This window comes from Pseudoalteromonas thalassia, assembly GCF_049257215.1.
Classification (GTDB): domain Bacteria; phylum Pseudomonadota; class Gammaproteobacteria; order Enterobacterales; family Alteromonadaceae; genus Pseudoalteromonas; species Pseudoalteromonas lipolytica_C.
The window spans coordinates 1-57,671 of sequence record NZ_JBMMUE010000019.1 but is presented as its reverse complement, the minus strand read 5'-3'; the positions used below and the strand labels follow the sequence as shown (position 1 = coordinate 57,671).

The 57,671-nt window shown below is 39.5% G+C and carries 50 protein-coding genes and 2 riboswitches (1 of these 52 running past the window's edge); of the genes, 31 read left to right on the top strand and 19 right to left on the bottom strand.

Annotation, left to right across the window (positions count from 1 at the left end; genetic code table 11):
* The 10 genes from ccoN to uspE all read left to right on the top strand — a co-directional run.
* Positions 1-1,278, top strand: the 3' portion of a protein-coding gene (gene ccoN / locus AAEU31_RS18165; RefSeq protein WP_421967953.1) for a cytochrome-c oxidase, cbb3-type subunit I. 156 nt of this gene lie to the left of the window's left edge; the window shows 1,278 of its 1,434 coding nt (coding positions 157-1,434); its start codon lies off the left edge, out of view; the stop codon is at positions 1,276-1,278.
* Between the two features lie 12 nt (positions 1,279-1,290).
* Positions 1,291-1,965 (top strand): cytochrome-c oxidase, cbb3-type subunit II, encoded by a 675-nt coding sequence (gene ccoO / locus AAEU31_RS18160; protein ID WP_135924295.1) that lies wholly within the window; start codon positions 1,291-1,293, stop codon positions 1,963-1,965.
* 5 nt (positions 1,966-1,970) lie between these two features.
* Complete coding sequence (locus tag AAEU31_RS18155) at positions 1,971-2,156, top strand: cbb3-type cytochrome oxidase subunit 3 (RefSeq protein ID WP_054561331.1); 186 nt, start codon at positions 1,971-1,973, stop codon at positions 2,154-2,156.
* Positions 2,153-3,118, top strand: a complete 966-nt coding sequence (gene ccoP, locus AAEU31_RS18150; RefSeq protein ID WP_135924294.1) for a cytochrome-c oxidase, cbb3-type subunit III — start codon at positions 2,153-2,155, stop codon at positions 3,116-3,118. Before AAEU31_RS18155 ends, ccoP begins: the two co-directional genes overlap by 4 nt.
* A gap of 149 nt (positions 3,119-3,267) precedes the next feature.
* Positions 3,268-3,759, top strand: coding sequence for a FixH family protein (locus AAEU31_RS18145; RefSeq protein ID WP_138558550.1), 492 nt, complete (start codon positions 3,268-3,270; stop codon positions 3,757-3,759).
* A 9-nt stretch (positions 3,760-3,768) separates the two neighbouring features.
* The gene (locus AAEU31_RS18140; RefSeq protein WP_421967952.1) at positions 3,769-6,144 is read left to right on the top strand and encodes a heavy metal translocating P-type ATPase; all 2,376 of its coding nucleotides are present in this window, start codon (positions 3,769-3,771) and stop codon (positions 6,142-6,144) included.
* Positions 6,141-6,308: a cbb3-type cytochrome oxidase assembly protein CcoS gene (ccoS, locus tag AAEU31_RS18135; RefSeq protein WP_054553052.1), complete on the top strand. Its 168-nt coding sequence runs from the start codon at positions 6,141-6,143 to the stop codon at positions 6,306-6,308. Before AAEU31_RS18140 ends, ccoS begins: the two co-directional genes overlap by 4 nt.
* Positions 6,301-6,972, top strand: a complete 672-nt coding sequence (locus tag AAEU31_RS18130) for a sulfite exporter TauE/SafE family protein (RefSeq protein ID WP_421967951.1) — start codon at positions 6,301-6,303, stop codon at positions 6,970-6,972. The genes ccoS and AAEU31_RS18130 overlap by 8 nt, the downstream gene beginning before the upstream one ends.
* A 38-nt stretch (positions 6,973-7,010) precedes the next feature.
* On the top strand, positions 7,011-7,745 hold the full coding sequence (locus tag AAEU31_RS18125; RefSeq protein ID WP_135924290.1) for an FNR family transcription factor: 735 nt from the start codon (positions 7,011-7,013) through the stop codon (positions 7,743-7,745).
* A 102-nt stretch (positions 7,746-7,847) separates the two neighbouring features.
* Positions 7,848-8,771 (top strand): universal stress protein UspE, encoded by a 924-nt coding sequence (gene uspE / locus AAEU31_RS18120; RefSeq protein WP_135924289.1) that lies wholly within the window; start codon positions 7,848-7,850, stop codon positions 8,769-8,771.
* Between the two features lie 80 nt (positions 8,772-8,851).
* On the opposite strand, the gene ttcA is transcribed toward uspE, so the two are convergent.
* The 4 genes from ttcA to AAEU31_RS18100 form a co-directional block, all read right to left on the bottom strand.
* On the bottom strand, positions 8,852-9,745 hold the full coding sequence (ttcA, locus tag AAEU31_RS18115; protein ID WP_054561325.1) for a tRNA 2-thiocytidine(32) synthetase TtcA: 894 nt from the start codon (positions 9,743-9,745) through the stop codon (positions 8,852-8,854).
* Between the two features lie 191 nt (positions 9,746-9,936).
* Positions 9,937-12,240: a hybrid sensor histidine kinase/response regulator gene (locus AAEU31_RS18110; RefSeq protein ID WP_421967950.1), complete on the bottom strand. Its 2,304-nt coding sequence runs from the start codon at positions 12,238-12,240 to the stop codon at positions 9,937-9,939.
* A 9-nt stretch (positions 12,241-12,249) separates the two neighbouring features.
* Positions 12,250-13,518, bottom strand: coding sequence for an ABC transporter substrate-binding protein (locus AAEU31_RS18105; protein ID WP_421967949.1), 1,269 nt, complete (start codon positions 13,516-13,518; stop codon positions 12,250-12,252).
* A 125-nt stretch (positions 13,519-13,643) separates the two neighbouring features.
* Positions 13,644-15,662, bottom strand: coding sequence for a GAF domain-containing hybrid sensor histidine kinase/response regulator (locus tag AAEU31_RS18100; protein WP_421967948.1), 2,019 nt, complete (start codon positions 15,660-15,662; stop codon positions 13,644-13,646).
* 225 nt (positions 15,663-15,887) lie between these two features.
* Here AAEU31_RS18100 and AAEU31_RS18095 point away from each other — a divergent pair, with 225 nt between their 5' ends.
* The 3 genes from AAEU31_RS18095 (at position 15,888) to AAEU31_RS18085 (ending at position 19,386) form a co-directional block, all read left to right on the top strand.
* Positions 15,888-17,174 carry a diguanylate cyclase domain-containing protein gene (locus AAEU31_RS18095; RefSeq protein ID WP_421967947.1) on the top strand — a complete coding sequence of 429 codons (1,287 nt, stop codon included), beginning with the start codon at positions 15,888-15,890 and terminating at the stop codon, positions 17,172-17,174.
* Between the two features lie 99 nt (positions 17,175-17,273).
* Positions 17,274-18,167, top strand: a complete 894-nt coding sequence (locus tag AAEU31_RS18090) for a TIGR01777 family oxidoreductase (protein WP_135924284.1) — start codon at positions 17,274-17,276, stop codon at positions 18,165-18,167.
* 76 nt (positions 18,168-18,243) lie between these two features.
* Positions 18,244-19,386, top strand: coding sequence for a GGDEF domain-containing protein (locus tag AAEU31_RS18085; protein ID WP_421967946.1), 1,143 nt, complete (start codon positions 18,244-18,246; stop codon positions 19,384-19,386).
* A gap of 7 nt (positions 19,387-19,393) precedes the next feature.
* On the opposite strand, the gene AAEU31_RS18080 is transcribed toward AAEU31_RS18085, so the two are convergent.
* The gene (locus AAEU31_RS18080; protein ID WP_135924282.1) at positions 19,394-20,344 is read right to left on the bottom strand and encodes a LysR family transcriptional regulator; all 951 of its coding nucleotides are present in this window, start codon (positions 20,342-20,344) and stop codon (positions 19,394-19,396) included.
* A gap of 108 nt (positions 20,345-20,452) precedes the next feature.
* Between AAEU31_RS18080 and AAEU31_RS18075 the strand changes: the two genes are divergently transcribed.
* Together AAEU31_RS18075 and AAEU31_RS18070 are read left to right on the top strand one after the other, a co-directional pair.
* A complete protein-coding gene (locus tag AAEU31_RS18075; protein ID WP_135924281.1) occupies positions 20,453-21,391 on the top strand; it encodes a sodium-dependent bicarbonate transport family permease in 939 nt (312 codons plus the stop codon).
* A 76-nt stretch (positions 21,392-21,467) separates the two neighbouring features.
* Entirely contained in the window at positions 21,468-21,887 is a 420-nt protein-coding gene (locus tag AAEU31_RS18070) for a hypothetical protein (RefSeq protein WP_421967945.1), read from the top strand.
* A gap of 8 nt (positions 21,888-21,895) precedes the next feature.
* On the opposite strand, the gene AAEU31_RS18065 is transcribed toward AAEU31_RS18070, so the two are convergent.
* From AAEU31_RS18065 to AAEU31_RS18055, 3 genes are all read right to left on the bottom strand, one after another.
* Positions 21,896-22,276, bottom strand: coding sequence for a hypothetical protein (locus AAEU31_RS18065; RefSeq protein ID WP_135924279.1), 381 nt, complete (start codon positions 22,274-22,276; stop codon positions 21,896-21,898).
* A 113-nt stretch (positions 22,277-22,389) separates the two neighbouring features.
* Entirely contained in the window at positions 22,390-22,977 is a 588-nt protein-coding gene (locus AAEU31_RS18060) for a hypothetical protein (protein ID WP_421967944.1), read from the bottom strand.
* A gap of 88 nt (positions 22,978-23,065) precedes the next feature.
* On the bottom strand, positions 23,066-23,242 hold the full coding sequence (locus AAEU31_RS18055) for a hypothetical protein (RefSeq protein WP_295510473.1): 177 nt from the start codon (positions 23,240-23,242) through the stop codon (positions 23,066-23,068).
* Between the two features lie 264 nt (positions 23,243-23,506).
* Here AAEU31_RS18055 and sbcB point away from each other — a divergent pair, with 264 nt between their 5' ends.
* Complete coding sequence (gene sbcB / locus AAEU31_RS18050; RefSeq protein WP_421967943.1) at positions 23,507-24,952, top strand: exodeoxyribonuclease I; 1,446 nt, start codon at positions 23,507-23,509, stop codon at positions 24,950-24,952.
* Between the two features lie 39 nt (positions 24,953-24,991).
* On the opposite strand, the gene AAEU31_RS18045 is transcribed toward sbcB, so the two are convergent.
* A complete protein-coding gene (locus AAEU31_RS18045; RefSeq protein ID WP_421967942.1) occupies positions 24,992-25,873 on the bottom strand; it encodes an NAD(P)-dependent oxidoreductase in 882 nt (293 codons plus the stop codon).
* Between the two features lie 114 nt (positions 25,874-25,987).
* Between AAEU31_RS18045 and AAEU31_RS18040 the strand changes: the two genes are divergently transcribed.
* Together AAEU31_RS18040 and AAEU31_RS18035 are read left to right on the top strand one after the other, a co-directional pair.
* The gene (locus AAEU31_RS18040) at positions 25,988-26,503 is read left to right on the top strand and encodes a glutathione peroxidase (protein ID WP_421967941.1); all 516 of its coding nucleotides are present in this window, start codon (positions 25,988-25,990) and stop codon (positions 26,501-26,503) included.
* Entirely contained in the window at positions 26,469-27,452 is a 984-nt protein-coding gene (locus AAEU31_RS18035; protein WP_421967964.1) for a 2-hydroxyacid dehydrogenase, read from the top strand. Before AAEU31_RS18040 ends, AAEU31_RS18035 begins: the two co-directional genes overlap by 35 nt.
* A gap of 870 nt (positions 27,453-28,322) precedes the next feature.
* Here AAEU31_RS18035 and AAEU31_RS18030 read toward each other — a convergent pair.
* Both AAEU31_RS18030 and AAEU31_RS18025 read right to left on the bottom strand, forming a co-directional pair.
* A complete protein-coding gene (locus AAEU31_RS18030) occupies positions 28,323-28,796 on the bottom strand; it encodes a hypothetical protein (RefSeq protein WP_421967940.1) in 474 nt (157 codons plus the stop codon).
* Between the two features lie 282 nt (positions 28,797-29,078).
* The gene (locus tag AAEU31_RS18025) at positions 29,079-30,404 is read right to left on the bottom strand and encodes a sodium-dependent transporter (RefSeq protein WP_421967939.1); all 1,326 of its coding nucleotides are present in this window, start codon (positions 30,402-30,404) and stop codon (positions 29,079-29,081) included.
* Positions 30,405-30,552: 148 nt separating this feature from the next.
* Between AAEU31_RS18025 and AAEU31_RS18020 the strand changes: the two genes are divergently transcribed.
* Positions 30,553-31,290 carry a 4'-phosphopantetheinyl transferase family protein gene (locus AAEU31_RS18020; protein WP_421967938.1) on the top strand — a complete coding sequence of 246 codons (738 nt, stop codon included), beginning with the start codon at positions 30,553-30,555 and terminating at the stop codon, positions 31,288-31,290.
* Here AAEU31_RS18020 and lysC read toward each other — a convergent pair.
* Both lysC and nhaD read right to left on the bottom strand, forming a co-directional pair.
* Positions 31,267-32,646 (bottom strand): lysine-sensitive aspartokinase 3, encoded by a 1,380-nt coding sequence (gene lysC / locus AAEU31_RS18015; RefSeq protein WP_421967937.1) that lies wholly within the window; start codon positions 32,644-32,646, stop codon positions 31,267-31,269. The two genes, AAEU31_RS18020 and lysC, sit on opposite strands and share 24 nt — an antisense overlap.
* A gap of 81 nt (positions 32,647-32,727) precedes the next feature.
* Positions 32,728-32,900, bottom strand: a riboswitch (Lysine riboswitch).
* Positions 32,901-32,988: 88 nt separating this feature from the next.
* On the bottom strand, positions 32,989-34,239 hold the full coding sequence (gene nhaD / locus AAEU31_RS18010; protein ID WP_421967936.1) for a sodium:proton antiporter NhaD: 1,251 nt from the start codon (positions 34,237-34,239) through the stop codon (positions 32,989-32,991).
* A 148-nt stretch (positions 34,240-34,387) separates the two neighbouring features.
* Here nhaD and AAEU31_RS18005 point away from each other — a divergent pair, with 148 nt between their 5' ends.
* From AAEU31_RS18005 to AAEU31_RS17980, 6 genes are all read left to right on the top strand, one after another.
* On the top strand, positions 34,388-35,662 hold the full coding sequence (locus tag AAEU31_RS18005) for an MksB family condensin complex protein (protein ID WP_421967935.1): 1,275 nt from the start codon (positions 34,388-34,390) through the stop codon (positions 35,660-35,662).
* A 2-nt stretch (positions 35,663-35,664) separates the two neighbouring features.
* Complete coding sequence (locus AAEU31_RS18000) at positions 35,665-36,210, top strand: condensin complex protein MksE (protein WP_063705788.1); 546 nt, start codon at positions 35,665-35,667, stop codon at positions 36,208-36,210.
* Positions 36,210-38,996 carry an Mks condensin complex protein MksF gene (locus AAEU31_RS17995; RefSeq protein ID WP_421967934.1) on the top strand — a complete coding sequence of 929 codons (2,787 nt, stop codon included), beginning with the start codon at positions 36,210-36,212 and terminating at the stop codon, positions 38,994-38,996. Before AAEU31_RS18000 ends, AAEU31_RS17995 begins: the two co-directional genes overlap by 1 nt.
* 414 nt (positions 38,997-39,410) lie before the next feature.
* Positions 39,411-39,953 (top strand): DUF4136 domain-containing protein, encoded by a 543-nt coding sequence (locus tag AAEU31_RS17990; protein WP_421967933.1) that lies wholly within the window; start codon positions 39,411-39,413, stop codon positions 39,951-39,953.
* 326 nt (positions 39,954-40,279) lie between these two features.
* Positions 40,280-40,834, top strand: coding sequence for a DUF4136 domain-containing protein (locus tag AAEU31_RS17985; RefSeq protein WP_135924267.1), 555 nt, complete (start codon positions 40,280-40,282; stop codon positions 40,832-40,834).
* Between the two features lie 166 nt (positions 40,835-41,000).
* Positions 41,001-42,839, top strand: a complete 1,839-nt coding sequence (locus AAEU31_RS17980) for a TonB-dependent receptor plug domain-containing protein (RefSeq protein WP_421967932.1) — start codon at positions 41,001-41,003, stop codon at positions 42,837-42,839.
* A 168-nt stretch (positions 42,840-43,007) separates the two neighbouring features.
* On the opposite strand, the gene AAEU31_RS17975 is transcribed toward AAEU31_RS17980, so the two are convergent.
* The gene (locus tag AAEU31_RS17975) at positions 43,008-43,256 is read right to left on the bottom strand and encodes a YkgJ family cysteine cluster protein (RefSeq protein ID WP_135926270.1); all 249 of its coding nucleotides are present in this window, start codon (positions 43,254-43,256) and stop codon (positions 43,008-43,010) included.
* A gap of 158 nt (positions 43,257-43,414) precedes the next feature.
* Here AAEU31_RS17975 and AAEU31_RS17970 point away from each other — a divergent pair, with 158 nt between their 5' ends.
* From AAEU31_RS17970 to AAEU31_RS17950, 5 genes are all read left to right on the top strand, one after another.
* Positions 43,415-44,587, top strand: coding sequence for an efflux RND transporter periplasmic adaptor subunit (locus AAEU31_RS17970; RefSeq protein WP_135924265.1), 1,173 nt, complete (start codon positions 43,415-43,417; stop codon positions 44,585-44,587).
* A 3-nt stretch (positions 44,588-44,590) separates the two neighbouring features.
* Entirely contained in the window at positions 44,591-47,743 is a 3,153-nt protein-coding gene (locus tag AAEU31_RS17965) for an efflux RND transporter permease subunit (RefSeq protein ID WP_421967931.1), read from the top strand.
* Positions 47,744-48,151: 408 nt separating this feature from the next.
* On the top strand, positions 48,152-49,771 hold the full coding sequence (locus AAEU31_RS17960; protein WP_421967930.1) for a L,D-transpeptidase family protein: 1,620 nt from the start codon (positions 48,152-48,154) through the stop codon (positions 49,769-49,771).
* 8 nt (positions 49,772-49,779) lie between these two features.
* On the top strand, positions 49,780-50,643 hold the full coding sequence (locus AAEU31_RS17955; RefSeq protein WP_421967929.1) for a D-Ala-D-Ala carboxypeptidase family metallohydrolase: 864 nt from the start codon (positions 49,780-49,782) through the stop codon (positions 50,641-50,643).
* Between the two features lie 448 nt (positions 50,644-51,091).
* Positions 51,092-52,441, top strand: a complete 1,350-nt coding sequence (locus AAEU31_RS17950) for a serine hydrolase (RefSeq protein ID WP_421967928.1) — start codon at positions 51,092-51,094, stop codon at positions 52,439-52,441.
* 49 nt (positions 52,442-52,490) lie between these two features.
* Here AAEU31_RS17950 and ribB read toward each other — a convergent pair whose 3' ends face one another.
* Together ribB and AAEU31_RS17940 are read right to left on the bottom strand one after the other, a co-directional pair.
* On the bottom strand, positions 52,491-53,144 hold the full coding sequence (ribB, locus tag AAEU31_RS17945) for a 3,4-dihydroxy-2-butanone-4-phosphate synthase (protein ID WP_421967963.1): 654 nt from the start codon (positions 53,142-53,144) through the stop codon (positions 52,491-52,493).
* A 353-nt stretch (positions 53,145-53,497) separates the two neighbouring features.
* A riboswitch (FMN riboswitch) is annotated at positions 53,498-53,654 on the bottom strand.
* A 47-nt stretch (positions 53,655-53,701) separates the two neighbouring features.
* The gene (locus tag AAEU31_RS17940; protein ID WP_421967927.1) at positions 53,702-54,640 is read right to left on the bottom strand and encodes a LysR family transcriptional regulator; all 939 of its coding nucleotides are present in this window, start codon (positions 54,638-54,640) and stop codon (positions 53,702-53,704) included.
* Positions 54,641-54,742: 102 nt separating this feature from the next.
* Between AAEU31_RS17940 and AAEU31_RS17935 the strand changes: the two genes are divergently transcribed.
* Complete coding sequence (locus tag AAEU31_RS17935; protein ID WP_421967926.1) at positions 54,743-55,399, top strand: nitroreductase family protein; 657 nt, start codon at positions 54,743-54,745, stop codon at positions 55,397-55,399.
* 72 nt (positions 55,400-55,471) lie between these two features.
* On the opposite strand, the gene AAEU31_RS17930 is transcribed toward AAEU31_RS17935, so the two are convergent.
* The 3 genes from AAEU31_RS17930 to AAEU31_RS17920 all read right to left on the bottom strand — a co-directional run bounded on the left by AAEU31_RS17930 (position 55,472) and on the right by AAEU31_RS17920 (position 57,460).
* A complete protein-coding gene (locus tag AAEU31_RS17930) occupies positions 55,472-55,873 on the bottom strand; it encodes a hypothetical protein (RefSeq protein ID WP_421967925.1) in 402 nt (133 codons plus the stop codon).
* Positions 55,870-56,310 carry a T6SS effector amidase Tae4 family protein gene (locus AAEU31_RS17925; protein ID WP_421967924.1) on the bottom strand — a complete coding sequence of 147 codons (441 nt, stop codon included), beginning with the start codon at positions 56,308-56,310 and terminating at the stop codon, positions 55,870-55,872. The genes AAEU31_RS17930 and AAEU31_RS17925 overlap by 4 nt, the downstream gene beginning before the upstream one ends.
* A 106-nt stretch (positions 56,311-56,416) precedes the next feature.
* Positions 56,417-57,460 carry a S66 family peptidase gene (locus tag AAEU31_RS17920; protein ID WP_421967923.1) on the bottom strand — a complete coding sequence of 348 codons (1,044 nt, stop codon included), beginning with the start codon at positions 57,458-57,460 and terminating at the stop codon, positions 56,417-56,419.
* Positions 57,461-57,671: the final 211 nt, after the last annotated feature.

Sequence of the window (57,671 nt, the reverse complement as noted above, 5' to 3'; positions counted from 1 at the left end):
TTAACTTACTCTCGACTACGTCCGTTACATACGAACGCAGTAATTTTCGCATTTGGTACAAGTGCTCTTTTTGCGACGTCTTATTACGTCGTACAACGTACGTGTCAAACGCGCCTTTTCTCAGATAAACTAGCAGCCTTCACCTTCTGGGGTTGGCAACTTGTTATCGTACTTGCAGCGATCACCTTACCTTTAGGTATCACAAGCTCAAAAGAATACGCAGAACTTGAATGGCCAATCGATATTCTTATCGCCGTTGTTTGGGTTACATACGCAGTTGTATTCTTCGGTACGCTAATCAAGCGTAAAGTATCGCACATCTATGTTGCGAACTGGTTCTACGCTGGTTTCATTATTACTGTTGCCGTTTTACACATTGTAAACAGCATGGCAATTCCAGTTTCACTTACTAAATCATACTCTATCTACGCAGGTGCTGTAGATGCAATGGTTCAGTGGTGGTACGGTCACAACGCTGTTGGTTTCTTATTAACTGCTGGTTTCTTAGGTATGATGTACTACTTCGTACCAAAACAAGCAGGTCGCCCTGTTTACTCTTACCGTTTATCGGTAGTTCACTTCTGGGCACTTGTTTCTTTATATATCTGGGCAGGTCCTCACCACCTACACTACACTGCGCTTCCAGACTGGACGCAAAGCTTAGGTATGGTTATGTCAGTTATCCTATTCGTTCCATCTTGGGGTGGTATGATCAACGGTATCATGACGTTATCAGGTGCATGGCATAAACTACGTACTGACCCAGTACTTCGTTTCTTAGTTGTTTCTCTATCTTTCTACGGTATGTCTACGTTTGAAGGCCCAATGATGGCTATTAAGTCTGTTAATGCGCTTTCACACTACACTGACTGGACTGTAGGTCACGTACACTCAGGTGCACTGGGTTGGGTTGCAATGATTTCTATCGGTGCTATCTATCACCTAATCCCTGCACTATTCTCACAAGGCCGTATGTACAGTGTTAAACTAGTTAACACGCACTTCTGGTTACATACTGTGGGTGTTGTTCTATACATCGTAGCAATGTGGATCTCAGGTGTAATGCAAGGTCTAATGTGGCGTGCAGTGAACTCAGACGGTACGTTAATGTACAGCTTTGTACAGTCATTAGAAGCTTCGTATCCGTTCTATATCATGCGTTTCCTAGGCGGTGTATTCATCGTAACAGGTATGCTAATTATGGCTTACAACGTTTATCGTACTATTGCTGCGAAGAAAGATTCGCTTCAATTAGACGCTGAAGCACAATTAGCATAATGGAGTAGCACGATGAGCAATAATAATTCACAAAACAAACACGAAATAGTCGAAAAAAACGTTGGCCTTATGGCTATCTTGACTGTTTTTGCTATCAGCTTTGGTGCATTGGTAGAGATTACACCACTTATGTTCCAAGACGATACGACTAAACCTGTTGATGGCTTACGCCCTCTTACAGCGTTAGAAATGGAAGGCCGCGATATCTATGTACGTGAAGGTTGTTACAACTGTCACTCACAAATGATTCGTCCTTTCCGAGACGAGGTTGAGCGTTATGGTCACTACTCTGTAGCTGGTGAGTCAGTATGGGATCACCCATTCCAATGGGGTTCTAAGCGTACTGGTCCTGACCTAGCTCGTGTTGGTGAGCGTTACTCAGACGATTGGCACCATGCTCACTTAATGGACCCACGTGCTGTGGTTCCTGAGTCAAACATGCCAGCGTTTCCTTGGTTAGATGAAAACAGAGTCGATACAACCCATACTCTTAAAAAGCTTCAAATATTCCGTGATAGCTTCGGAATTGATAAATCAAGCGACCGTTACGACGGTAAAGGTTATGGTAGCGACGAAGAGTTAAAAGCTGACATTGCGAAAATTGAAGCCATGAACGATGGTAAAGGCGCGACTGAAATGCAAGCTCTTATCGCTTACTTACAACAGCTTGGCACACACTTGAAGTAATTATTATGGATTACGGAACATACAGAGGCATTTTAACTCTGGTAATTTTAGTACTGTTTATTGTGATTGTTGTATGGGCATACAGCAAGCGTAGCAAAAGTCGATTTGATAACGCTGCTAATGCCATATTTGAAGATGAAAAAAAACACAACAACACAATCTCTAACGAGGAAAAGGAGTCTGAGAAATGACTAGCTTTTGGAGTATATGGGTTATTGTATTAACCCTTGCGTGTCTTGCTATCATCTTCGGCCTACTTCTGTGGAACTTGAAAAACTACACAGGTGTTAAAGAAGGCGAAAGCTGTGGTCACGAATTTGATGGCATTGAAGAACTAAACAACCCACTACCAAAATGGTGGACTTACATGTTCTTCGCGACATTTGTATGGTCTGTTTATTACCTTGCAGCTTACCCAGGTTTAGGTAATTGGGAAGGTTTAGGTAAATGGACAAGTTCTAACCAAGGTATTACTTCTCTAGCTGAGTCTAAAGAAGCAACTGAACAAGCATTAGCTAATGGTGAGAACGTTCAATTAGACCAAGAGTTTATTGCAGCAGATGAGCGTTTTGGCCCAATCTTTGAGTCATACGCGAAGCAAGATATTGAAGCACTTGTAAAAGACGAAAAAGCGCTTGAGATTGGTCAACGTTTATTCTCTCAAAACTGTGCTCAGTGTCATGGTTCAGATGCACGTGGTGGTTTAGGCTTCCCTAACCTAACTGATAAAGATTGGTTATATGGTGGTACACCAGACAAAATCAAAGAAACACTTCTTTATGGTCGTGTTGCTGCGATGCCACCTTGGGGTGATGCACTTGGTGAGCAAGGCATTAAAGAAATGACTGCTCACGTACTAAGCTTATCTGGCCGTACTGTAAACCAAAAAGATGCCGAAGCAGGTGCTGCGAAGTTCGCAATGTGTGCAGCGTGTCACGGTGCTGACGGTAAAGGTTCAGTTGCACATAACTTACCATTTGGTGCACCTAACCTAACTGATAACATCTGGTTGTATGGTGGCTCTAAACGTGCTGTTGAAGAAACACTTAGAAATGGCCGTGCAGGTGTAATGCCAGCATGGAAGGACATTCTAGGTGAAGATAAAGTACACCTATTAACAGCGTACGTTTACAGCTTATCGCAAGATAAATAACCACGTCGTTAATAAAATGTATAAACAATTAATCTTTTAATTCAATAGATTAATTAAGATCAAAAAAGCCTCCATCTGGAGGCTTTTTTTTAGTCTTTTGCTTTTAGATCCGATAAAATGCGTACAACATTTTTTAAGGTATAAGTACTATGAAACCGACTCCTTGGTATAAAAACTTTTGGCCATGGTTTTTAATCTCCTTCCCGCTTGCTGCAATTATCGGCTGTTTTGGTCTAATTTATATGGCTATTGGCAATGGCCCTGATATGGTTGTTGATGACTACTATAAAAAAGGTAAAGCAATTAACCTTGAACTCAGTAAATTCAATAAAGCCAAAGCACTATATCTGCATGGTGATTTAGACGTAACTGATGATAAAGTTAGCTTTAAGTTTACTAAAGGTGATGCAAGCCAAGTTCACTCTTTGAAAATGTCATTTTATCATCGCACCATTAAAGCCAACGACTTCAATGTTAGTTTAATGAAAAACGCTCATGGTGACTTTACAGCCCTACTCGACACTCACGTTGACGGTGCATACACAGTGTTTATTGAACCTATCGATAATAGTTGGAAGTTAAAAGAAGACATTACTCTTCCTACTGATAAAACAATTTCGATTAGCCCTGAATATAAGTAGTAAACTCAAATGTCCGATAATTGCTTTCATTGTCTTGAAAGTGTGCCAAAAGGTTTTAACGCGACTGTCGAAATAGACGGTAAGGCACAACCTATGTGTTGTATTGGTTGCCAAACGGTTGCTGAGAATATCGTCGCCCAAGGCATGACCGATTACTATAAGTTTAGAACTGTGCGCTCTGGTAAAGTAGAACAACTTGTTCCAGAGCAGCTTGAGTTAATTAAGAGTTACGATAACGAAGATATACAAGATGAGTTTATTTCAGCCACAAATGACTTATCAGAAGTGCTTCTTACCGTCGAAGGTATCACCTGTGCTGCCTGTGCTTGGTTAATCGAGAAACAATTACTCAATTTAAAAGCAATTAAGCGTGTGGATGTAAATACATCGACTAATCGTGCGATGATCCAATGGGATAAATCGGTTACTCCACTTAGCCAAATTATCACTTCATTACACGAAATCGGCTATAAAGCTTACCCGTTTCAGGCTGACCTTGAAGCGAGTCAAAAACAACAAGCCGCTAAAGCCTATATCCGCCGATTAGGTGTTGCAGGTCTGATGACTATGCAAGTAATGATGTTCGCTTTTGCCATGTATTTTGGCATGTTCTCGGGCATGGAAGAAAACTTTGAACAGTATTTCCGCTGGATAAGCTTAGTTCTTGCTTCGCCGGTTATTTTATACAGCGCCCTACCGTTCTTAACCAATGCAATTAATGGTTTAAAAGCCAAACAGCTCAATATGGACTTACCCGTATCTTTAGCGATTTTTGGTGCTTATGGTGCGAGCTGCTATGCCACATTAATGTCGGTTGGCGAAGTTTATTTTGAATCTATCTGTATGTTTACCTTCTTATTATTACTGGGTAAATATTTAGAATTTAGAGCCCGTTTAAAAGCCAGTGAATTTACTGCTAACTTACAAAAACTTTTACCTTTAACTGCACGAATTATCAATAGCGATAATCAAGAATCAATTATTGCGGCTAAAAAGCTTAAATTAGGCGATGTTGTTTTAATTAAGGCAGGCGAAACCATTCCTGCTGATGGTGTTGTGATCAAAGGTAAAACAACTGTTGATGAAGCCATGATGACAGGCGAGCATCAGCCAGTTAATAAATTTATCAGCCATCAAGTTTACGCTGGTACAATTAACCACGATGGCGTGATCAGTATTGAGATCAACAAAATCGGCCAAAATACGCTGCTTAATCAAATTATTAAGTTACAACATACAGCATTAACCAAACGCCCTCGATTAGTTGAGATAACAGATAAAGTCGCGCAGTGGTTTGTTGCGTGTTTATTACTGTTTGCCTCCATTACAGCGATTGGCTGGTATCAAATAGACCCTGAGCATGCTTTTTGGGTTACTATTTCGGTGCTTGTTGCAACCTGCCCTTGCGCCCTTAGTTTAGCGATTCCAACTGCCCTAACCTGTGCCGTAGCCAGCCTTACAAAGCGTGGCATTTTAATTAAACAAGCCCATGTGTTAGAAACGCTACCACAATTAACAAATATAGCCTTCGATAAAACAGGTACTTTAACGCAGGGTCGTTTCACTATTGAGCGTGTTGAAATGGTCAGCAGCCATTATAGTGAAGCTGATGCATTACGATTAGCAGCGCAACTTGAAAGCTTCTCGGAACACCCAATTGCCAATGCGTTTGCAACTTACAACGACACGGTTAACCCTATCGAAAATGTCACAATCGAACCGGGTAAAGGTATTACAGCAGAGCTTAATAAACAGCACCTAGCGATAGGTAAAAGCGGCTGGTTTGATACCGAAAAAGCAGATGCACAAGCAACCTTGTATGTCGATAAACAAGTAGTTGCGCGCTTTTATCTAGCCGACAGCTTACGTAACAACGCAGAAAAACTAATCACAGAGCTGCACTCTCAACAAATAAAGTGTCATATGTTAACGGGTGATGCATCAAACAGTGGTGAGCGAATCGCAAAACAGTTAAATTTAGATACCGTGCACGCAGCATGTAGCCCTCGCGACAAACAAACTCATGTTGAAGCACTCGCAAACAAAGGCGCCATTGTTGCCATGGTGGGTGATGGAGTCAATGATAGCCCAGTATTTGCCAGTGCCCATTTATCTATTGCAATGGAAACAGGCGCTGATATTTCCAAAAACAGTGCTGATGTGGTATTACTCAATAGTGATCTAACCGCCATCGAGCATTTGCTAACTGTGTCGAAAAAGACACGCCGTATTGTTAAGCAAAACTTGGCACTATCACTTATTTACAATGGTTCGATTTTACCACTGGCAGCCCTTGGGCTTGTTGCTCCTTGGATGGCCGTCATCGGTATGTCTGCAAGCTCCATTTTGGTTATTACCAACTCATTAAGGTTATTAAAACTATGAGTATCATCTACATGCTTATCCCGATTGCCATATTATTTGTGCTAATTGCTATTGGGGTGTTCTTTTGGGCTGTAAAAAGTGAACAATTTTCTGATTTAAACAAACAGGGCCACAGTATCCTGTTCGAAGACGATAAAGAGCAGCACAACAAAAGTAATGATTGATCCGCTGTTTATTAGTGCATTTGTAATGGGTTTGCTAGGCAGTGGTCACTGTCTAGCTATGTGTGGTGGCATTGCCAGTAGTTTACAACTTGCTGCTAACAAAAACCGCGCAGTCAGTTTTTCTGTTGCTTATAATCTGGGACGTGCGCTTAGTTACATGCTTGCTGGTGCCTTAGTCGCTGGAATTAGCAGCCGTTTTGCAGCGCAAAATACCACTATTTCTATAGCATTATCGTTTTTAAGTGGCATTTTCATGCTCCTTGTTGGGGTTTATATTATGCGCTTAGCGGCGACCCTACAGTGGTTAGAAAAACTAGGAAAAACCCTAGTATGGCAGCATTTAGCTAAGCTCAATCGTTATTTATTACCGGTCGATACAACACCTAAAGCCCTACTCTATGGCGCTTTATGGGGTTGGTTGCCCTGCGGATTAGTTTATTCAGCACTGACTTGGGCTCTTACCAGCCCATCAGCATTTCATGGGGCTGGGGTGATGTTATTTTTCGCGTTAGGAACCTTTCCTGCGATGATAAGCGTAGGTCTAGTCAGTCAAAAAATAAACGCTATTTTCAACCATGTTTGGACTAGGGTTATTCTAGGCAGCGTAATAATATGGTACGGTATATACTTATTAATTATAGCAACCGATAAGCTAGTTCATTAATCTTACGCGTTGTTAACTTATTTGAATGGATTTGATGTATGGACTTCTCACAAAACAAGTCAAAAGGCTTATGCACAATTAGCTGTAATAATTGCAGTATTAGCCAGCTATGTTTGCCATTTTCATTAAACGGTCAAGAAATGGATCGTCTTGATGAAATCATCGAGCGCAAAAAACCACTGCACAAAGGTGACTTTTTATTTGAGTCTGGTGAAAGCTTAAATGCGATATATGCGGTACGCTCAGGTTCGTTTAAATCTTACACGTTATCTGAGCAAGGCGATGAGCAAATTACTGGTTTTCATTTAGCTGGTGATTTAGTCGGTTTCGATGCAATTAACAAAATGGCTCATCAAAGCTTCTCGCAAGCACTTGAAACCTCAATGGTATGTGAAATTCCATTCGATACCCTCGATGATTTAGCAGGTAAATTACCAAAGCTACGCCAACAAATTATGCGTTTAATGAGTAATGAAATTAACTATGACCAAGAAATGTTATTGTTACTCAATAAAAAGTCAGCTGAAGAGCGCCTAGCGAGTTTTATCTATAACCTTGCAGAACGTTTCGGTGAGCGCGGTTTTTCGCGTAAAGAATTCCGTTTAACCATGACACGTGGCGAGATTGGTAACTATTTAGGCCTTACTGTTGAAACAATTAGCCGCCTTTTAAGCCGCTTCCAAAAAGCCGGTTTTATTAAGGTTGAAGGTAAATTTATCACCATTTTGGACCAGCAAGCACTTGCAACAACAGCAGCGATTAAATGTAAGTAGAGTTTGATTTAAAGCAAGTTTCTATTGTTTGCCCCTTTAACTGTTCTAAATTTAGGTTACACTCAAAGTACTACTTTTTGCGGAACAGTTAAGGAGCAGCACATGGACGCAATTAAACGAATTTTAGCAGTTATAGACCCAACCAAAGAGCAGCAACACAGTTTAAGCCGCTCAATTGATCTAGCCAAAAAATCTGGCGCGACCATCACCGCTTTCCTCAGTATCTACGACTTCTCTTACGAAATGACCACGATGCTTTCTGCTGATGAGCGTGAAGCGATGCGTGAGGCAGTAATCAAAGATCGCCAAGCATGGCTAGACGAGCAAATTGCACTTTATCCTGAGCTTACCATTGATAGCTGTGTTGTTTGGCATAACCGTCCTTACGAGGCAATCATTAATACTGTTATTAATGACGGCTATGATTTAGTCGTAAAAGGTACCCATCAACACGATACGCTTAAATCAGTTATCTTCACGCCAACTGACTGGCACCTAATTCGCAAGTGCCCTGCTCCAGTTTTACTTGTTAAAGAAAAAGAGTGGCCAGCACAAGGTAATATTCTTGCAGCAGTGAACGCGGTAAGTGAAAATGAACAACACCTTGAACTTAACAAACGTATTATTAATGATGCTCGCTTCATTTGTGATTTAGCGAATGCCACTCTTAACCTTGTGAATGCATACCCTGCAACTCCAGTTAATATTGCTATTGAAATTCCTGAGTTTAACCCGGGTGTTTATAACGAATCAGTTAAGAAACATCACTTTGAATCAACGCTTTCGTTAGCTGAAGGGTTTAATATTGATAAAGCTCATTGCCACATTGAAGAAGGCTTACCAGAAGATGTCATTCCTGATGTTGCTGCACGGTTAAACAGCGAATTAGTAGTGATTGGTACTGTTGGTCGCACCGGGTTAAGCGCGGCGCTTGTCGGTAACACTGCAGAGCATGTCATTGATAGTCTTGATTGCGATGTATTAGCGTTAAAACCAGACGGCTACGTCAGCCCTCTTGCTAAATAACATTTTTAAAACGCATTAAAAAAGCCCCAGTTCGGGGCTTTTTTTATACCAATTCGCTTAAGTATTATTGCGGATTAGTATTATATGTTTGTTACATCAATAAATAATGATTCATCAATGTTTGTCGAAGAGACTACCGCCTCGCTAAAGTCATAGCTTTCACGATTGCCTTCTCTATCAAGTGGTAAGTTTTCAAAATCAAATAAGTTTCTGTCTGCAAGCTGACTTGGGCTAACATTCTGTAAAGACTTAAAGATACTCTCAACACGACCCGGAGTTTTCTTATCCCACTCTGTCAGCATGGCTTTAATTGATTGACGCTGAAGGTTTTCTTGTGAGCCACACAAGTTACAAGGAATAATCGGGAAATCTTTATGCTCTGCGTATTTAATTAAATCTTTCTCACGGCAATATGACAACGGACGAATGACTACGTTACGTTCATCATCAGAGCGTAATTTTGGTGGCATCGCTTTTAATCGTGAACCATGAAACATATTTAAGAACATTGTCTCAACAATGTCATCCATGTGATGACCAAGTGCTAGTTTTGTCGCGCCAATTTTTTCTGCGAATGAATAAAGTGTGCCGCGACGAAGTCGTGAACAAAGACCACACGTCGTCTTACCTTCTGGTACTTTTTCCTTTACTACTGAGTAGGTATCTTTATCAACGATGTAATACGGGATATTTAGCGTTTCAAAGTAATCAGGCAAAATGTGCTCAGGAAAGCCTGGCTGCTTCTGATCAAGGTTTACCGCAATCACTTCAAATTTAATTGGCGCTGCTTTTTGTAAATTAAGCAAAATATCTAGCATCGCAAAAGAATCTTTACCACCACTGATACACGCCATAACAACATCACCGTCTTCAATCATGTTGTAATCAGTAATCGCGTTACCAACATGCCTTCTTAGACGCTTTTGAAGTTTATTAAATTCAAGAGTTTCTTTTCTAGTATCAGTTTGATTCATTTGCTCTGCTCATACAGGCTTTACTAAGCCATGTTTCATAGTAAAAAGTTCGGCGTGGATTATACGGACTTTTTATACGAGTTGAAATGATTAGCTTGGGATTATTGTCGTTGTACTCTGCAACTTAATTTATATAAAAGCACAAACAAATCGAAAACAATACATTCGTATTTTACTGTATACACATAGGCTCACTTTGAGCAGGTATAATGCTCCTCTTGGCTGTCATCTGCTGGTGTGCACCACTTTAACAATACCTCTTTTAGAGATTCATACTTTATTGGTTTAGCAATGAAATCATTCATCCCAGCATCAAAACAACGCTGCTTATCTGCACTTAATACATTAGCAGTCAATGCAATGATAGGTGTTGATTTAAAGGCTTCTTTCTCGCGTATTTTTATTGTTGCCTGTGGGCCATCTAAAACAGGCATTTGCATGTCCATGAAAATAATATCAAATAACTGTTTCTCACATTGTAATATGGCTTGTTCACCATCATTTGCTATTTTTATTGAGCTAATATTAAATTCATTTAGCATCGCTTCGATAACGACCTGATTGATTTCATTGTCTTCAACAATCAGAACATTTAGTCTTGAGAAATCAAAAGACTCATCTGGAAATTTCATCAGCGCTACCTCTTTAATATCAGCATGCTTAAAGCTCTGTTTTGCTACCATCTGAAAATAAAAACGTGAACCAACACCAGCTTCACTTTCAACATGTAAAGTTGTGCCCATCAAATTGAGTAACTTACTCGAAATAGCCAAACCTAACCCTGTACCACCAAAGCGACGTGTAATTGAGGCATCAGCTTGTGAAAAGGCTTCAAATAAATTACTCATGTGCTCTTTGACTATACCAATCCCAGTATCTATTACGTTAAACGTTAAGCTAAACTCATCATTACGTTGAGCAATTTCAACACTCAACGTCACATTACCCCGCTCTGTAAATTTAATTGCGTTACCAAGTAAATTAATTAGTACTTGTTTCAAACGCGTTTCATCTCCTAAGAAGATAGCCTCTTTGCCATCAGGGCTTTTTTCAATATTAAATTGAATATTCTTGCTATGTGCTTGTTCTAAAAATAGATGCTGAAGTTCATCTAACATACTGCTTAACTTAATTGGTTGAGATTCTAGCTCAATTTTAGAAGCCTCTATTTTACTTAAATCCAAAATATCATTAATAATCACTAATAAACTCGAACCAGAAGACTGAATAATAGCAAGCATCTTTGCCTGTTCTGTAGTGAGTGTTGTTCTACTCAATTGTCGAGCCATTCCTAAAATACCATTCATAGGAGTTCTTATTTCATGACTCATATTGGCGAGAAACTCTGATTTTACTTTTGTCGTGTGCTCTGCAACTTTTTTTGCTTCAGAAAGATCACGACTTAAAATACGAAAGCTATCTGCTGCGCTTGCAAGAACTCCAATTTCATCTTTACGATTTAAATCATGGATTGGTGCCGATAAATCCCCCTCTAAAAAGCGTTGAAAACTGACAGTGAGCCTCTTGATGGCTTGAGATATTTGTAGATGAAAAAAAGCGGCAAGCGCTAAAACATAAATAAACACGACAGCCGCCAGTGCTTTTAATATTTTTTCGGTTTTAGAAACTGTGATTTCCGCGTCTTTTTTGATCTGATTTAAATGGGCTAAAGAATTCTCTCTTAGCTTATTTGCTAGTGTACTAAACTCGATTGCATCCCCCGCCATTACAACATTTACCAAACTAAAGTAGTTGCGATTGGCCTGAATAGCTTTTGAAAAAGCATTCTGATAAGTGCTCGCTAATGTCGCTGTTCTTAAAATTTCACTCTGAACATCATCTTGTTGTGTCATAGCTAGATCATTATTAAGCCCAGATAACACTTGCAAAGCATTATTAACGGCAGTTCGTTTTGTATAGTCTTTTTTAGTTAAAAATTGATAGGCATCACGATGTAGCACATGCCACATATTGAGACTTTCCGCGATGATCAACATTTGTTCATTAGAAACAGCTAGCTTCTTTAGGTTTTCAAGATGAGTAACGGCCTCAAAATAGATGCTCGGAAGTTCAACTTCGATGAGCTCTGCTCTAATTTCATATCGCTTCGTGAGCACACCTAAATTATCACTATATCTGCCGATTAACTCAGACATAGAGTCTAAATATACTTGGCTATCACTCTCATCTGATTTCAAGTTAACTTCATTTAAACGGCTTTTTACACTGTCGAAATTCTCTATGATTTTACTAAAAACAGCTTCACTTCCAGACGAGCCATAGACAGAGATATCTCTTTGCATTTCAACAATATCTTTGTTTATGCTTAAGATGCTTACTGCATAATTGCTTATACGGCTAATATCATTGAAAGACACTTCAATTGTTTTGAGGCGCTTGTTCATCACAACAAAGCTTATTCCCATGACTAATATCACCAGCATTAATGCAAGTAATACTTTAGCTGCCAGTGACTTAGAAATGATATTAATCAATTTAATTCCCTATGAGTTTAATAGCTCATACCATTTATCTAAGCTGTAATCATAATTAGGCATTACTGTATTCCAAACGGCAATATTCGAAAAACGCTTTATATAACTGCCACCATCTCGCATCTGACCCGCTTTAACCGACACTTTTCCATCTGTACCTTGCAGGTCAATTGATGCAGCTTTTCCTTCATACCAATAATCCCATTCCGGCTTTGACATAAGCGGCTGACTGCGCTCGGGGTTAGAAATATAATAACCTTGGCGCGCAATAAATGCTCCAGGATAGCCAGATAACCACCAATTCATATACTCATATGCCGCATCTTTTACATGTCCTTGTGTATTTGAAGATAAGCACATAACCCCATGCCATGCACGGTACCCTTCTTTGGGAGAAGCATAAACAACAGGTATCCCCTGTCCTTTACATGCACTTACACCTGGAGAAAACATACTTTGAATATTGACCCGTTTCATTTTCATGAAATCTACAGACTGCGGAACAGACGTCCAAAAGCCAGCGAAATGACCTTGCCTTTTTTTCTCGAGTAGAATTGCAAATAGCTGATCTATTTCAGAAATACTCATATTGCCAATATCGTTGAAACGCATCAGTCCTTTGCCTTGTGCTGCTAAAGCTGCATCAAAGATTCCAATAGTGGGTGCATTCACTAAAGCCACTTTACCTTTGTTTTTTTCATCAAGTAACCAAGCCCATGACTCTGTTTCATAAGGAATACCTTGTTCTATAAAATTAGTGTTGTAGCCAAATGAATCAACATTATGGACATAAGGCATAAAACTAATTTGCTTTGTAGGTGTAGTTCCCAAGGAGCCATCGGCTTGAACATAAAGTAACTTGTTAGGTGAATCTCCGGCTCCTATGCTTGCTTCAGATGTAATCTTGCCTGTTTTAGTCAAAGGGTTAATTTCTTGCCAATAGTTTAATCTATCAATATCTAATGGCTGTATTGCACCTGCTTGCCATAGTATGTTGATTGAATCAGACCATTGCTCATAGAGATCGAATGAATTTGGGTTTGCAGCTGCTTTTTGTAGTACAGCAGCACTGCCCATTGGGGTAAACTCAACATTAATGCCTAACTCACGCATTGCGCGTTGTCTGAGCTCTTCTTGTAATGTGACATGCGTCCCCATAACACGCAGAGTGATTTGCTTTTTAGCAAAAACATAGGGGGCTTTAAACGCCAACGTTGATACCGCAGCACCTACGCTAAGAGTTTTCAAAAAGCGCCGACGATTTTGAGCATGATTCATTACATTACCCCAAATTTTTATATACATTAAGTATAGGTTAAATTTGAAGATAGCCTAAACTTAGGCAATCGCAATGTATTGTTAGGATTAGGGATATAAGTATAAAATTGCTTTAAACCTTATGTTTAAAGCGCTAAATGTCCTTTTGCTGCAATAATGGATTGTTCAATTGCCGTATTTTTAACAGGCTTTGATACAAACAAATCCATCCCCGCTTTTTTACAGGCGGCTTTATCATCTGCAGAAGTATTCGCAGTTAATGCAATTATAAACGTTTTATTTTCAGGACAAATACCATTAGCTCTCAGATAACGTGTTGCTTCTAAACCGTCAAGTTCAGGCATTACGCAATCCATAAATATCAAATTGTAGTTGTTTTGTTTGCATTTATTGATCGCATCGACGCCATCACATGCAAAGTCTGCGGTTAAGCCTAATTTTTCTAAATGGGCTTTCAAGACTAACCGGTTAATCTGATTATCATCAACGACCAAAATAGCGAGAGGAAGAGTTGTAAAATCAATATTACTTACATCTTGTTGTTGATGGCTTTGAGGTTGACCTTTTTCTAGAGGGAGTTTAATTTCAAAACAACTGCCTTTTCTATGTTCGCTGTTCACCTTAACTGTGCCGCCCATATAATCAATTAGCTCTTTAACTATTGCTAGGCCAAGCCCTGTACCGCCTTTTTTTCGATCTTTACTTATCTCTTGTGTAAAGGGTGAAAATAGCGATTTCATAAAGTTCTCAGTCATGCCAATCCCTGAATCAGTGACCTTAAAAGACAGAAACACTTTATCATTGAGCTCTTTAGCACTGGCAGTTAACGTTACCTCACCTTGCTCAGTAAACTTAAGTGCATTACTCAACAAGTTCGAGACTATTTGTGTAATACGAGTATTGTCACTGAAGGTCCAACACTCATCACTGATATCAATCGTCGCATCAAAGCTAAGGTTACTTTGTTGATACAAAGGAGAATACAAAGAAACAATATCAACAAAAATGGTTTTCAATAAGAAGTGACTAGGTTCAAGCTTAAGTTCGCCGTGATTAATTTTTGAAAAATCCAACACTTCATTAATAATATTCAGCAAAATATCTGCACTACGCAACGCTATTTTGAGTTTCTCTTCACGCTTTTGCTCTGATTTTTCATACAACAAAGTCGTTAACATGCCTGTAATACCATTGAGCGGAGTACGAAGTTCATGGCTTATTTTGGCAAGCAAAATGCTTCTATCTTCAAGTGTACGTTCTGCATCAGCTTTTTGTTTTTTAAGCTCTTCACGTAGCAGTACCGACTTAGTAATATCTTGAAAAGTACCAATTATCCGAACACAAGCCCCCTCTTTAAATTCAGCTTTTCCGACTGTTGATACCCATATAGGGTTGCCTTTAGCTGTTATCAATTCAATTTCAATATTCCAATCTTTACCTTGCTCAATAGCTTCTTTGACAACTTTCTCAATGGCTTGGCGGCTTTCGCCTTGTTTGTAAAATTGAATAGCATTCTCGAGATCGGGCTTGAAATCTTCAGGGACTTCATGAATAACTTTAGTTTGCTTACTCCAGTAAAGATTATTGGTGATTAAATCTAGCTCCCAAGAGCCAATTTTTGCCACCTCTTCAACTTGTGCAAGCATAGAGTTCTTTTTAATTAATTTTTCTGATGATAAATTACGAGCAAACTCATTGCCCAACCATTGAGCAAAAAGTTCAACATAATCATGCGCCTCTTCTGTGAATGGGGCAGTAGATTGTGCCGCTGAAAAGTTAACCGTACCAAACACGCTTTTACCAATGTGGATAGGCGCACCGATATAAGATTCTAATTGGAAGTTCTTGTAACAAGGGTGTTCAGCTATGTAGCTCTGTGACGCATGGTTAAATGATAATGCTTTGTCTGCAGCTAATGTGTGTGAACAATAGGTTCCTGCTACATCAAACTGAGCCCCAACAGGGATCGCATCGTTTGGAGAAACCACGTGAATAACTGTATATACTTGTTCTTCAACACGACTTACAATTGCAAAATCAAGATTGAATATCGCTAAGCCAAAATGCAGCAATTGCGCCACTTTATCATCAAAATTAGTTTGCTGATTCGATACAATATCGTGAAATTGGCGCAGAAAGTTCACAGTCACTCCTTGTCATTTTTTAAGCTGCGATTTTTAAGTTTTTAGCATACCAGTAAAATAGCTATTACACACTTTAAAACTTAGAATATAGAACTAAGATAATAACATTTAGCAACCCAAAAACATTATTAGCAGCCTTTGTTTTTATTATAAATTGGTAAAAGCCCGCATCTTAAACAATACTTTATACTTAAAAAATATAACTTTCTTGTCGTTGGTTTTTCTATGTCGCTTAGAACCCAGTTTTTAGCTTTACTAATACTATTGCTTTTATTGGTTACCACTAACACTGTTTTAGTTATGCTTTTAGATAAAGAAGGTAGGCAAAAGCACGAGGCAGTTGATCATACACACGAAATAATTGACGAATCAGAAAAACTTTACACCCAAATAGTTCATGCAGAAACAGGCCAGCGTGGTTATCTTCTTACACAAAATACATCTTATTTAACGCCCTACTACGACGGTATAAAAAAAGCAAAAACACACTTTTTAACCCTGACTAAAATTACAATACATCAGCGAGAGCAGCAAGAAAAACTATCTCAACTTGATGTTTTAATAAATAAAAAATTTGACGAGTTAGATTTAACTATTAATTTAGTGATGCAAAACAGTCCCTCTGCAATCCAAGCAGCAATGGAGGTTGTACAAAGCAACGAAGGGAAAGAGTACATGGAGCAAATTCGCAAATTAATTTCTGAATTTCAAAATATACAACGTGAAAAGTTAGATATAGAAATGTCAGATTTTCAACAACACAGTTTGTTGCTAACGTATCTAATTTCAATTCAAATTCCACTGCTTATTTTATTATGCGTTTTTTCAGCAGTTTTTATTAATAAAAAACTCTTCATTCCATTAAAGCAATTACTGCATATTACTGAACAATTAGAGAAAGGAGATAAACCTAACGTAAGTATTGTTTACAGGCATGATGAAATAGGTCACCTCCTTAAACGATTTCAACGTATGAGCAATATCATCCATAAGCGAACTAAAAGATTGAATTTTCAAGCAAAACACGACCATTTAACAGGTGCTCTTAACCGCTCAGACCTAGAACCCCATTTACGCCAAGCCATTAATACTTGTTCAGTAGACAACAAACTGGCACTAATTTTTATTGATATCAATAAATTCAAACAATTAAACGATAATTATGGTCATAGTATTGGTGACAAGGTGTTAATTGAAACAGCAAAACGTATCAGCTCTACTTTTCGAGCCGATGACGCCATCTACCGTTATGGTGGAGATGAATTTATCATCATCGTAGAAAACATCTCAAAGATTGAATATATAGAACCTATGCTTAATCATTTATTAAAGAGTTTTGAAGTCTGTTTTGAAATAGAACAACGTACTTTTGACATCGATTTAAGTATTGGTGTTGCTCTCTCTCCTGATCATAGTGACGATTGGAAAACGTTAATCAACCTAGCAGATAAAGCAATGTATAACGCAAAATTAAGCCACAACGCCTCATATTGTATTCATGGTCAAGCTTGAATGAAAAACTAATCGATTCAGCTACTTTTTACGTATAGTTTGCAAATATCATCATCACTATGTATAAAAAATAGACCAACTGTCTTCTAAGGTGTCACAATGCATATATTATTAACGGGTGGAACAGGTCTTATAGGCAAGCATTTGTGCCCATTTCTTTTGAACCATCATAAAGTGACGGTTCTTACTCGTAACCCTATCCAAGCGGCCGTCTTGCTTACTCACCAAGTTGTGGCTGTTAAGTCATTAGACGAGGTCGATTTTGAACAGGTAGACGCAATCATTAATCTAGCAGGTGAGCCTATTGTTAATAAGCGCTGGAGTGATTCACAAAAACGAGAATTATTAGACAGTCGTATTAAGCTGACCCAACAAATCACAAAAAAAATCAACCGCTGCAATTCACCACCACACACTTTTATTTCTGGCAGTGCGATTGGCTTTTATGGTCGACAAGGCGATTGCAAAATAGATGAAAGCTTTAATGACATATACCCCGAGTTTAGCCACGTACTATGCCGAGATTGGGAGCACGCCGCAACCAAAGCTGAGTCAGAGAAAACGCGCGTGTGTCTACTCAGAACTGGCGTGGTGTTATCAAAACATGGCGGTGCGCTCGATAAAATGTTACCCGCTTTCAAATTTGGTCTTGGCGGCCCTATAGGTCATGGTAAGCAAGGCATGTCTTGGATACATATAGATGATATGATCCAACTCATTTTATTTGTACTTTCTCATCAAGACATCTGTGGCCCTATCAATGCAACAGCGCCTAACCCTGTTGATAATAATGAGTTTAGTCAAACCTTGGGTTCCGTTATTTCAAGACCAGCAATGCTAAGAATGCCTGCTTGGGTTTTAAAGCTAATGATGGGCGAAATGTCTGATTTATTACTTCATGGACAATTCGTGATCCCTGATAAACTTTTAAAACATAATTATCGTTTTCATTATCCAGAACTTAAACCAGCATTAGAGAGTTTAAGGCTTTAAGTAAAAATCATTAGTTGATTTAATCAGTGTGGTACATAATAATTAATTATGTCGTAAAGTGGAATTAGGGATATTCATGGTGGACTTACCCACCATAATCAGCATTTCGGTATTACTGAATGTGGTTATTGGTGCCTTCTTATTGTCTCTGTATTTTTTGAGACAGCAACAAAGCTATTTGTATTGGGGAAGTTCGTGCCTGATTTTTGTATTAGCCCAAATTACAGCCACCTCACGTGTGTTTATTGACCTTCCAATTTTGACACACTTTATAGCCAATTTACTTATAATAGCCGCTCCACTAGCTGCAGTCTTAGGTATTCATGCCTATAACAATAGAGAAAAATACTACTTAAAACGTTGCTTATATCTTCTTCTAGCTACTGCAATGCTGTTATTTCCCATGTTTCAACTTGGTTTTGATCAATTTGTCACGACTGCAATTCTTGCCTTTAGTTTTCTCTACGCAGCGAATACTTTACGTAGACTAAATGTTGAGCGAATTATCCACTTGGTGCTCTTGCAGCTATGCTTTTTCATTCACAGCGCCATCATGTTTGTTCAATTTGGTCTTTTAGTGATGGAGCACTTTAACTACATAAAAGCAGACATATCACAAGTGTTTGCCATTATTCTAATTAGCCATATCATCATCACTACACTTACAGCAATGATCTGGCCATTACTCATGTTTTTAGAATCAGAACAAGTACTCAGTGATCTTGCTAATCGAGATTCATTAACTGGATTACTCAATAGACGAGCTTTTATAACTATTAGCAATAACTATTTGGAACAAGCAAACAATAGTCTCAGTGAATTATGCGCAGTCATGATTGATATAGATTTTTTCAAAAGAGTAAACGACAAGTATGGCCACGAAACTGGGGATGAGGCATTAAAGTGGGTCGCAAATAAAATAAAATCACAACTTAGAGAACACGACTTAGTAGCACGAATTGGTGGAGAAGAATTTGCAGTTATACTTCCAAGCACTAACCAATTACAGGGTGAAAACTTATCAGAACGAATTCGCTTAGCCATCAATAACGACTATTTTACTTTCAATGATCAACGCATAAAATTAACCATCAGCGTGGGCATAATCACCCATCAGTCAGGAAGCAATAATATAAACGAGTTACTTGCCCAAGCAGATAAAGGACTTTACAAAGCAAAAGTAAACGGTAGAAATCAAGTCGTTACTATGGCTTTTTAAAAATACTTCACGCTAAGCTTGTATTCAATGTACTTAATTCATTATTGACCCAGTTTTTGTCTAAACATTGCTCAAGGTTAAGCTCTGCGAACTTTAAGAAGCTACGAGCAGCATGAGAAAGATGACGATCAGTTCGCACCACGAAGTACCAGTGACTAGCAAGCTGAACATCAACTACATCAAGGATGCAAAAAGAGCTATCGTTTGTTGGCAATACATGGCGTGATACCACACCAAGCCCCATGCCAGAGCCTACAGCGACTCTAATCGCTTCGTTACTAGCCATTTGCACTGTATTACTCAACACTAAGCCACGACTTTGCAGCTCACTCTCAAATAGCATTCTAGTTGCAGAACCAGGCTCACGTAATAAAAAACGCTCCTTCATTAACTCTTTTAAAGTCACTTGCTGTTGCTGAGCAAGTGGATGGTGCATAGGAGCAATAAAAACAAGTGGATTTTGCAAAAATCGCCCAGCCTTTGCATGTTCTAGTGACGGCGGGTGACTAAATACATAAATGTCATCTTCTCCCCTTTCAAATCGAGCAAGTACTTCTGCCCTATTACCAATTTCCAGCGGTAATTCTACGTGAGGATGTAAATTACTGTATGGGCCCAGTAACTTAGGTAAAATATATTGTGCAGTGTTTACAATGGCTATTTTGCAACGCCCTCGCTCTCCTCCTCTAAGCTCAACTAAATAATCTTGATAATCATCGAATTGTCCAAATACTTGTAGGCACGTTTGATAAAGCGCGAAGCCCGCTTCAGTAATATGAATTTTTTGCTGATTAACAATAATTAAAGGTTCACTAATACTTTCTTGTAAACGCTTAATTTGTTGAGAAACCGTCGGCTGTGTTAAATGTAACTGCCTTGCTGTTTCACTGATCGAACGAGTTTTAACAACTTGCATAAACACTTCTAATAGCCGAAAAGAAATATGTCTTAGATCCATAATCACCACCCATAGATAAAAACCTATAAGATACTAGCATTTATTTAATTATTTACTATGCTTCTTTTTGTTTAAAATGACGACATTTTAAATTCAAAGGAGAATAAAGTGCCTGATATTGTTGTAATGTTTTTTATTTTGGGTCTAGCTGCAGGGTTATTGCGCTCAGATCTTAAAATTCCACAAGCAACTTACGAAACGCTGAGCCTACTGCTCATGCTAACAATTGGTTTAAAAGGTGGCATGGTGCTGCACGGCAGCTTGCATTGGAAATTACTGCCTGAAATGGGCGCGGTGATGCTTCTCGGTGCAGGTATTCCTCTTCTTGTTTATCCTATATTAAATAAATTGCTTGGTTTATCAGTAGCAAATAGTTCAAGTATTGCAGCACACTATGGTTCAGTAAGTGCCGGTACATTTGCTGTTGCTTTGGCTTATGCTGAGTCAAATGCTTTAGATGTTGGCGCTGAAGTAACACTGTATCTAGTCATGTTAGAACTGCCAGCAATTATTGTCGGTCTGCTGCTATTTCGCAGCCTTGGTAATGGCTCAAGTAAACATTTATCACTTAAAGCACTGTGGCATGAAACATTAACAAACAAAAGCGTCATCTTGTTAGTCGGTGGCGTAATAATCGGCATGATGTATGGCACTCAACAAGGTAGTCAAGTAACCAGTTTATTAACCAACAGTTTCAAAGTCGTACTGGCATTGTTTTTACTTGAAATGGGCTTAATGGCAGCTCAAACACTACGCCCTATCCCATGGCATCACTGGCGCTTAGCACTTTTTGCTCTTATTACTCCTAGTATTCTTGGCGCGATTGGAGTCGGTGTCGGAACCCTTTTACAGCTGGAACTTGGTTCAGTTGTTATATTGGCAAGCTTAGTAGCAAGTGCATCATATATTGCCGCACCAGCAGCCATCAAAGCAGCTATCCCAGAGGCTGACATTGGGTTGGCTATGCTCTGCTCCTTGGGCATAACTTTCCCATTTAATGTATTAGTTGGTATTGGCTTGTATCACCATATGGCATTAAATATCTGATAAACGTGCACTTTATGAATGCGGTTTCAGAAAAAGTCGTTTACTATTGGTAGAAAATAATGTGCAAGGATATGCCATGTTCGATCAAGAGTTAAATTCTGAGCAGCAACATATAAGTGCAATTTTTCAACGCTTATGCGAAGTATACCAAGTAACCAATAACACTGAGCTTGAGCAAGCTTTAGCTCTCACTCAAGGCTATAGCAAAGAATGTATTCAAAGCGCTATTGTCCCATATGAAGTGATTGATAAAGCGAGTAAACACGCTCAGGTTAGTTTTGATTATCTACTAAGTGGTAACCAAGATAATTTAATTAAACTAGAAGGCCCATTGTTACAGGCAATTAATAATGGGCTTTTAAAAAGTATCAAAAAAATGTCAATAGCGGGGTTAATCAAGGGTGAAAACCAAACTCAAGATGCACTCAAACAGCTAGCTGATATTCAAGTTAAACAGATAAAAAATGAACTAAAACTACAAAGCCAGATAAAATAATCTGGCTTTTAATTTTTTCCTTTATAGAGCTTGTTGTAGATCTCAGAAATATTATTTTGTTCATCGTAATACTTCTGCAACTCACCTAAAGATAGCTCTTTTAATTGCTGGTTTTTAAGATCAGTTGCTTCTACCCACTGAAACTTTTGAAGGCTTGTACTGTTATCCATCAGGCTACATATTTCGTTTTTCAGAGCCTCCGCCCTATTAAACAGTTTTATGGCTTTGTTGATATCCGTTTCTTGCTCTGCCTGTAGCGTACACCACACCACCTCAACAGATTTGCTTCTGATTTGTTCTTCAAAAATATTTTTGCGTGCTATCAGCCACGTGCTTACAGCTAGCAAAACAGCTAATACAACAATGGCTATGTAAATTAGTTCAAGCATGACGATCCCTCGGTAAACTAAATGTTACTATACACCCAAACTTAGTGCGCAAAACATCAGGAAAAAGCATTAATATTAATAGTATGGAACTGATATATTTCGAATAATCCGTGTTAAATTTTTGTATGAAATGGCCAGCTTGGGCTCAGTAAAAGCTTTAATTTTGTTTTAAGTAGTCCAGGAAATAACATTACGATAGCAAGGGTAAAACTGATATACAGTACGATAAAGCTGTAAATGTAATGTATGTAGGCATGTTCAGATTGAATATCTAACACAACAAACTTAAACCAAAGAATAAAGTGAGCTAATGAGAGAACTACTGTTAGCTTAATTACACAGAAAAATAATAACCCAAATTTATAGCTAAATTTTTCATGAAGTTTTGAAAGCACATACATGCTAAACAAAGAGGTTGCACTTAAACCGAGGTAAACATTCTGAACATTATCAACAGCATGATTATCTTGAATGTAAGTTAATGCATATTCCATTAATAATGTGGTGACCATATATTTGGTAACAACAACAGCAATAGTTAAAAAATCGCTAAATAGTTCATTATCTTTCAATGCCCGCAACATTGACAGTATGAGGGCTAAAAGGTAAGACAATGATATAATTACTTGATAAGAAAACACTTCTTTGTTTTCACTAGCCAGTAATGCTTTATTGTATAATTCTGCTAAATATTCAAACATAGTTTACCCTTCACAACAAACAGTAGGATATTACTATGTAGTAAAAAAAACCAGCTGTTTAAGCTGGTTATTCTGAATAGTCTATTGTTTAGTTAGGTTTTTTTTCTTTGACGATTACTATTCCACCAGAGCCTTGTAATTCTTCTTTTTTCTTCTCTCTGATGATTACTATACCGCCTGATCCTTGTAATTTTGTCGTATCAAAGCTTGAAGCTGGAGTTGCGTCGAATGCTAAAGTAGATAGTAATAAAGCTGATAAAGTCATTTTTTTGTTCCTTCATTGTTAAAGATAGTTTTCGTTAGCAAATACCGAGCCACAGAATACAAAACAGCTCAAAAACTAACGACACCTCACTATATAAGCATAAAATTTAACCGCAAGGCCATTTTTTATACAGCTCGTGTTTATAAAAGTTACACTAAACAGCCACATTACGTTTTACTCTATAAACTAGCTAGGCTCTATGCCATAATTCTGACAATTCAGAAAACAACTCAAAACGGCTCGACGCTTAGCAAGGTTTAATGCATGGCATATCCAGAACAACAACAACCAACAATTTACTGGCACGACTACGAAACATTTGGCGCAAGCCCGCAAAAAGATCGTCCAAGTCAGTTTGCTGGCATTCGTACCGATCTTGATTTAAATATTATTGGTGAACCGTTAATTGAGTATTGCAAGCCGGCGGCTGATTACTTACCCCACCCCGAAGCATGTTTAATAACAGGTATTACCCCGCAAATTGCGATGCAAAAAGGCTTAGTTGAAGCTGAGTTTATGGAAAAAATCCATGCTGAATTTAGCCAACCTAACACCTGTGTAGCGGGCTATAACAGTATTCGCTTTGATGATGAAGTCACACGTTACAGCTTATATCGTAACTTTTATGACCCATACGAGCGTGAATACAAAAACAATAATAGCCGCTGGGATATTATTGATTTAGTCCGAGCATGTTATGCACTGCGCCCAGAAGGTATTGAATGGCCGCTTAAAGAAGACGGTACACCAAGCTTTAAACTCGAACACTTAACCGTTGCCAATGGCATTGAACATGCAGCCGCTCACGATGCACTAAGTGATGTAACAGCTACTATTGCACTGGCAAAATTAATAAAAGAAAAGCAACCAAAGTTGTATCAGTTTTTCTTTAGCTTACGTTCTAAAAAAGCACTGGCAGATTTAGTTGATGTGTTTAACATGACACCACTGGTGCACACTTCATCACGAATTCCGGCAAATCAAGGCTGCACCAGCTGGATTGCACCAATGAGCTTTCATCCAGTTAATAAAAACGCCATTATTTGCTTTAATTTAACTGAAGATCCGCAAGTCTTATTAGATTTATCTGTTGAAGAGCTACGCACGCGCCTTTATACAAAACACAGCGATCTTGGCGAAGACGAAGCACCAGTAGGCCTTAAACTAGTGCATTTAAATAAGTGCCCTATTCTTGCGCCAGCAAAAACCTTGTTACCAGAGAACGCGGCGCGATTAGGTATTGACCGCGAAAAATGTTTACAAAATCTCGCTATTTTAAAAGCCAACACAGAACTTCGCGACAAAGTAACCGAAGTATTTAACGAACAGCGTGATTACGGCGAAACTACCAACCCTGACTATCAACTCTATGACGGTTTTACCAGCCATGCTGATAAAGCTAAATTTGCCATTATTCGAGATGCAAGCCCTGAGCAATTAGCCACAATGCAGCTTGATTTTGATGATAAAAAGTTTGCTACCTTGTTATTCAGATACCGTGCTAGAAACTGGCCACACACGCTTAGCCAAGACGAACTGGCAAAATGGCGCCAGTATTGCCAAAACAAGCTAATGCATGGCGAAGATAACCCTTCGATCAGTGGCCAAGATTTCATGATCACCCTTGAGAATCTGGCTCATGAAAATGATGATAACGAAAAAAATCTGCATATTTTAAAAGCGTTATACAATTATGCACAAAGCATGTAATAAAAAACGCGACAATAATTGTCGCGTTTTTTATTGATATTACTTTTTATGTAGCGCTTCAATACGCGCTAATAAACTTGAGGTGTCGTAGCGGCCGCCACCTAAAGCTTGTACATCGGCGTAATATTGATCAACTGTTGCCGTCATCGGCAAAGTTGCGCCGTTTGCCTTTGCCTCATCCAAAGCGATGCCTAAATCTTTACGCATCCAATCAACAGCAAAACCAAATTCGTATTCACCAGCCCACATTGTCTTGTAGCGGTTTTCCATCTGCCATGAACCTGCAGCACCTTTCGAGATGGTTTCAATCACTTTTTCACCATCTAGGCCCGCTTTTTTTGCAAAGTGTAACCCCTCAGCTAAGCCCTGCACCACACCAGCAATACAAATTTGATTTACCATTTTACAAAGTTGACCAGAGCCTACTTCACCTAATAATTGGCTAAAACGGCTAAACGCAGCCATTACAGGTTGAACAACATTAAAATCAGCTTCGTCGCCACCGACCATCACAGTTAATACGCCATTTTCTGCACCCGCTTGGCCGCCAGAAACAGGGGCATCTAAAAATGCAATACCTTGTAGTTTTGCCTGAGCGCCTACTTCACGTGCCACCTCAGCAGAGGTCGTGGTGTGGTCAACTAAATAGCTGCCCTCATGCATGCTTGCCAGTACACCATTTTCACCATAAACAACTGAGCGTAAATCATCATCATTGCCTACACACATGAAAACGATATCAGCCCCTTTAGCGGCTTCACTTGGCGTTTCACAATAATTACCTTGATACTCTGAAACCCACTTTTGCGCTTTAGCCGTTGTGCGATTGTAAACTGTCACGGTGTGACCTGCGTTGGCAAGGTGACCCGCCATTGGGTAACCCATTACACCTAATCCGATGAAGGCGACTTTCATTGACATAAAACTGACCTATTTGAGTGATAAATTAGTAATAATTTCATTATCTCAACCGAATAACTAAAAAGCGAATGAAAAAAAGTTCATTTAAACCGTTCAAAAACACACAGGTAAAACATGGATAGTATATATCGTTTCAATGCCCAGCTTGCATCTGGTGAAAACTTTAGCCTTGAATCGTTACAAGGTAAAACAGCGCTTATTGTCAATATAGCCAGCAAATGTAATTTTTCAGTGCAAATGGCAAGCCTTGAAAAGCTGTATCAGGACTATAAACAGCTAGGATTTACCGTACTCGGTTTTGCCTGTAATCAATTTGGCCACAATGAACCGCTTGATGGCAATGAGCTACAAGCCTTTTATCAGCAACACTTTGATGTTAGCTTTCCCATTTTTAACAAAGTGTTAGTGAACGGCCCAGAGGCCCATCCTTTATTTAATTATTTAAAATGTCATACCCGTGGAATAGCACAAAACCGCGCAATTAAATGGAATTTCACCAAATTTCTTATAAACTCAGAGGGTCAACTCGTTGCGCGATATGCCCCGCGCACCAAACCCGAAACCCTCAAAATGGTGATAGAGAGTAATTTAAATGATGAAACTGGCCTTATTCAGTGCGCAAAAGTATGAGCAACCGTTTTTTGAAAGGAATCTAACTGAATACGCTGAGTCTGTTTCGCTCAGTTATTTTGAGCAATCCTTAAACAGCAATACCACACCCCTTTGCCAAGGCTTTGATGCTGTGTGCGTGTTTGTTAACGATACAGTCAACAAACACGTCATTGCCGATATGGCTGCCCTAGGCATAAAGGCAATCTTATTACGCTGTGCAGGCTTTAATAATGTTGATCTTGATGCTGCCAAAGAGCATAACATCAAGGTTTGCCGTGTGCCCGCTTATAGCCCAGAAGCCGTGGCAGAGCATTGTATTGCCCTTATGCTAACGCTCAACCGAAAAACCCATAAAGCCTTTAACCGAGTACGTGAAGGTAACTTTGATTTAAACGGCTTGCTAGGCTTTAACTTATTCAAAAAAACCATCGGGATTATAGGCTGTGGCAAAATCGGCCTAGCACTGGTAAATATCTTAAATGGCTTTGGGGCGAAAGTACTCGTTTGTGACCCAATGGCTGGTGAAGGCCCTTACACCCTATGTGATTTAGACACATTACTCACACAAAGTGATGTCATCTCATTGCACTGCCCGCTCAACGAGCATACCCATCATTTAATTGATGCTAGCGCATTTAAGAAGATGAAAGACGGTGTCATGCTGATTAACACCTCTCGTGGTGCACTTCTCGATACCCAAGCCTGTATACAAGCGCTTAAGTCTAGAAAGCTGGGACACTTAGGGCTTGATGTGTATGAGCAAGAGTCAGAGTTATTCTTTAAAGATCACCGTGAAGAAATCATGCAAGACGATATTTTTTCACGCCTTATTAGCTTTTCGAATGTGTTAGTCACAGGCCACCAAGGCTTCTTCACCCAAGAAGCACTTAGCGAAATAGCCTGCACTACATTGCAAAGCGCCAATGAAATAAGCCAAGGTTTACCATTAACTAACGAAGTTATTTAAAGCAAGCGCACCTTAAATTAAAAAAGGCGTGAGGTTTAAACCCAATCCGTTCAGTAAATCTGCTGCTAGTGACTTAATATTTAATTAAAAAGCGCCATAATTGAGTTAGTTAACTTAATCATGGTGCTTTTTTGTGGGATAGAAATCTAGCCAGATGGACTGGCCTTCCTTCACTGAACCGTATATAGAATTGCAAGTAAGCTGTTGTAAAATTACTAAATGCTAGAGCGACTAGATAAACCCCGAGTAATCAAGTACTCCCCTGAAAGGTAGCTGGAATATCCAGTTGCAACACTGCCTGAACCAGCAAAATTGGTAGCGGCAATATCAAACATATCCATTTACGATGAAAAGCACCAAGCTAGCTTGCACGCTGTCGGTTGATTGTTTATTTACGCGAGAAGAAGCGCTAGCCTTTTGGAACAGTCTCATTCTTCAGCAACGTACGCTATCGAACATGGAATGGCTTCGCACTAGTAATGCAACTAGGGCTAGCTAAAAGGCCTGTAACTGCAGAAAAGATTATGTAATTCGGTAAATATAATAAAAATAGAATTGGTTGGATAAGAGATTGAAATCATTTGGTTGAATAGTGAAAAGACTCTAGATGAGTCTTATTCAGAACAAGGTACGATGAAAACTATTCAAAACTTATTGGGAAATTCGTGGGTATATATATACTTTTTCAGATGGAAAAACTTCCGATTGTTCATGAGTTCACCCTTCAGGGGAAACACATATAAACATTGGGAGATATCGACTCTTCCGATAAAGATACCGCGTTTGTATTATTATTCATAGGTTCATTGATGTCAGTTCAATTTATCTTGCAAAGAAAAAGCAATCCTAAATTAAATAGACAAAAATTGTTTACTTAATTTGGCCGAGAAAGCGTCTAAGATCTTTGCTTCTAAAGCTTCCAAAATTTTCTTGGGTGAAGCTACTAGTACCAAACCAACGCCTTTTCACTAGGTTAAAATTGATCGCCATATCTTCGTTATCGTGAACCAAAAATTCTAGATCGTAAGTATCTGCCTTTGTTCTTATTCTGATAAATACTTTTTCATATGGAGATGGACTTCTAGTAAACATGGCAGAGCGTGAGTTTTTAAGCGAATGCAAAAACTCCTGAAGTATTTTATCTGGAATATTGAACTGCTGTCTTTCCTGCCCAATGTTTGTATCCCATTTTGAAATTGATTCAATCTCTTGAACTGTTAGTAGAGACAGTTCTTTTAAAATATCTTCACCTGTGGATTGGGACTCGTATGAACTATACCAACCGTAGAGAATATAGAGGGGAATAGCTACAGCAAGGATTTTTTTAATAAAGCTTTTATCCATATTTCCTCTGTTGGCTAATAAGAAATGTGTTAAGCACTGCCGAATTTAAGTGGTTAGCATTGAGTATTTTTTAATTAAAAAACTGTATCACTTCTTATTATAGCGACATCAAAACATGTCAAAAATGCACGAAAACAACTACAACTCCTTTGTTGATTTGCGAGTTGAAGTTGCTTTAGCTGGATTAGCTAATAGTGCAGCACCATTTTAACTGAGCGGCTTAGGTTTAAACCCTACGCCTTTTACTTTTCCCTTGAAACTAGAGACTAGTAACTCAAGTTTCTATTTCAACAACGCCACGTTCACAAAAACCGCCGTCATTAATAGCGGACAAACAAAGCGAATATACTGGGCAAACCAATAATGGGGGCCGCTAGATACTTGATGCAATTTATTACCACGCTGCCATAACCAGCCAACAGTAATGAAGTAGAACAGTCCCATTAAAGGTAATTGGTACTGTGTAAGCACCATAATCACTAAGCCAAATAACCAGTCAAAGTTTAAGATGATAAGTGATGAAGCGATAAAGACGACTAGCGTTACAAATAAAGTCGCTTTTTTTCGCTCAATACTGTGATTCTCAACTAAAAATGCCACTGGAATTTCGGTCGATGAGATGGTTGATGTCACTGAGGCAATCGACATTAATACAAAGAATAATAAGCCAACGAGTAAACCCACTTGGCCCATAGTGCTAAACAGCTCAGGTAAAATCGCAAATATTAACTGCCCTTCACCAACCAATTTACCACCGCTAAATACCTCTACACCGTTATGCTGAGCAACAAAAATAGCCGGAATAATCAATAAACCTGCTAAAAAGGCCACACCGGTATCAAGTAGAGCTACAGTGCCAGTTAATCTAGGTAGGTTCGCATCTGGTTTTAAATAAGAGCCATAAACCATCATACATCCTACACCTAACGACAATGAAAAGAACGCTTGCCCCATTGCCGCAATAATTAAGTTTGCATCAAGAATTTGACTAAAATCTGGTACTAAGTAGGCTGCAAAACCATCCATCGCACCATCAAGTGTGGCGATATAAGCAATTAACGCCACTAATAACACTAGCAATAATGGCATTAAGCGGCGTGACCAAGTTTCGATACCTGATTTAACGCCTTTTAAAATAATACTCGCAGTAAGAATAAGCATCAGCGGTGTAAACACAAAGTTGCGTGCCATGGAGTCGCTGTGCAAAAAGTTACTTAACTCAGTAAAACCAAAGAAGTTTGCGATTGGCTCAAGGGCATAAGCGAGCATCCAGCCTGCGACAATCGAATAAAAGCTTAGCATTACAATCGCACCAAACAAGCCAATATAGCCTGCTGCAGCGCCTACTTTAGGCGCTGTATCTTGCCATGCATTTGATAATGCTTTTACAGGATTAGCTTGTGCTTGATGACCTAAATATAGCTCAGTATAAAGAGCCGGAAGCGCTAATAAGAAAATAACAATAAAATAAACAAGTAAGAATGCACCGCCGCCATGGTTTGCCGCTTGTGTTGGAAAGCCCCAAATATTACCTAACCCTACCGCCGCACCAGAAGCTGCTAAAACGAAACCTAATCGACTTTGAAAGCCGTCACGAACTTGTGCCATACACCTACAAATCTGTTATTATTTTTCCTCATTAAACCATAATTACAGTCAACTGCGTAAACTATTTGCGTTTGTTCGTGCCTATAAATGTGCATCTGCTGTAAAAATAAACAAAACTAAATACGAGCCTTCGTGTAAGCGTTAAACCATGAGCTGTCACTACTTTTCGAATACTCTTATCATCGAGCAGCAAAGCCAATCAACGGCCAAAAAAATTATGCTGATGGATGCAGCACGTATTGATGTTGCAAGTTTACCCGTTGATAAATTACTCAGTGAGTTTGAATTAAGTGTGCTTGAAAAACGCAAAGTCCCTGCTGCCAAGCAAGAGTACTTAGCGACTCGCTTAACGTTAAAATATTTGTATCAACACGCTTACCCTAATGACGATTTAGCCCTCAATGAAATATCGAGCCAGTTTGATGACAAAGACAGCAAGCTAAAGCTACATACCCCGGTTAGAGAACCTGTGTGGACCTGTTTATCTCATTCAAATGGTTTAATCGGTGCAGCTCTTAACCCAGAGCAGCAGCTATTTGGTTTTGATATTGAACAAAGCAGCAAGCCTCGCCCTTTTATCAAACTTGCAAAGCATTTTTATCATCAAGATGAAGTTGACTTAATTAGCCGTTTTGACACTCCCGATGAGCAGGCACAGTGCTTTTTTAGAATCTGGACATTAAAAGAAGCGCTTGCCAAAGCAAGTGCACAGCCAATTGCGAAACTACTTGCTCCTAATGTATTTGAAGAATTGAGCAAACATAATTTCAGCGCGAATAGTAACTCTATTGAAGGCTTTGATATAAGTGTTGTGGCACAAAAAAGCACTGACTGGCAGTGCTCTTTTATTAACTTTAACGAGTTACGCCGCGACTTGGCTTTCTAATAGTCGGCTATGAATAGCCTGCACGACTTCATCTGACTCGCTTTGCTCAACTAAGAAGCACAAGTTATGTTTACTTGCACCGTGGCAAATTAAACGAATATTAAAGTCACTTAATACCTGCATTAAGTTCATTTCTTGCTGACGTAATTGAATTTCAGAACCAATTAAAGCCACCAGCGTCAAGTTGTTCTCAACCGATACATGACAAAACTCAGAAAGCTTATCTAAACAGGCTTGATCAAGCTCAGGACGTGATGCATTTGGCGCGTTATCTAAAGTAATTGCAACACTGATCTCTGAGGTAGTAACCAAATCAACCGAAATATTAAACTCACTTAAAATGGTGAATACACGTGCTAAGAAACCACTCGCAAGAAGCATTTCTGGGCTTTTAACGGTTAATAGAATTTGGTTTTTACGCTGCGTTACTGCACGAATACCCGGTTGCTGAGACTTTTCTTTTTCAATCCATGTACCGCCTAATTGCGGCTCACGGCTTGAACCAACAAACACACTAATATGGCTACGGCTCGCTGGTAAGATAGTTGCAGGATGCAGCACTTTTGCTCCAAACGTGGCCATTTCTGCCGCTTCATCAAAGCTTAAGCGAGCAATTGGGCTTGCTTTGGCGCATAAACGCGGATCAGTACTGAAAATACCCACAACATCGGTCCAAATATGCACGCTTTTTGCGTTAATTGCTTCAGCGAGTAATGCAGCACTGTAATCTGAACCACCACGCCCTAAAGTCGTTGTTTGATTATGTTCATTGCTACCAATAAAGCCTTGAGTTACCACAACTTGCTCATCAAGTAGCGGCACTAAATGCTCTTTAGCAGCCGCAGCGGTTGCTGCAACATTAGGTGTTGCTTTAGCAAATTGGCTATCTGTTTTTAGCACCTTACGTACATCAAAACGCACCGCATCAAGACCTTGACCACGTAATACTTTAGTGAACAAATACGATGATAAACGCTCACCAAAGCTCAGTAGCTCATCTTGCTCAGCTGCTGACTTAACCCCTTCTGATGCCAAAGTTTGAAAAGCCTTAAGCGTTTCATTAAAGCCATGTGCTAAATCAGCATCGAGCGACAGCTCTGCCAAAATTGCTTCTTGAATGGCGACTACGCCGGTAATGTGCTCATCACGCTCAACCGCGCTCAAATCACGTTTACACAATGCAACTAAATGGTTTGTCACGCCAGCACTGGCACTCACAGCAACAATACGTACTTGGTTATCAGCACAAACGATTTCTGCGCAGCGGCTCATAGCATCAAAGTTAGCTACACTGGTACCGCCAAATTTTGCAACAACGTAATCTGATTTTGTATTGGCGGCTAATTGGGTATTCATGTCGTCTCCTTTTGTGGAAAACTATCCACAGTAAATCAAGAAGAACTCGGCAAGGGGGTGCTTTGAAAATAAAGAGTAGTCCATGCCAGAAGCTCTCCACCTAGTTTGGTGACAGTTTTGAGGATTCAGCCCCATAAACCGAAAAATAACCGTGACGTCCGGATAATTTTCTCGGCGAGTACTTCCCTCATTAATGGTCATCGGCGTTCGTCACCTCACATTAACTACCTAAGTATCGCACCTCTTCTGAATGTTAAGTTAACACCTGGTTAAAATAACAAAGCCTGCTGTTAAAAGCAGGCTTCGAAAGTTAACGTTTAGACGTCTAGCTGTCAAGTTGTTTTATGAAATTAAACTGCCCGCTAAGTGCGAACCGTAATAACCTACTGTGTATGAAATCAATAAATACACCGACATTCTTAGGTAACTCATAAATGTAAGCGCTTTTACTTTACTCATAGCGATAATACCCGCCGCAGAACCGATAATAAGCATTGAGCCACCTACCCCTGTTGCGTAAGTAAATGATAGCCATTGCTGTGGACTCATCACAATATCTGCTTTTAAGAGTGCTGCAGTTAAAGGTACGTTATCTACCGCCGCCGATAATAGCCCCATTAAGTAATTGGCATATTCAGGCGCCATCAATTCATAAAGGTTAGTAAATTTAGCAAGCATGCCAACTTCTTTTAATGCGCCAACCAGCAATAACACACCCACAAAGAACAATAAGGTGTCGTACTCAATTTCACGAATATAATCGATGATTTTTTTGTTCACATCTTTTTTGCGCATTAAAAATTGCGCAACCAAAAACATCAGTGATAAACCAAATAAAAAGGTTAATAGCGGTGGCACACTATAAAGTACGCTTAAAGTTAACGTGGCTATGATGGTCGAGAAGAAGATAACCGCAATGGTAATATCGGTTTTTTCTATACGACGAGCTGTTTGCTTTTCAAATACCACATTACCCGACATACCCACCGATAACATTGCCGCTAACAATGCAACACTTGCAAGTGCAGGTACAATTAATAATAACAAGTTAGCAATGGTGACTTTTTCGTCTAAGAAAATCATTAGCGTTGTAACATCACCCGTGATCAACGACACCCCACCCGAGTTAACACTGAATACAATTAAGGTTGCGTATTTTATTAATTTTTTAGGATCTAACTTCAGTGACATCACTACCGCAAGCGAGATTAAAGTTGCGGTTATGTTGTCTGATATCGATGAAAATAAAAACGCAAAACCACCAATCAAAAACATCAGCTTTCGTTCACTGATTTGATTTGGCATAATTTTATGCACAATATTCTGGATAAAGCCTTTAGAGTTTAAATACGCTACAAAGGTCATCGCAGCCATTAAAAATAGCCACAAAGTCGCGATTTCTAATATATTGTGATCCAGTTGATGTTGTATGGTTTCTGGGCTTTGCCCATGAATCGGAGAGATAAATAAGATAATCCAGCATAAAGTACCAAAAAAAAGCGTCGTTTTGGCCTTGTTAACATGGATAATATCCTCTATAACGATAAGCAAAAATGCCACCGCTATCAGGGTTAGGATAAGTGGGGTTACCATGGTGTTTGAACAACCTTTATAATAATGTAAAAATTGTAAGACGAGTGTTTCGGCGCGGATTCTAGCAGCATCGACAGCATAAAACTATTCTCAATTACATAATTTACTACTAATCGCTAACACCAAAGTCTGAATTTACTGGAGCCTTATGATCCCAGCTAAAAAGTTATTAAATACCCTTACAGAGCATTGGGGGGTGTTAGAATTATTATTTAAACGTTTTAAAATGGCTGATTTCAGCTTGAAAGACGTACAAAATGCGATAAAACAAAAACAACCCACTTGGTCAAATGAACGCATTTATAAAGAAACAAATCGTTTATTGAATCAAGACATCATTATTCCACTGGCTAAGTCATCGCAGTTAGAAATCAACCGCGCGATCGCCGATTTTGCAACTTTCTTGCTACAAGAAGAGCACCTAGGTCTTGCCCAAGAAATTAGTGTGCTCGTTGATGACCTTGCTCGCCTTGGTAACCGCCTTGCTAAAGCGGGTGAAATTGAAGATTACGACGAGCTACGCCGCTTTAGCCGCATTATGGATGATCGGGTTCGCAAAATAATGAAATTGTTTGCCCATAATGAAAACGCAATTTTAAATATTGTTGAGCAAGCCAAAGCTAACAATGCAGTGCAATCTTTGCAAAAGCGCTATCAAGCAGTCATTGAAGCGTTCGATGAATACATTGAACCTATGCTTGAAATGGTTGATATTCGTGGTGATTTTCATGCTTGCTTTCACACCATCGAATCGCAAATTAGCACGCAAATAGAGCAAATTGACCGCCTAGGTAAGTCATATCAAGACAAGCGCATGCTTGAACAATTACGTACCCGTATTTTAGAAATGCATTTAATTGGTCGTGAAAGCTTACGTAAAAGCGCCGATATGCTGATGCCGCTGCGTGAAGAATTACGCCGCAATAACCTAATTACTCGCCAAGCGGCTAAAGTGCTTGGTTTAGTGCGTAAAAATGGCGTCGATAACATGTTAAGTGCGGTACAGCCTAATTTTGTTTCCGACGCACAGCGTTTTTCACTTGGTCAGCAACGTCATATCGTGGCCTATATGGCAGGCTTAGTCGATTTTGAGCACGATGAATATCAGCTTCCTGAACAGGATGATGTACCTGCGTATCAAAGTCCGCATATTCCTGATTACAACGATGTTAAAACCCAATTTAGAAAACGCTTTAAAAAAGCCAGCAAAAAAGCTCAGCCACTCCTTAGTTTTTTAGATGAAAGCTACCCTGATCTAGAGGCTGACGAAATGCTGTTCTTGTATCAAAAACTAATTAGCGATGGCGACCTTGAGATAAGCCAAAGCCAAGAGAAAGTAAAAATAAAAATTGCCCAGCAACACTTCTCTCTTTACCCATTTAACTCATCGATTGCTGACGATAAAAAAGCAACAGAGCAATAACCATGACAGATATTAATTTAGATGATTTAACGCATCTGCAAGCTATTAATAAAAAGCTCACATCAGGCTACCACATTAGTGAGCAAGACACGCTTATGTGGCAAGAGCTTGACCAACACATTGATGCTTATCGCGCGTTATTTAACGCCCTTGGCCATGACCTACAACACGATAGCCGTGGCTTTTACTATTTTGGCAGCGACGAAAGCACCCCAAACATGGGTAAAATTTCGCGTGCCATTGCCCTGACTATCTACATCTTGATTGAGCACTATGCCAATACGGGTAAAGATCCAATGCGTGCCTTGTTTGATGAAGTAAACGACCTAGAACTGATGCAAACCTTAGTGCAAATCAACAAGCACCTGTTTGATCAATTAGAAATCTTCTCAGGCTCAGATTTACGCAAAGACGTTTACCTGCGAATGGTACGTTTAGGTCTTGCGCGCGAAGTAGAAAACGGCTTTATGCTGCAAGCGCCAATTTATCGTTATATCGATGCATTAATGGAAGTAAACGAAGAAACCTACTTAGGAGATGACGAATAATGCAAAGCCAAAGCCTTTACGGACTCAGCAAACTTGCGCTTTTAAATACCGCAGGCTATGCAAAATGCGTGATCCCGCTGGATAAAAGTAGCTCAATCTGTGCGCCAAATAATACCGGTAAAAGCTCGGTGATTAATGCTCTGCAATTTCCACTCATTAATGATTTACGTTTAACAGAATGGGATGGCCACGATTTAGACGAAACCCGAAAGTTCTACTTTTCGTCAGATCAATCCTATATTTTACTTGAAGCTGACTTACCTAATGGTCCTGTGGTGATTGGTGTTGCCGGCCTTGGTAAAATTGCCGGATATGCGCATCAGTTTTTTTGCTACCAAGGTAAGTTAAACCTAGAGCACTACACCCAAGGCAAGACCATTGTAAAATTCACCAAGCTCTTTAATCACTTAAAAGAGCAAGGTTTCAATCCAATTGAATTAAAAGCGCAAGAATTAAACGCCCTGCTCACTGGCGGCGCAACTCCGTTTGATGGCGATATCAACTTAAAGATGATCCCCCTCAATAACGTGCAAGACTCAGCGATTTACAAAGAAATTTTCCGCCGTATTCTTAACTTGCATAAGTTAGGTGCCAGTGATGTTAAGCGCTTTATGCTACGTGTATTTGAGCGTCATATGTCAAACTCACGGGTCGACTTTTATGAAGTGTGGCGACGTTCATTTGATAAAGTGAATCGCGCTAAACGTGAATTAAAAGCCCTTGAGTCAATGCAAGAGCCAATCGCAGCTCTTGAGTCTATGCTTGAAAACCAAACAGTTTTAAAAGGTAAGCTTGCTGCCTATGCGCCAAAAATTGACCAAGCACTGATTGACTTTGAAACCTATCAACAAGAGCAACTATCTGAGCTAAACATTGCCCTTGAAGATATCGAACTCGAAAAGCATGAGTTCGAACAAAAGCAGCAGCTGTATATTCAGCAATCGCGTGATATTGAACGTAAACAAACACAAATTGAACAATGGTTTTTAGACTATCGAGCGCTTAAATCTGAGTTTGAATTGGTGAATAAAGCCACCTTAAAAGTAAGCCTTACGCAACTTAAGCAAGATTATGAATCGCTATCGCATTCATTAAGCAGTGCCCAAGGTCAAAGCTTACACACCCTTGATTACCGCATTAGCGAAACACAAAAGCAAATTAAGAGCTTAAAACTGCAGTTAAAGAACCTCGAGTTCAATTTATTCACCCGTATGCGTGAAGATTTATCTTTGAAAGAAGTTGAAGAGATTTCGCGTATTCTAAACCCAGATATCTTATCGTTTGCCACCACCAGCAATGGTGATGTTGAGATCACAGACGAAGATGCCTTTGGTGAGTTTTTAGAGCAGTTATCGGCCAATGTTAAAGGCGGTGTACTGACTCTTCCTGGCGCGACGATTAAACTTAAAAAGCTAAGTCCTGTGCAGATGCAAACGGGCGAAAATAAAGAGCAATTAACCGCGCAACTCGCTGCTCTTGAAAACTCACTGAAAGAGTTTAAACAGCAGCGTGAAGTCGCTGCGAATGTCGCCGAAAAGCAAAAAGAAAAAGATGCCCTATATGATGAGCTAATGGCCTCTGAAGAAGCATTAAAACGCTTTGAACAATTTGAAGTGATGCTGCAATCTGTCGATGCACAAACTCTACTAAAAGAGCAATTAAATGCAGAGCGCGAACAAGTTGACGACTATCTGCAAGACATTCAAAAGAACAGTGGTTCAATCAGCGACCGTCGCTCAATTATTAAATCGAAAAAAGATCTGCTTGCGCGTCAAGCTGACCGTTTACGCCAAGTTAAATCAGAACGTATTGATCACACTCTTGATTTTTATTCAGGCAAAGTGACGCCATACATGATTGAGATCAGTATTGATTTTGATAATTTAAGCGATCTCATTCATCACTTTAACAAAGACTGCCAAGAACTACGCAACTTTGATATCAACGTACGTAACACCTACATGCATATTTATAATGCGGGTATTACTAAGTTTGATAACGAAAACGATGAGTTTACTAAATACGAAAAGCTTATTAGCGCGTTTCATAACATTGATAACGAGCGCGATGCTGTTGAGCGTCAAGGCCGAGTTGCGTTAACCGAAGTAGCCGCCACCATTAAAGGTTTGCGCGAAGACCTAGATCGCCTACGCCGCGAAATGAATAGCTTTAATAAAGGCATTAGTCAGCATCGGATCTCTAACCTTCAAGCATTCAAAATTAATGTTATTCCGCGCAAGATGTTAGTTGATAGCATTGATACCATTATCAGTACCTCAAACCAGTTTGAGCAAGGCGATACCCTAGACCTATTAAGCCAAGAGCCTTACAGCGAGTCTGCGGTAAACGAAGCGAAAGATCATTTAATTAAACTTGCCTCAGAAAAAGCAGGTTTAACACTGACCGACTTATTTGATATTCGTTTTGAAGTAGTAAATCGTGCCGGTGAAACTGAACACTTCGAAAAAATAGACTCAGCCGGCTCTAACGGTACTCGTATCACCATTAAGCTACTTTGTGGCATGCTGTTTATTCGTTATTTATTAAGTGATCAAGAGCAAAACCTGTATCGTATTCCGATTTATATCGATGAAGCAGCTGATATCGACCCACAAAACCAAAAAGCAATTATCGAAACAGCTCTTAGCTTTGGCTTTGTGCCGATTTTTGCCTCAGTTAAACCACAAGTCAGCTGTGATTACATCGTCCCAATTCGTACAGTGAAAGATGGTGCGCAAAACTGGGTTGATGAAAAAGACTGGATAGAAGTTGAACACAGTGCTTAATTGCAAAAATTAATCATTGCTTTAGTCAAGGATGGTTATACCCAAGCCACCTCAAGATGCAGCATTCAGCGTTTCACAGGTGCTTAATATCAAGGCGTTACTTTGCAACAATGGCAGTCCTTTTAAGAAGTAACAACGATGAGAGTAAGTGCCTGAGAAGCGCCCAAAGGGTTGGTTTAAAAGCGATTTATACTGCGTTATTGATTTTAACAATAGAACCACTATTACTTGCAATCAATGCCTTGCCTAAATCACTTTTAATCCCAACTGAAACTCGCACCTTGAGGTGGTTTGGGTATTTATTACAAACTATTACTGACTCTTTTGTAAATTTACCGTAAATCATTTAGTTGAATTATTACTGTTTTATGTTATTAATTTAAATGATGGAAATTTTGCCAAGGAGCAATCAAGATGAAAAACTTATTAATCGCATCAACAGTGTTACTTTTAGCGGCCTGTGCTAAGACACCTAGTTTGGATTACGACAAATCAGCAGATTTTAGTAATTATAAAACCTTCTCATGGGTACCTAATGCTAGCCTAACTGAAAACGTAGTAAACTATCAAATTAGCCCTTTAACGGAAAAACGTGTGCGTGAGGCCGTAAATGCTCAGCTTGAAAAAAATGGCATGAAGTTAGTTGATATGGCACAAGCTGATGTACTTTTAAACTACCATGCCTCGGTTGATACCAAAATTAATGTTCAAACAATGAACATGGGGTATAACTATTGGGGTGTTGGCCACAATACGTATACTGTTACGAATGAATATGATGTTGGCACATTGATTTTAGATGTTGTTGACAAATCATCAAATCAACTTGTTTGGCGTGGAGCTAAAGAAGGTCGTTTAAAAAAGAAACAGTCGCCACAAGAGCGCACTGATGCAATCGTAGATACAGTTGCAGACATTCTTAGTAGCTTCCCACCACAAAAAACTGATAACATCTAAATTCTGTTTTAGTTGAAAAACCGTGCGCCTAGCACGGTTTTTTATTGTCGTTTAAAAAGTTCACCTTTTTCTCCTACATTGTGCTTTATAAGTCAAAATAACTATAAATAATTCGCAAAACTTTCTGGACGAAAGAGCTAGATAGAGCTCAAGCACAGCATTTAATCCGAAAATTAATCATTGATTCAGTCAAGGATAATTATGTTTACAAACTATTACAGTACTTTTTTGTAAATGTGCCATAGTTTTTAAATAATCATTCCGTTGAATTATTTTTATGTTATGTTATCAATCAAGTAGTGGAAATTTGCCAAGGAGCAAACAATATGAAGAACTTATTAATCGCGACGGCTGTATTATTTTTAGCGGCCTGTGCTAAAACGCCTGACTGGGATTACGACAAATCAGCAGATTTTAGTAATTATAAAACCTTCTCTTGGGTACCTAATGCGAGCTTAACTAAAAACGTAGCGAACTACCAAATTAGTCCTTTAATGGAAAAACGTGTGCGTGAAGCCGTTAATGCTGAACTTGAAAAAAGCGGTATGAAGCTTGTTGATATGGCACAAGCAGATGTACTGATTAACTATCATGCATCAGTTGATACAAAAATTGATGTAGATACCTTCAACGTAGGTTACGGCGCACGCTGGAATTACTGGGGCATGGGTTATAACACGCAAACAACGACTCGCGAATACGAAGTGGGTACATTAATTTTAGACGTAGTTGACCGCGCTTCTAACCAGTTAGTTTGGCGTGGCGCTAAAGAAGGTCGCTTGCAAAAGAATCAATCACCTGAAAAGCGCACTGAAGTTATCAATGAAACCGTTGCTAACATTCTAAGTAACTTCCCACCGCAATCTATTAATCAAAACTAAACACCTTGTTAGTAAAAAGACCGCGCAATTAGCGCGGTTTTTTATTGCCTATTGAAATCTGGTTGGAGTGGTATAACTCAGTGATTCAGATACAATACCCGCAATTTTCAGTGCGCCTAACTAGCCCACTACCCCAGATTAAACAAAATAATCAAGAGAGTTTTAGATGGTACGCGCAGTACAGCTTACACTTCCCGCTTTATTCGTCACTTGCTCAGTGCTAGCAGAAGACACTAACAACATTGAACAAATCACCGTTGAAGTTTCAGCAACCGCAAATAAAGAGCCTGTTGGTACCTTTGATGCGCCGGTATCAAATTTAGAGTATGACCCGCGTGTCGATTTGCAATCACGTAATATGGCTGAAGCACAAGCTGATGTAACTATTCGTGGTGGTATTTTTGAAAATACAGGCTTTCGTGTTGGTAGCAGCACGTTATTTGACCCTCAATCAGGTCACTACTTTGCTGAAATTCCTATTGCGCCGCAGATGCTAACAGGCCCTTCAGTGCTTACAGGTGCTGATAATGCTCTTTACGGTATGAATAGCTCGGTTGGCACGGTTTCATTTGGCTGGCGCCCTATCACAAGTACCGGCAGTATTTCACTTGGCACAGGTACGAATGGCTTTAATTTACAAAGCATTCATGCTGCCCATAGCCAAAAGCTGGATAATAAACCAGATTGGCGATTAGGTTTTGAGGGTGAATACTCGCACTCAAAAAGTGATGGCTCAATTGATAATGGCGATCACGACTTTGAACGTGCCTCAGCGCGTATTCAACTTGCAAGCTCTACTTCGCAAACTGATTTTATGTTTGGACGCCAAGAGAAGTTTTTTGGTTGGCCAAACCTTTACACACCATTTAATTTTAACGAAACCGAAGATCTTGAAACCAAGCTTTTCATGCTCAATCACAAGCAAATTTATGGTAAGGGCAATAGCTTTGAAGTGACTGGTTATTATCGCAAACATAACGACCATTATGTATTATCTCGTGAAAACCCAGCTGTTTTTGAAGCGTTTCACGAAACCACGGTTAAGTCATTGGCACTCTCTGGGCGTCACCGCTTAAATAACCGCTATGCTATTAATTATACTGGCCAATTTATTGCAGATGAAATTGAATCAACGTCTCTTGAAAACAACTTTACGTCACGCAATTACACTAAGCTAAGTATCTTGCCTGAGTACAAATCAGCCCTTACAGCGAACAAAGAGCTTACTGTACGTGTTGGTGCTGCATTTGATGATACAAACCGTGATAGCTCTGATACCTCCTTTATTGCCGATGCCAGCCTTAAAGTAGCTCATCAAAATGGCAGTGAACATACCTGGTATGCGTCATACGCCGAAGCAACACAAGTTCCCGGTTATACCGCCATAGGCGGCAGCGAAACAGGCGGATTATTCAGAAGTAACTACAGCCTTGAGCGCGAAACCACCGATAACCTTGAACTAGGTTTACTAATTGAACAGTCTTCGTGGCGTTTAGATTCAGCTATTTTCTACCGTAAAGATAAAAACCTGACAGATTGGACATATCGCTTTGATGCAACCTCAGCTCGTTTTGCAAACCCGGTAGATATAGACACCTTAGGCGTTGAGTTTTTAGCGAATAAATCGTTCGAAAGCGCTGAGTTGATTGCCAGCTACACCTATTTAGAAAAATCAGAAGACTATGGCATGGCAGATATTGATGCGAGCTTTTATGCGCTTAACTACCCTGATCACCGTGTAACACTGGGTGCAATATGGCAGCCAATGAATGTGCTTGAGCTACGTATTGATAACGAATGGCGTAAGCAACACAGTAACCGCCTGCGTAGCTCTGATGATGAAGCCTTCTTCACGCAGTTAACGCTAAAGTTCACCCCAGCCCAGCTTGATAATGTGTTTGTTACCTTTGCAGCTGACAATATTTGGGATGAATCATTCGAAGAAGTACCGGGTACCCCCGGTCGCGGAGAACAATATACGCTAAGTGCTACCTATACGTGGTAAGTAAAAACAATAATGCCAGTCAATTGACTGGCATTATTGTGTCGCATCCATTTCTGTGATTTTTAAAACAACATCCTAGCTGAAACTATTTAAATGCCTTGACGAAAACTTTGGCTAAAAAACACAACTGATCCCAGCAACCGTTAAAAAGTGTTAAGAGTTTAATTTTTAGGTCATCTGCTCAAGCTCGGTAATCAAATAAAGTGCTTGTTCGTTAGTGGTGCCACACACATCAATAGTGGCAGAAAAGTCACTACACACCTTAGGCCTTGATTCATCGCCAAATAATTTACATAGATTATTATCATCAAGTTGAATACAGCGCTCTCCCGCCGCTTTCCCGTTGGGCATCCCAGGAATTGCAGAGCTAATACTGGGTGCAATACAACAGGCGCCACAGCCTAATCTACATGCCATTTTATCTGTCATTCAGTACCTCTTATAGAACCTTTGTAGCGCCTTTGTAATATGTGTAATGGTTTGTTACATCTTCGAACGCCTTGTAAACACTTTATTGCGTATGCTTAGCCTATCAAATTTATTTTTAATTACCGTCAACCGTGAGGGACTATCCCGTGGCTAGTAAAAAACAAATCATTCTCCCAATCGCCGTATTAGTCGGCGGACTAGGAATGGCATTCGCATTTGCTTCAATGAAGCAGCCGCCAGCAGAAAAACCTGAACAAGATACGCGTCCGCTTGTATCAATTAAACCTTTAAGTTTTGATGCTGTAACACTCGATGTAAAATCATACGGCATTGTCAAACCAAAAAACCACACAGACCTAGTTGCACAAGTGAGTGGCCAGGTTGTCTCGCTGTCTGAACAGTTTGTACAAGGCGGATTTGTTAAGCAAGGCGATATTCTAGCACGTATTGACCCAAATGATTACGAAGCTGCACTCATTGAAGCAGAAGCAGGTCTAGCGCAAGCAAGCTCTGCTCTTGAAATTGAACGCGCACAAGTCTCTGTTGCACAAGCTGAGTGGGACCGCATCAAAGGTGACTCAAACCAAGTTATCCCTTCTGAGCTTTATTTACGTAAACCTCAACTTGCGGAAAAACTTGCAAACTACCGTGCAGCACAAGCCAGTGTTAAACGCGCCAAACGCAACCTTGAGCGCACTTACATTAAAGCGCCATACGATGCGATTATTGACGAGCGACTAATTAGTTTAGGCAGTGTAGTAAACCCAGGCAATAGCTTTGGTAGCCTAAGCTCAACATCACTGGCTGAAATTCGCTTACCTGTTGCAGATAAAGACCTACAATACCTAAACAATCAAGGTATTGGTGCTAACGTATCAATTAACGCTGAATTTGCAGGTAAACAAACAACGTGGCAAGCGACTATTGTTCGTAGCGAAGGGGTTGTTGACCAACGCAGCCGTATGAATTACCTAGTAGCACAAGTAGCAACGCCTTATGAGCAAAAGCAACCTCTGCGTTTTGGCTCGTACATTAATGCCACCATTGAAGGCCGTGCATTAGACAACGCAATTGTTGTTCCGCATCACTTAGTTAAAGACAATAAAGTAGCCGTTTTACAAGATGGCGAAACCCTTACTTTTAAAACACTTAACATAGTGCGCGAACAAAATGGCATGGTAATCGCCGATAATGGCCTTGCTAATGGTGAACAACTTATTACCTCTGCTCTTGAATACCCAACTGAAGGCATGGCAGTCAAGCTAGATAATGCAAAACTAAGTGTGCCAACAACGCAGTTAGCGTTAAAAGAGGAATAAGCCATGACCACGCACAGAGAAAAAGGGCTTATTGCCTGGTTTGCTCGCAACCCAGTTGCTGCAAACCTACTTATGATCTTCATTTTAGTGGGCGGCTTATTGACAGCAATGTCGGTGCGTAAACAAATGTTCCCACAGTTTGAAAGTAACTGGATCAGTATTCAAGCTGTCTACCCTGGGGCTGCGCCACAAGAGGTAGAAGAAGGTATAACCATTAAGGTTGAAGAGTCTTTAGAGGGCCTCGAAGGCATTAAACGTTTAATTACTTATTCAAACCGTGGCTTTTCACAAGCTTGGATAGAAATCGAAGAAAAATACGACCCGCAAGAAGTACTCGACGAAATCAAGATGCAGGTTGATTCAATCAATACCTTCCCTGCTGAGATGGAACGCCCTATTGTTCGCCGCGAAAAGTTTGAGCAAGAAGTCATGATACTCGCTTTGTATGGCGATATGAGTAACTACCAGCTCAAAGAGCTTGGTAACGACATAAAAGATGAGCTACAAGCTTTACCACAAATAAACTTGGTCAACTTTTACAGTGGCTTAAACTACGAAATTGGCATTGAAATCAGCCCAGATAAACTACGTGAGTATGGTTTAACTTTCCGTGATATTGCCACAGCCGTGCGTAGCTTCTCTGCCAATATGTCAGCGGGTCAAATTCGCTCTGAAAATGGCTACATTTCAATGCGTGTTGAAAACCAAGCATATCGTGGTAAAGAGTTCGAAAATCTGCCTTTATTACACCTACCTGATGGCGCACAGGTGTTATTAGGTGATGTAGCAACAATTAACGATGGCTTTGAAGAAGGCTTACAATACTCTAAGTACAACGGTAAAAATTCACTGACTTTTGAAGTAAATGCATCAAAAGATCAAGACATCACTAAAGTTGCTGCGGTATTAAAAAAATACCTAGCAGATAAAGCGCCACAGCTTCCTGCTGGTGTAAAACTATCACCGATTGTTGATTTAACTTACTACCTTGAAGGTCGTCTAAACATGATGATCGACAACATGGTGTGGGGTGGTATTTTAGTAATGGTGGTGCTTGCCCTATTCTTGCCACTGCGCTTAGCATTTTGGGTCATGATGGGTTTACCTGTGTCATTCCTAGGTGCATTTTTAATGATGCCTCTGGGCTTTATAGACATCACTGTTAACTTAGCTTCTTTATTCGCATTTATACTGGTGCTGGGGATTGTGGTTGATGACGCCATCGTGGTTGGTGAGTCTGCTAGTGCTGAAATTGAAAAACACGGTCACAGTCTCGATAACGTAGTACGCGGCGTAAAACGCGTTGCGATTCCAGCAACCTTTGGGGTGTTAACCACAATTGCCGCATTCTTACCACAAACATTGGCATCAGGCCCTGGCTCTGCGTTTTCTAAAGCCATTGGTGGTGTAATTATCCTTTGCTTAATTTTCTCATTGATTGAGTCAAAACTAATTTTACCGGCTCACTTAGCGGCTATGAAAAATAAACCTGCAAATCCTAAAAACCCGTTACACCGTTTACGCTTAGGTATGGATAAAGGCCTCAAGAACTTTGTTGATAATTACTACACTCCATTTATTGGTCGCTGTATTCACTATCGCTACACCGTGATTGTTGGTTTTATCTGTGTACTTATTGTCAGTGGCGGTATGTTTGCGGGTGGTTTAGTGAAATTTGTTGCGAACCCTAAAATTCCGCATGATTTCCCTCGTATCTCTGTTGAAATGAACCTATCTTCATCTGAGCAAGCAACTCTTGAAACAGCACAAACAATTGAAAAGCTGATTTTAGATGTCGATAAACAACTTGAAGAGCAATATGGTCAAGCAATGATCCGCGACTTATCGGTTAGTTTACGCGGTCGTACAAGTGCTCGTATCATGGCAATTTTAGTTGAACCCGATTTACGCCCTATTGATACATTCCAATTAAGTGCTATGTGGCGCGAACAAATGCCACCATTACCGGGGGTGAAAACACTTAATATTGAAGATAGTATCATGTACGGAGGTCGTGATGACGGCGATGTGAGCTTCCGCCTTGAAGGCAAAGATATCAACAAGCTAAAAGAGGTTGCGGCTAAGTTAAAAGAGAAATTAAATAGCATGGAAGGTGTGGGTGATGTTAATGACTCACTACAATCAGCAACCGATGAAGTACAACTTGAACTTAAACCGCTTGCTTACAGCTTAGGCTTAACGCTATCGGATGTGGCATCACAAGTCAGTTTTAGTTACTACGGCCTTGAAGCACAACGTATTTTACGTGATGGTGAGGAAATTAAAGTAATGATCCGCTACCCTCGTGAATCTCGTGATGCAGTAAGTGACATTACAGATGCACGTATCATTACACCCACTGGCGTTGAAGTGCCGCTTGCTGAAGTCGCTAAGGTTAATATTGTTGATGGCGTAAACCGCATTCGCCGTGAAAATGCTAAACGTACCGTAAACGTATGGGCTGCGGTAAATACTGACCAAGCAGAGCCGTTTGCCATTGCTAAAGAAATTCGTGACGACTACTTACCTAGCCTATTGAAAAGTTACCCAGGTGTAGAAAGTAATGTAGCTGGCCGTATTCAAGAAGAAATGGACAGTGTGGCAGAGCAAGTACGTGATTTTGCATTATCAATGATGATTATCTTTGCGTTACTTGCTATTCCACTACGCTCATACTCGCAACCATTCATTATTATGTCGGTTATTCCATTTGGCGTAATTGGTGCGATGTTCGGTCACATGATCTTAGGTATGACGATGAGTAGCCTATCGGTATTCGGTATCATCGCTGTTGCCGGGGTTGTAGTGAATGACTCGCTAGTAATGGTCGACTTTGTTAATAAAGCTCGCGCTGAAGGTGTAGCAATTAAAGAGGCTGTCATGCAGGCTGGTGGCCGACGTTTTAGAGCTATTTTATTAACCTCAATCACCACATTCATTGGTGTATTACCAATCATTATGGAAACAAGCTTACAGGCTAAAATAGTTATTCCAATGGCGGTTTCACTTGCTTTTGGTGTGTTATTTGCGACCGTTATTACACTGATATTAATTCCATGTCAGTACGTTGCACTTGAGGATTTTAAACGCCTAATAAGTAAACTGAAAGGTAAAAAAACACCAACTGAATCTGAGTTACAGACAAGTAGTAACTAATAATATTCCACTATCCCAACCTAACGCTTGGCAAAGTAGTTTGCCAAGCGTTTTTTATATCTATTCACTTAATTAACAGGTCTATTTTGAGACAATAAAACCTCGTTGATTACAAGGCAAAAACTTTGTTATTGAGTTGTTCTTGCATTGCTATTGCTCTGGTATTCATGCTGTCGTAAATAAGTAATTTTTAACGATAGATTTAATTCATCAAAATGACTAAGAATTACTGCTTGGTAATATATCTACTCACTAGGTAAAGTGTTCTGTTTTTAATATTAATACGGATCACTATTACTAAAAAATAAGTAAATTTGTTCCTATATTTTGTATTGCTTTGCTAAGCTTAAATTAGCATTTAATAAATGAGTCTCTGGCTCAAACCTAATACGTTATAAGGACATAGCTATGAAATTTTTTCGTCAAACGGCTTTGGTTAGTTGTTTTTTATTAGGCACACCTGTATTAGCCGAAAACCAATACTTGCAACAACAGCTTGAACCTATTCTCATTGGTGAATCACACACCATTGAAGAACAGCAGATCCACTCCCCTGAAATGACCATTGCCACATACAAGGCAAATGGCTTTGAGCAAGTTTGGGCTGACATTAAATATGCAAAGCAAGTACTCAACTTAATCGCACAGTCAGAACTTGAAGGTCTTTCACCCAACGATTATCACTTTGATACATTACTGGCACTTATAGATGAAGTAGATAAACGTGGCACTGATGCAGCCGAGGCACAGTTTGACGTACTAATGACTGACGCAATTATGACCTATGCGAAACATTTGATCCGCGGTAAAGTTAACCCAAAACAGCTAGCATCTACATGGAACTATGAACAATTTGATGTCAGCCCTGATGCTGCAGCAGCTTCTTTACTCAAACATGTCAAATCTAAGAGTCTTGATAAAGGATTAAACAACCTTAAGCCCGTATTACCCCATTATCAAAGGTTAAAGAAAGCGCTAGTATTTTACCGAGAGCTTGATGCAAAAGGTGAGCTACCTGCAATTTCCTTGCAAAGTAAAGCACTCAAACCGGGTCAAACAGACCCAGCAGTGCCGCTCTTAAAACAAAAACTACATCGCTTAAATTATTATACTGGTAACCTATCTGATGCTCACGAGTATGATGATGAACTTGTTAATGCTGTCAAAAAATTTCAATACGCTCATCAAGTTGATGACGATGGTATTATTGGCGGTGCAACTTTAAAACTTCTCAATAAGGACTACAGCGAATATGTGAATGATATTTTAGTTAATTTAGAACGCATTCGCTGGGTTGATAATACGCTCACAGAACGTTTTTTGATCGTAAATATAGCTGGTTATAAGCTGTATTTATTTGAAGATAACAAGCTTAAATGGCAAACCAACGTAGTAGTAGGTCGAAATTACACAAAAACGCCTATTTTTAAAGGTCAAATGAGTTATATCGTGATGAACCCAACTTGGACTGTTCCACGCAGTATTTCAGGTGGCATTATCAAAAAAATGAAAGAAAATCCTAACTACCTAAATGAAAAAGACTTTGTTGTGGTTGATAGCCGCCGTAACCCAGTTGATAGTGAGAGTATTGATTGGGCAAATGCAAGCCGGAAGAACTTTCCGTACTGGTTTGTACAACAACCATCAGAGAATAACTCACTAGGCCAAATTAAATTTATGTTTCCCAATAAATACTCAATTTATTTGCACGATACACCAGCAAAAAGCCTATTTCAGCAAGACCAACGTGCATTTAGTCACGGTTGTGTAAGAGTCGATGATCCTTTCACCTTAGCTGAAAAAATCTTAGGAACCTCAGATAATTGGTCTCGCAGTGAGATTGATGACACTATTGCCGCAAAAGAAACTAAAAAAGTTAGCTTATCTAAACCATTAGACGTGCTATTAATGTACTGGACTGTCTCAGGGAACGATCAGGAAGGTCTTCATTTTTATAGCGATGTTTATAACCGCGATGCTGAACTATTAAAAAAGTTAACTACGCCATTAGCTAGTAATTCAATTTAAGGAAAATTATGAAATTAAGCCGTGTTATTTTTTATCTATTTTTCGTTATCAATGCCCAGCGGACTCTAGCCATTGAGCTAAGTGACACGTTACATAGTTTAATTTTAGATGCAAACCAAGTTCTGACTCTTGATAACACGGCTGATTTTACTCCTACTGCTGTTTCAGATGTTGAAACAGCACGACTAGGACCAACCAGCATTGCCATAAATGCGCCCAACAATGCGGGTTTCTACAACCTAGTACTGAGTAATGGCAAAGTCACTAAACACTTGCTCATTATCGTGAAAAAACCTTTCAATTCAGACAATAAACAATTGAATAATTACCAAATAGGGCTATACCCTGCCCCTTATAAAAATTACCCACAGTACACTGCGCCAAGCGGATTTATCGAAATTTTTGAAAAAGACTTATCACGCCAGCTTACTCCTCATGTACAAATTAATAATGTAATTTGTAAGCAAGTGAGTGGCTTTCCAAAATATTTATATATAAATAACGACGGCTTGATGATGCTCGAAGAGTTACTCACGTTTGTACAAAATGAAGGGATTAAAGTCAGCAAATTTGCCTTTATTAGTGGCTATCGAACTCCCCACTACAACCGCTCTATTGGTAATGGCAAACACAGCCGACACCAATATGGTGATGCCTTTGACTTATATATAGATGAGAATGGCGATGGCCGAATGGACGATTTAAATGGCGATGGAAAACTAACGATTGCTGATGTTGATGTACTTTATAAAGTGTTCGAAAAATTTCAAAAACAGAGCCGCTATAACGGCGGTATCGGTCGCTATAAACCCGCCTCTCACCACGGTGGTTTTGTTCACATAGATAATCGAGGATTTACCGCTAGGTGGTAATACAATCTTCTTATAATCCTTGTTTATATATTATCCGATTGCATTATTGCTGCTTGATTGCTAAGTTATTGTGAGGAAGGGAAAATCACTGTGAAGAGGTGATTTTAGACAGTGGTATTGAAGAAATTTAATCACCCTACTCAATGACACACAACCATTAGTTAGAACAACACTCTATCTCAGCAACGGAGATCCAATAAGCCCCACTGGTTATTGGCAAGCACTTCAAAATGGGAGTGTATCTGTAGTGCATTACAGTAATTTAGACCACACCAGAATGGTAAGCCTTATCATCAAGCCATGCGCAATGAGGTTTTACATAGGTTAATGTAACCAACAAATAACAAGGACAGTAATGAACATATTCTGTAAGAAATTAAGGTTGCTTGTAGTTTTTTATTTACTCGCAACTTCAAGCATTGCACACAGCCAAAACATGCAGGCAGAGATGGCTGATTTTATCCAAGGCTTTCATGACTACAAGCAGTTTAATGGTAATGTTTTAGTCGCAAAAGATGGAAAAGTACTGTTTGAACAAAGCGTTGGCTATGCCAACTTTGAATGGGATATAAAGCATAGTGATAAAAGTAAATTTAGAGTTGGTTCAATTACCAAACAATTTACCGCCATGTTAATTCTGCAATTGGCACAAGATGGTAAACTTAAACTTGATGATCACCTTGCAAAATACCTACCTGACTACAGACATGATATAGCCACTAAAATTACTCTTCGCCAAATACTTAATCACACCTCTGGTCTTGGTAATTATACCCAAGCTAAATCGTTTCGGGATGAGTACAGCCGAAACCCCTACGGTGTTGATGAATTTATTCGCTTACTATGTAGTGATGATCTAGTGTTCGAGCCCGGCACTGAGTTTCGTTATAGCAATTCTGGCTATTTTATTTTAGGCGCGGTAATCGAAAAGGTAACAGGTCAAAAATATCAAGACGTATTACAGAAGAATATTTTAGATCCACTCGATATGAAGGATACAGGCTATGATTCTCACAATAAAATCATTAAATTTCGCGTATCGGGTTACGACAACGGCCTAGCAGGCTATAGCAATACTGATTATTTAGATATGTCTATCCCGTATGCTGCTGGGTCTATGTATTCAACAGCACGAGATTTACTAAAATGGGATCAAGCTCTTTACTCGGATAAGTTATTGAACAAAGAGTATAAGAGGCAGATGTATCAAGTTTCTGAGCAAAGAAATTATGCGCTTGGTTGGGAAGTAACAAACCTTGATAAAAGCACCTACGGAAAACCCCTAACACGTATTCAACATGGCGGTGGCATCAATGGTTTTAATGCATTTATAAGTAGGATAATCGAAGACAAATTATTGGTTATCATTTTAAATAACACCGGTGGTGCGCCACTCACTCCCATGACTAATGGCTTACTTGCAATCTACTATGGCAAACCCTACGAAAAAGCGACAGAGCATGCAGATAGTAAACTTTATAACGCATTTAAACATGAAGGTATTGCAGGGTTAAAGAAAACCTATCAGCAACTGGTGAGTGATGATAATACGCCAAGAGAAAGATCGCTAAACTACTTTGGCTATGAATTAATGCAGATGGGTGAGCTAGACGCCGCAATAACAGTGTTTGAACTCAACAATCAATCTTATCCAGAGTCCGCAAATACGTTTGACAGTTTAGGTGAAGCATATTTAGCAGCTGGTGATAAACAAAAAGCATTAGCAAGTTACAAAAGTGCGCTAAAACTTAATCCTGACAGTGAAAGTGCTAAACAAGCTATTGAGAAATTACAATAAATAAAGGCCACAAGAGTGGCCTTATTTTTTTACTTACGACTTAACGCTTTTAACAAGCCTGTTTTTGCGTTGCTTGGAGGTAGGCAACTAAATCTTCAATCGATACAACAGGCATGTTGTGCTCATTGGCAAACTTGCTTACTTCAGGCAAGCGAGCCATTGAACCGTCTGGATTCGTTAATTCGCAAATAACACCAAACGGTGTTAAACCCGCTAACTGCATTAAATCAACCGATGCCTCAGTATGGCCTCGGCGCACTAATACACCACCCGTTTGTGCTCGCAGTCCAAACACATGTCCTGGACGAGACAAATCTTCAGGCTTTGCATTGTCAGCTGTTGCCGCTTTAATGGTGGATACACGATCAGCTGCTGAAACGCCGGTTGTCACGCCCGTTTTAGCTTCAATGGTCACTGTATACGCTGTTTTGTTCTGACTGGTGTTATGCTCAACCATTTGTGGTAAATCAAGCTGTTTAACACGCTCATCGCCCATGCAAAGACACACAATACCGCTGCCTTCACGGATCATCATGGCCATTTGCTCTGTGGTCAGGTGCTGTGCTGAATACACAAAATCACCTTCGTTTTCACGGTTTTCGTCATCTACTACAAGCACGCCTTCACCCTGCTGCAAAGCAGCAATAGCACGTTCAACGCGTTCAAGTGGTTCGCCAAATTGGCTAAGTAAAGAAGACTGAATCATCATTTTTAATACCTATTAAATTAAATATGAAAAGATTCAGGACATTGAAAGGCACAGCAAAAAAGACCACCCACAGGCAGCCAATTACTGTTTTATAGATTAACTATATTTTCTTTCATCCAAATATACCCAAACTACCTCAATATTCAGAATTCAGCGTTTCTCAGGGGCTTAATATCAAGGCGTTACTTTGCAGGAATGGCACTCCCTTTTAAAAAGTAACAACACAGAGAGTAAGTTCCTGAGAAGCGCCCTTCGGGTTGGTTTAAAAGCGATTTATTCAGCGTTATTGATTTTAACAATAGCCATTCTTTGCAATCAATGCCTTGCCTAAATCGCTTTTAATTCCAACTGAACCTCGAATATTGAGGTGGTTTGGGTATAAGACCTCGGCTCTGGCCTCTCACCAGATCTGCTGACCTTTAACCAACGTTAAAGCGCTCGCGGGCTCACTTAAATTTAAAGTATACCGCCGGTGGGGAATTTCACCCCGCCCTGAGAATGCTGCTTAGCCATAAATATGAATAAGCCTCGCTATTCTATACCTATAATAATTAGTTATCGAGTACCCGCTTATCTAAAATCCCTTTTTCAATCAGTTGATTGAGAATCGCCTTGGTTTTTTCTCGGCATATATCACGAACTAAACGAACTGCGGGTGTTATTGACTGACGGCTTGGGCATATTAGCCAAAGCTCTGCACATAAGTGAGGGTAATTTTGCATTACTGGCACTACCCGCCCACTTAATAAATCATCACTGATATCAATACAAGATTTTACTGCTAGGCCTTTACCAGCCACACACCAACGCCTTACCAAGTCACCATCGTTAGATGCTCGGCGGCCTTGCATTTTTACCTTAAAACGTTCGGTTCCATCGGTAAAATCCCAGACATTATTAATGATATCTTGCAGTTGATAAAATAAACCTTGATGCTGGGTTAATTCATCAGGATGTGTTGGCGCGCCATATTCGGCAATGTACTCTGGGGTCGCACATAACAGTCGTGGCACATTACAAATTTTAAAGCCATATAAGTTTGAATCAGATGGCGAGCCATATCTAAGCGCAAAATCAACGGAGTCTCGGTAAAAGTCGACATTACTATCGCTAATATGCGGGCGCATACTCAGCTTTGGATATTCATCAAGTAACTCATCTAACCAAGGAATAATAATATTGCGGCCTAAATCTGACGATAGTGCGACTCTTAACTCGCCCTCAATTTCATCATGCTCACCTTTTAAGGCAAGTGTCGCTTGTTCTAGCATGAGCACAGCTTGCTGACACTGTGGTAAAAAACTTTCTCCTGCCGCAGATAAGCGCAAATGACGGGTAGTACGAACAAATAACTCAGCACCCAGCGCAGCTTCAACACGTTTAATTGCCGCACTGGCGGTAGCGGCTCGCATGTCTAATTTTGCTGCTGCGGTTGTAATACTGCGAAACTCAGCAACCTTGAGGATTAATTTGAGATCTTCAACCAGCATATTAACTAAAATTTTTTGATAATGTTTATTCGATTATGCGCTTTATCGCAAAGTATGCAAGGCGTAAACTGCACCTAATTGTTATACATGCGGGAGCAAATCATGACACACCCTATTATTTCTGACTTACAACGCCGTTACACAAGTAAGCGTTACGACGCTTCAAAGCACATTAGCCAAGCAGACTTAGCTGTAATTTTAGAAGCATTACGCTTATCGCCATCGTCTATTAATTCTCAACCATGGAAGTTTGTAGTCATCGAATCAGATCAAGCTAAGCAACGTTTGCATGATAGTTTTGCAAATAAGTTTCAGTTTAACCAAGTACATGCAAAAACAGCATCACACACCATTTTATTTGCTTATAACCCAAGCTATAAACGTGCTGATTATGAAAAGGTAATCGATGCTGATATTGCCAATGGTCGTACAAAAGCAGAAAACAAAGAGCAAGCATTTGGCGCATTCGCCTTCGTTGATTTAAATACTGATGAGCAAGGAGTTAATGCACATTGGACTAAAGCTCAAACCTACATTGCTTTAGGTAATACCATGCATACTGTCGCTCGTTTAGGTATAGATTCAACCCCGATGGAAGGCGTAGATAAAGACTTACTCGGTGAGCTATTTGCAGATGAATTAGGCGGCTATGTTTGTGAAGTAGCGCTCGCAATTGGTTATCACGAGCCTGAGCAAGATTATAACGCTGCATTACCAAAATCGCGTTTAGATAAAGATGCGGTGATTAAGATTGTTTAACAAACCTTAATAGTTACGCCTTTTAATGTAGGCGTAACTTAGAATGGCTATTATAAATGAGCCTATAAGCTTTTAATTAGATAGAAACTGCCTATACACTTTTTCATCCAAGCCTAAATTGGGACAAACCAAGGTTTTATCCTTCACTTTTGATAATGATAGTGTTTCATTATTAACAATAACAGCTTGATATTCTAGTGAACAGTTATCTTCTTTTGTTACGGACCATCTCGACAGCTTAACTAACGGTGATGGTGCTCCAGAAATAATATAAACCTCTGTTTCACCGTATTTTTTAAAATTCAATAAATTATCATGAACTTTCACTAAACTGCATGGAGTAATTAACCCCAATTTCTTTTCTGTATTATTTAACTTCACTGTACAACTTTCAGAATTTACATAAAGAGCACTTTTCGCAGTTGAACAGGACAAAAGTAATATCATGCCAAGCAATAATAATTTTACTTTCACACTAATATCTCCCAAAACCAAACTTGGTCACCTAGTTCTAGCCAATCAGAGCTCCCCCCCTTAAGGTATTCACCATCCCATAAATCAATGTGGTCAGTGTTACCCCAACCATTCATTATGAAGATAATACCTTTTTTATCTTTTAACGCAGACAATGCACCCCCTTTTATTACTTTCTTTGATCCGAACTCCTTACAATTAGGAGAGTCAATCCAGTTTGCTAATTCTTGCGCAGCTAAAATATGCCTGGGGCTATGCTTCAGGCCGGGGTAACATCTACGTTGAGGGTACATAGTATCGAATGAAGAAGTATCGATTCCTGATTTTTCTAACGATACCCCCATCCTAATAGCACATTGATTTTGAAATAAAGATTTATCACAAGGTGAGTTAGGATAAGGGTGGTTTTTCCAAAGTTTGCTAAATTTAATTATCATAAAAGGTCCATTTTTTATTTAAAAACCCATTATAGGAACTTTAAAATAATAAACAACCCAACTAAAGTTTATACAATCAAAACTCAATAAATGATTTGGTTGGTCTTTAAGTACATATTGTCTTCACAACCACATTACTCGCTACACCTTCATACAAATCTGCCGTTATTGTGGCAACAGCACCATTTATTAGTGCTAAATTAGGAGCTACGTGGCCAATATCGGCATCAACGATAACCGGGAACAAATTGCCTTTAAATGCAAGCTCTATTGCTTGGTATTCATCAAAGTAGCAGTCGTTATTAATTGCAGGGCTGCGACCAAATATCACCGCGTTAACATCAGTAAACACATCATTTAGCTTTAAAGACAATAAACACCTAGCTAATGCCATCGGGCTAAGTTCCGCATTCTCTAAATATAAAACTAAACCTTCTGGCGCATACTGCTTTTTAAATTCATGCAAAGCATAGTAATTTGAGGGTAATAATAACCCTAACGTGTCTAAACAGCCGCCAATAAGCCGTCCAGAAACTTCAATTTGACGTTTATCCTTATAGTTAATACAGCGCCATTGGCTCGGTGCATTTAGATTAAATTTTGCATTTGGATTTGCTTTATAGTCAATTGCCTCTTTTTGATAGAAAGGAGAAGCAACTTGATGTAAACACTGATTTTCTTCCAGCTCCATTGCATTAAATATATCTTGCAAATGCTGATCGGTGTCATCTGGATGAATTTGCATTAAGTTTGCGGCGTGTAAAGTCGCCCAACCACAACGAGTCGTTAATGCACATGCAAAGGTGCTGATATCTGAAAAGCCAACCAACCATTTAGGTTTAGCATTATTAATAGCGTTAAAGTCAAGTAATGATAAAATCTCCATGGTGAGATCGCCTCCCCATGGCGGCATAATCGCTGCAATCGAGTCATCAGTTAAAAACTGCATTAATTCTTCTGCACGTTGCTTTGCAGGGTTATGCTCTTGACGTAAGCATGCCCCTTCAATGATTGTAAACCCTTTCGCTGTTAAACCTTGAAGTACTATATCTAATCGCTTATGAAATGATTCATCAACACCAGAGGAAAAAGCACAAATGGCTATTTTGTCACCTTTGGCTATTGGCTTAGGATACTGAATTTTAGCCATTACTACTCCTTTATTCCGTTTAACGAGCCCCCAACGTACCGAATAAATCCACGCCTGTAAACAGGCATAAAAAAACCGCGGTAGTAAACTGAAGTGACCCCCAATAGTTGGACATTCCAATTACTGGGGGTCTTTTTATGTCCAAACATCACCGAGCATTCAAGCTCAAAATAGCTGAACTCGCTTTGTCTGAAAGCTCTTCGGCGGTAAG

Bases quoted from the DNA above. Each gene is read 5' to 3' on its own strand.
- AAEU31_RS18055 (WP_295510473.1), bottom strand. From the start codon at position 23,242: ATGACTTTATCAGCTTTATTACTATCTACTTTAGCATTCGACGCAACT.
- AAEU31_RS17925 (WP_421967924.1), bottom strand. From the start codon at position 56,310: ATGATAATTAAATTTAGCAAACTTTGGAAAAACCACCCTTATCCTAAC.
- nhaD (WP_421967936.1), bottom strand. From the start codon at position 34,239: ATGGTAACCCCACTTATCCTAACCCTGATAGCGGTGGCATTTTTGCTT.
- AAEU31_RS18070 (WP_421967945.1), top strand. From the start codon at position 21,468: ATGTTCGATCAAGAGTTAAATTCTGAGCAGCAACATATAAGTGCAATT.
- AAEU31_RS18030 (WP_421967940.1), bottom strand. From the start codon at position 28,796: ATGGATAAAAGCTTTATTAAAAAAATCCTTGCTGTAGCTATTCCCCTC.
- sbcB (WP_421967943.1), top strand. From the start codon at position 23,507: ATGGCATATCCAGAACAACAACAACCAACAATTTACTGGCACGACTAC.
- AAEU31_RS18125 (WP_135924290.1), top strand. From the start codon at position 7,011: ATGGACTTCTCACAAAACAAGTCAAAAGGCTTATGCACAATTAGCTGT.
- AAEU31_RS18095 (WP_421967947.1), top strand. From the start codon at position 15,888: ATGTCGCTTAGAACCCAGTTTTTAGCTTTACTAATACTATTGCTTTTA.
- ccoS (WP_054553052.1), top strand. From the start codon at position 6,141: ATGAGTATCATCTACATGCTTATCCCGATTGCCATATTATTTGTGCTA.
- AAEU31_RS17975 (WP_135926270.1), bottom strand. From the start codon at position 43,256: ATGGCATGTAGATTAGGCTGTGGCGCCTGTTGTATTGCACCCAGTATT.
- AAEU31_RS18005 (WP_421967935.1), top strand. From the start codon at position 34,388: ATGATCCCAGCTAAAAAGTTATTAAATACCCTTACAGAGCATTGGGGG.
- AAEU31_RS17990 (WP_421967933.1), top strand. From the start codon at position 39,411: ATGAAAAACTTATTAATCGCATCAACAGTGTTACTTTTAGCGGCCTGT.
- AAEU31_RS17995 (WP_421967934.1), top strand. From the start codon at position 36,210: ATGCAAAGCCAAAGCCTTTACGGACTCAGCAAACTTGCGCTTTTAAAT.
- AAEU31_RS18090 (WP_135924284.1), top strand. From the start codon at position 17,274: ATGCATATATTATTAACGGGTGGAACAGGTCTTATAGGCAAGCATTTG.
- AAEU31_RS18130 (WP_421967951.1), top strand. From the start codon at position 6,301: ATGATTGATCCGCTGTTTATTAGTGCATTTGTAATGGGTTTGCTAGGC.
- AAEU31_RS17965 (WP_421967931.1), top strand. From the start codon at position 44,591: ATGACCACGCACAGAGAAAAAGGGCTTATTGCCTGGTTTGCTCGCAAC.
- AAEU31_RS18065 (WP_135924279.1), bottom strand. From the start codon at position 22,276: ATGCTTGAACTAATTTACATAGCCATTGTTGTATTAGCTGTTTTGCTA.
- ccoP (WP_135924294.1), top strand. From the start codon at position 2,153: ATGACTAGCTTTTGGAGTATATGGGTTATTGTATTAACCCTTGCGTGT.
- AAEU31_RS18020 (WP_421967938.1), top strand. From the start codon at position 30,553: ATGAGCTGTCACTACTTTTCGAATACTCTTATCATCGAGCAGCAAAGC.
- AAEU31_RS17955 (WP_421967929.1), top strand. From the start codon at position 49,780: ATGAAATTAAGCCGTGTTATTTTTTATCTATTTTTCGTTATCAATGCC.
- AAEU31_RS17980 (WP_421967932.1), top strand. From the start codon at position 41,001: ATGGTACGCGCAGTACAGCTTACACTTCCCGCTTTATTCGTCACTTGC.
- ccoO (WP_135924295.1), top strand. From the start codon at position 1,291: ATGAGCAATAATAATTCACAAAACAAACACGAAATAGTCGAAAAAAAC.
- AAEU31_RS17935 (WP_421967926.1), top strand. From the start codon at position 54,743: ATGACACACCCTATTATTTCTGACTTACAACGCCGTTACACAAGTAAG.
- AAEU31_RS18105 (WP_421967949.1), bottom strand. From the start codon at position 13,518: ATGAATCATGCTCAAAATCGTCGGCGCTTTTTGAAAACTCTTAGCGTA.
- AAEU31_RS18060 (WP_421967944.1), bottom strand. From the start codon at position 22,977: ATGTTTGAATATTTAGCAGAATTATACAATAAAGCATTACTGGCTAGT.
- uspE (WP_135924289.1), top strand. From the start codon at position 7,848: ATGGACGCAATTAAACGAATTTTAGCAGTTATAGACCCAACCAAAGAG.
- AAEU31_RS18145 (WP_138558550.1), top strand. From the start codon at position 3,268: ATGAAACCGACTCCTTGGTATAAAAACTTTTGGCCATGGTTTTTAATC.
- lysC (WP_421967937.1), bottom strand. From the start codon at position 32,646: ATGAATACCCAATTAGCCGCCAATACAAAATCAGATTACGTTGTTGCA.
- AAEU31_RS17985 (WP_135924267.1), top strand. From the start codon at position 40,280: ATGAAGAACTTATTAATCGCGACGGCTGTATTATTTTTAGCGGCCTGT.
- AAEU31_RS18040 (WP_421967941.1), top strand. From the start codon at position 25,988: ATGGATAGTATATATCGTTTCAATGCCCAGCTTGCATCTGGTGAAAAC.
- AAEU31_RS18035 (WP_421967964.1), top strand. From the start codon at position 26,469: ATGAAACTGGCCTTATTCAGTGCGCAAAAGTATGAGCAACCGTTTTTT.
- AAEU31_RS17960 (WP_421967930.1), top strand. From the start codon at position 48,152: ATGAAATTTTTTCGTCAAACGGCTTTGGTTAGTTGTTTTTTATTAGGC.
- AAEU31_RS18155 (WP_054561331.1), top strand. From the start codon at position 1,971: ATGGATTACGGAACATACAGAGGCATTTTAACTCTGGTAATTTTAGTA.
- AAEU31_RS18085 (WP_421967946.1), top strand. From the start codon at position 18,244: ATGGTGGACTTACCCACCATAATCAGCATTTCGGTATTACTGAATGTG.
- AAEU31_RS18000 (WP_063705788.1), top strand. From the start codon at position 35,665: ATGACAGATATTAATTTAGATGATTTAACGCATCTGCAAGCTATTAAT.
- AAEU31_RS17950 (WP_421967928.1), top strand. From the start codon at position 51,092: ATGGCTGATTTTATCCAAGGCTTTCATGACTACAAGCAGTTTAATGGT.
- AAEU31_RS17940 (WP_421967927.1), bottom strand. From the start codon at position 54,640: ATGCTGGTTGAAGATCTCAAATTAATCCTCAAGGTTGCTGAGTTTCGC.
- ttcA (WP_054561325.1), bottom strand. From the start codon at position 9,745: ATGAATCAAACTGATACTAGAAAAGAAACTCTTGAATTTAATAAACTT.
- AAEU31_RS18045 (WP_421967942.1), bottom strand. From the start codon at position 25,873: ATGTCAATGAAAGTCGCCTTCATCGGATTAGGTGTAATGGGTTACCCA.
- AAEU31_RS18140 (WP_421967952.1), top strand. From the start codon at position 3,769: ATGTCCGATAATTGCTTTCATTGTCTTGAAAGTGTGCCAAAAGGTTTT.
- AAEU31_RS18025 (WP_421967939.1), bottom strand. From the start codon at position 30,404: ATGGCACAAGTTCGTGACGGCTTTCAAAGTCGATTAGGTTTCGTTTTA.
- AAEU31_RS17920 (WP_421967923.1), bottom strand. From the start codon at position 57,460: ATGGCTAAAATTCAGTATCCTAAGCCAATAGCCAAAGGTGACAAAATA.
- AAEU31_RS18080 (WP_135924282.1), bottom strand. From the start codon at position 20,344: ATGGATCTAAGACATATTTCTTTTCGGCTATTAGAAGTGTTTATGCAA.